Raw genomic sequence first — 57,671 nt, 5'->3', positions numbered from 1 at the left:
GATCGCCGCAGCCATTGCGACGGACCCTAATGCGCTCTTCATTGCAAATTCCTTACAGATTAACGGGGGAGACCTGGCGCGAAGCCACATCATGCAAAGGATTGAGCGTTTTATAGCACGCGCGGTTCCCTCAACCGAGGTCGCAGGGCGCGTGCCTGACGGTGGGGAAGGGACGCCCGACCGGTGCTCAACAAACCGGCTAGCGAGCCGGCAACGCCCGCGACGGGTCGATCGAGCGACCCTGATAGCGCAGTTCGAAGTGCAGCATGACGCGGTCGGTATCGGTGTTGCCCATTTCGGCGATCTTCTCGCCGCGGGCGACCGACTGACCTTCCTTCACCAGCAGCACGCGGTTGTGCGCGTAGGCGGTCAGATACTCGGCATTGTGCTTGATGATCAGCAGGTTGCCGTAACCGCGCAAGCCGTTGCCTGCATAGACTACCGTGCCTGGCGCTGCCGCGACCACCGGCGTGCCCGCCGCCGCCGAAATATCGATGCCCTTCGAATTGGCGCCGTCAAAGCGCCGGATCACCGTGCCGTCGGCCGGCCATACCAGCGAGATTGTCGAAGCCGGCGCCGACGACGGCGCATTGTCGGCCGGAGCCGGGCGCGGCGCGGCCGAAGCGCTCGCGCTGCCCGCACCGCTGCTGCGTATTGCACCGCCCGTGGACGATGCCGCGGCGCCATTACCCGGCGGCGTGACGCGCAGCACCTGCCCGACCTCGATGCTGTCCGGGTTGGTCAGGTTGTTCCAGCGCACGATGCTTTGCACCGATTGCCGGTTGCTGCGTGCGATCTTCGAGAGTGTATCGCCCCGTTCGACGCGGTAAAAACCTGGCCCCACCGGAGCGGAGCCGCAGGCGGCGAGCACCGCCAGCAACGACGCGCAGGCGAGCCGTTTCATCATTCTTGTTGTGTTAAGCATTGGACCTCGCAAAGCGCTGCCACGCGCCGATCCCGATCACGCGGCAGGTAGATGCAAAGCGTCCGATTCTAACGGTTTTGCGCTGCAGCATCCGAAAAACGGATGCGGAGCACGGCACGCACGGCGGGAACGCGGCGAAACGCCGCGTAACCCATCACGTCGCGACGAGCGGAAAACCCGCAATTAACGCAGCTTGCTGACACTGATACGCAGTGTGGCCGTCTCGGTTTGCCCCGGTTCGAGCCAGCGCAATCCCATGCCGTTATGGATCGCGTCCGGCAGACCCAGCCACGGCTCGACGCAGTAGAAGTCCGAGTCCGCTGCCAGGGTCCATGTCGTTACTGCATACCAGGGCAGCGAGTCCGGTCGCTGCAGATCGATCGTGATGAGCCGGTTGAGGCCGGGCGCGACGAGGCGCACGGGTTGGTCCGGCGCGCCGACGAGGCAATGGAAGCAGTCGTGAATGCGCGCCTCGTCGAGTGTATAGCGTGCAGCGCCCGGCTCGGCCGCGCTGATCGAGCCGTCTTCCAGCTGATAGCGCCGTTCGCTACGCGGCAGTTCTACCGAGGTCTCGGCGCGCTGCGTATGCGGCAGCGTGAAATAGAAGTGATGGCCGGCGTAGTAGGGCAGCCGCGTGTCGCCGGTATTGGCGGTGCTCAGCGTGACTTCTAGCGTATGCGTATCGACGAGTCGGTACACCGCTTCGAAGCGGAAGCCGAACGGATAGCCGCCGCGCGTTGCGTCGCTGTCGGCGAGGGTCATACGCAAACCGGCTCCGTGCACGTCGGCGTGGGCTTCGAAGGGCAGGTCGCGTGCAAAACCATGCATCGGCAACTCGCGCACCGTGCCCTGTGCATCACGCCAGAAGCCGATCTTGCCGTCCACGCGATGCCGGCCGAGAAACGGAAACAGCAGTGGATTGCCGCCGCGAATCCTGGCGGGTTGGCTCCAGTCGGCGTTCTCGGGCCAATGGATCACCTCTTCGCCGTCGATGATCCACGACAAAAGACGGCCGCCGGCTTGCGGCGCGAAACGGAGCACGGAGGTGTCCTGAGCGATCTCGAGAATGTCCTGTTGCGGGGAGAGGGGCATGGTCGATGGGGTGGTTCATAAAGTCGCGAGAGAACGATTTTGCGCTGCTTTACGCTACGGGGAAACCCTTCTCGGGAAATTGCGGGTGTCGCAGAAGCTCCGTCCTTGCCGATAATCCCCTGACTGCCCGGTCATTTCGACGACCGGGCGAGATCAGATCAGGAGGTGTTATGGATCTCGCAATGGCAATGGGTGTGGCGTTGTTCGGCATGTTCGCAGCAAGCACCGTCTACTTCTTTTACAAGCTCGAGCGCTGATCCAACCCTCAGTGTCCTTCTGCTGGGCCGCCAACGCGGGTCTGGCATGAGCCTCGCGCGTCCAGCGCATCGAATCCTCGTGATGGCAGGGCGGCCGCCGACGGCGCCCCGTTTCTTTTTCTGCGGCGTAACAACGGTTTCCAGTTGTGACGCAGCGCATCAATATTTCCCCGAATGTGGCTCAAACGCTTGGCGCTGACTTTGCAGCCAGGCATAATCGGTGCGCTTTTGACGCGCCGTTCATTTCCCGTTGCGGCGCGCTGTTCCCCGACAATTTCCTTACAAGGACAGCCGCGTGAACCTGTCGTTTCTGATTTTCCTGAGTGTGCTGCAAGGCGTCACCGAACTGTTTCCGGTTAGCAGCCTTGGCCACACATTGCTCGTGCCCGCATTGTTCGGTATGCATATCGACAAGCATGCGCCCCAGTTGCTGCCGTTTCTCGTCGCGTTGCACCTCGGTACGGCGTTCGCGCTGCTGTGGTACTTCCGCAAGCGCTGGTGCGCGCTGGTGCGTGGCTTCTTCGCTTCGTTCGGCGGCCGTGCTAACGATGACGCGCACTTGATGTGGGCGCTCGTCATCGGCACGATTCCGGCAGGCCTCGTCGGGCTGATTCTTGAGAAACGCCTCGAGCGGATTTTTCACGACCTGCGCATCGTCGCAATCGCGTTGATCGTAAACGGCGTGCTGCTGTGGTTCGGCGATCGTCTGCAACGCTCGCGCGCGCACCAGCCGCCGGAGAAGCTGACCTTCCGCCAGGCGTTCTTCGTCGGCCTCGCGCAGATCGGCGCATTGATTCCGGGCTTCTCGCGTAGCGGTCTGACGATGATCGCCGGCAATGCGGCCGGCCTGACGACTGAGAAGGCAGCCGAGTTCTCGTTCCTGCTCGGCACGCCGATCATCTTCGCGGCCGGCGTGCTCGAATTGCCGAAACTGTTTCATGCGCCAGGCCAACTCGCCGATGCAGTGCTCGGCGGCGTGCTGACCGCAATCGCTGCGTATCTTAGCGTGCGTTTTCTGATGCGCTATTTCGAAGGCCGCGGACGTCTGGCTTCGTTCGGCGTGTATTGCGTCATCGCGGGGATCGTGTTCCTCGGCTGGTTCATGTTGCATCCGCAGCCGGTCTGATTGCGTTCGATATGCCCACTACTGCTCGCTGAGTGCTGCGTGCTGACGGGCGACTGGCGGGTAGGAAACGATCGGTTATAATCCGGGCCCGGCTCAACTCGCCGGGCCCGTTTGTTTTGTGATGCGACGGGGTGTCCGCCGATCAGGGTTGCCGCGCGCCGGATCAGATTTCCAGTCCCCGGCCTGGTCAGTTAGAATTTCGGTATCCCACGAACCCTGTGACAGTGATACTGCACAGGTTCCAATGCCCGATTCGGGTTCTCATTGCGGGCGATGCACGTTGTACACGCTGTATAGCATCGCCTCACGTCATTACGGCAGTAGCTCAGCTGGATAGAGCATCGGCCTTCTAGGCCGAGGGTGGGGGGTTCTTATGGGATGCTTCACCAGTTGCATGTTGTGGATGCGTGGTTTCACGAACCGCCCTTAGCTCAGACGGATAGAGCAACGGCCTTCTAAGCCGTAGGTCACACGTTCGAATCGTGTAGGGCGGGCCAATTTCCCCATAAAATCAATCACATATGGGATTTGGTCCTCTTGTTTTTTTTCTTCTCCAAAGTTTGTCAATTTGAAATGTGCGGTGCCGCACAGATTTGTCCTTAGGCAATGCTAATTTGGCTCCAAGTGCATGTTTGGAGTACCCGATGCTTCATCACGTTACGCTGATAGAGCCGATACACGGGAAGCTGCCTTGGCGGCTGGTCGGGCCGGAGGGCAAATATCTCGGAGTATTCGAAGTTTTCGCCCGCTCTCTAATCCGGAAGCACAGCAGCAATACGCGTAAAGTCTACTGTCGCTCTGTCGCCTACTTCATCGACTATCTCCTTGAATTCATCCGAATCATGCAGGCCAAAGGGCACTGCGCGACGCAATCCGATATCTTGGATGCCATCGATGCTTACGACGAATACCTTGTTACGGGGGGCGCGTCCGGAAGCGAAATTGCTGCGTTGGTGAGCCAGAGCAGACCGTCCAGTCACGTGAGTCCAAAAACGTCGGCGGTTGCACATGCAGCCATCCGCAAATTCCTACAATTATCAGAACGACTTCGTGGCGAGCTTCTCGAATTATCGAGGGCTCAAGTCATACAGCTAGACGTCTCCGCAAGCCCAGACCCTTTTGTCCCTAGCCAAGGACGGCTGCCAATTCCTTCGGCGCAGCGAGCGGCGATAGCTTCCAACTCGATGCTCGCGAGCGTAGTTGCGGGAGGGCCGAAGCTCATTGACGCAACATTGCTGCCGACATCAGGCGGCGAATATGTCTACGATGACTCTCGAGCCTTCCCCTTCGATAGGATAGTGGATTTCCTCCAGTGCTTGCCAACCCATCGAGATAAAGCTCTTTATGCATTGGTAGCGGGAACTGGCTGCAGGATTCACGAGGCGATACAGATTCTTTTTGAAGATATCGATGTCGAAAATCGTGAAATAAAATTGAAAAGTCCCTCTCAAAGAAGAAACCACGCAAGCTACCTGTACCTTTCACAGGCTCAGAGAGATTTACTATGCTGGAAGGGAAGGGCGACATCAGAGACATTTTTCATTGAACCATTCGCATCGATTTTCTTTGAGGAGCTTGAACGATATCTCGCGACTGAATATATCGCCCACGGGCGACATAGTTTCGTTTTTCAGAGCGATTCCGGTGCCGATGTCGGCGAGGCTTACTTTTTATCAGACGCAAGCTATCGAAGAACAATTTTTAAGCGAACTGTCGCAGCCGCGGGTATCCCGATTGCCTTAGCTGGCCCGCACTCTTTGAGGCATGCTTACGGGATTTATTTGTTGAACTACTTCCCTTGCAGAAATGGAGAACATGGTCTGAGTCTCGCTGTCGTGCAACAGATTATGGGGCATAAATGCGAGAAATATACGCGAGTATATGCGCGCTATGATAAAGATTTGTTAAGGCAGGAGCTTGAATATGCGAATGCGTTGGTTTACTGCGGTGGCATGCCTCATTCTTTATTAGAAATGAAGTTGCAAGCATTGCACTCGCAGGTCAGCAAACTTGAGGCTCAAATAGCCAACGACAAAAAACGGATGCAATGATAAATCCCTATCGTCAAGAACCTGTTTTTCTCCAGCACGGGAAGCGATTGCACAGAAATGTCCGCCGAGCTCTTTATGAGGCAGCAGATACACTGCTCGATAAATATCAATTAAACGACATCGACCTTGCGGAAGTTACAACGAAAGCGTACCCGATGGGTGGCTTTCCAAAATTTATCTTATATAAAACCTTAGCGAGGGAGGATGTAAGGTTCGGAGTCGAATATGTGCAAAATGCTTTTGATATCGCAATGGGCGGAACATTTGACGTAACGCCGGAGCAATTTTATAAATTCACACTTGCGCCCTCGGAAGGTGAGTTTGCCTATAAGCGAACATACGCCGCGCGGATGAAGAAAGGGGCTTGCCTGTTTCTCCTTTCGTTGCATAGACAGAAATGCATTGTGCTCCCTTTTTCTTTTGATTGGCCAAGTATAGGCGAGGAAGGGCGGCGGCTAGAGATTGGGTCTGAGTTATGTTCGAGCCTGCTGTCATTTATACGGACCTTAAATTCACAATCTGACGAACTCCCGCACCCAGCATTTGCCTCGATTTCGAACGGTAGGAAGGGGCGCGAGTATTTTCTCTCCTATGGTACTAAGCTTTTACTTGCGACCGGTTGGCACAGACCGCAGGACGCAAATGTAGAAGAGCTTATGGAACTTAAGGAAAAGGGCGAACATGCGGGGAATTTTGGTGTCTTCACTGCGCCACCTTACCGTATGTTGATTGATGTTCTCGGGAAAAGGTTTGGGAGCGATTTCGGAATTTCGGTATCCGACTGGTCGGATAAATTGAGCGACCGTAGGCAGAAAATGGTTCCCGTCGAAGGAAATGTTGCGAAGAAAAGCAAAGGAGCGCAATATTCAAAAATAAAAAAATCCAGCGCATTCTCAAATGTTCCGAAACGAAGCCGTCCTCGCCCCCTGCGCTCAGCCGTAGACCCTAAAATACTTGAGCGATTTTGCGGCCGAGATGACATTGACGTCATCGAAGAGGCACTCCGGATGCAACCCATCGCTAACGCAAGCTTGGAAATCTTGGAGAAAACGACAACCCTCCCAGGCCTCAACTGTAACATTAAAGAATTTTCTAAGACGTGGGTTATCCTAGAAAGAGTCTTTTTAGAAAAAATTCGCACGGAATCTACAGGAGAGCTTCGAAGGGCAATTGGATGGCTGAATATTTATTTATTTTGGTATCTTCCTTATTGGTTTGAAAGACATCCTGAAGCTAAATTTGAATTTCCTGATGAGCCGAAAAAGCTTGCGGCAAGTGTGTTTATTAGCCGACTTTTGAGCGTCGCTGAGTCAATGCCATTAACTTTCTTTGAGTTGATGGACACTATGCGGGATAACCGTGAGTGGGTAAATAACTCCTACTATGGAACATTAATTCAGCTTGAAAGATTTTTTGAATTCTTAGAGAACAACGCAGACAGATTGCCGGGGTGCGCAGGGTTCAAGCAGCCTCTGCCTAGAGAAGATTTCCCACCCACTTCCCGTTATGCAAATTCAAACAAGCCGCCTATCCCTTCGATTTTGTTTGGGACATTGTTGTCCTATACAGAGGCGATTCAGGCACATCTTTATGTGATTTTGGAGCGGTTGTTGTCGGGCGAGTTGAATGGTGCTGTTTTGCGGCGATGCATCCGTCGTCGCACCATTCTGGACACATTCGAGTTGGCAGAATTGTTTGGTATTTCAATACCTGTGCTTTTCGTTAATGGGAAGGCGATACCCCTGCGCTTTATTCCAGACTGTTTGGCGCTAAGCAATTTTAGAGTTAAAGTGGGGGGTAAAGCGGATTACTGCTTACTGCCGCAACCGCATGCGCTGAATCAGATAATTGTTGCACTTTATACTGGGTTGAGGCATAACCATATTCAATGGTTGGATGTCGATACGTTTGACAGATTGGTAAATGTCAGCCATGGTGACTTCACTTTGCTTTATGTCAATACCGATAAGACGATGGCCGGCGCATGGACTCCACACGTAAATATTGAGGTCATTGAAGTTCTCAGGGCTCAGCGTTCATGGCGTAAGTTGATTGATGAACCGGGATTTAACGATGGAATTTTCTATAATAACAATCAAAATACTAAATGGGAGAAAATCGTACCTCTATTTTCCTCTTATCGTGATGGTAGGCCGCATAACGACAGTCGCTACGAAACCGTGTGGAAGTCGCTAATGGCTGGGCTACACGGTATGTTGCCGGAATTGGGAGTAAACGGACTTGTGAAGTTATGTGAACTGGTGCCTCCGAATGTAGGGTTCAACAATCCGAATATAAAGGAACGGAGGCTGAGTTATGGCCAATTTTGCGATGACAATAGGGCAACTGTATGCGAACTTGGTCTCGCGACAAATATAACGCCGCATAGCTCGAGAATTTCTGTTGTTTCGCAAAATGTACAATTTTTGCCCGCGGAGCTGATTGGCAAAGCCATAACGGGTCAAAAAAGAACATCGGTCTTCTATTATACGAAAATCGAACCATCATTTCTGGAAGATGCTCGCGTACACCAAGCAATGGCCCTTCGAAAGAAAGGTTTCAGCAGCGGACCGCTAGGCGTAGAAGGTCACCAGCGACCGGGTAGCCCAAACTTCATTGACGCCGGGGCAGTAAATTCCCGGCTAGCGGAAAGCCTTCGAGAGAACCTGGAGGAAACGTTGATTTCATATGGCTGTATGAGCCTAACCATCAACGAAAATGGAAAAAATGGTCTCGACGTCCTCCGCGAGACTAACGCTGCAAATGCGGTAGAAAACAAGACAGAAATCTGTCCGTTTGGAAATGTTTGTCCGCCGGACGTGATAAAACGTTGGAGAGGCATTGGTCGATGCGGCTTATGCGAATACGCAGTTCGGTCGATTGACCATGCACCGGCAGTATCAGCTAAAGTCCATTCGATGCAGGAAGAACTAGATTCACTGACTGGAAAGTTGGTGGGTGCTATGAAGACGGACCCACCAACGTATAGCGCTGGTGAATTAGACGAGCTGGAAGCAGAGCGCCTTCGAGTAGGCGAGGAACTTGCTGGTTGGAAGGTAAATGAGGAGCTCCTATATACGATATATGAGAAAGTAAAATCGGGTGAAGAAACCCGGCGATGGATTGTGCAAAAACCGGAAATTATTACTCGACAACTAAAAAGAGTGCAGTCGCCATCCAACCTCACTTCCTATACATTGCTGCGATTGGATGAATGCGTTGCATATCCGACTCTTGATAATCCAGTTATTCGAGCACGATTTGATATTCTTCGGCGTACGCTGCTTGCACTCGGCGGCCGGGCCAGTGAGGCGTTTTCAATGCAAACTTGCGTCGCGCCGGCCGCAGAGTGCGCTGGGCTGATTCGCACGCTGGTGGAGGCGAACTCGCTTACCATTGAGTCGTTGGATGCAATTATAAATGGAGCGTTGCCGGAAAGTGCCATGCCGGTACGCCTTGGTCTTGTCGGTAAGGGCGATAGCCATGAATAATAATATAAACACCTTTAAAAAGTTTCAAGATGACAATCAGGATGCCAGGGCGAAAATAATTCAAAATTATCTCCATCTCGCAAAAAAAAGAAAACTTGGATTTCCTCATGTGACGGCCCTGGCAGAGGCACTAGCAGAGCATCTCTCAATCGCGGAGGGAAAGCCCTGCAGCAAATCAACATTGCTGAGAAATCAAAAATACAAGGTAAAGTTGGTGGGGTTTATGGCGGTAGCTAATATCACGAACCATAAAAATGGAAAAGGTGACGGATTCTCCGGGAGGCCTGAAGTCGAGAATTTCAAAGAGCGGTTAGAAATTACCAATCTTCGGCGTGAAAACGAGCGACTGAAAATTCTGTATCAGGAGACTGAACGGAGGAAAGAAGAGGAACGCAATCGAGAAAGTGAAGTCTTGTTGACGGGCGGTGATGCGGAACGCCGGTCCATCGAGGAGTTGCAGAATCGGCACGCGCTGACGTGTCAGGCGCTCCATGCATTGTTGACGTATATCGAAGACTTCGTTTTAGTCGATGCTGATGGCGAGAGATTTATAGACCGGGCGAAATTGCGAAACAACGTAATAGTTGAGCACCGTTTGGCGTCGCCATTTTTTGATTGGCTTCGGGCTCACCGGGGCATTCTGGGTGGCAAAAGCTAGGTGTGCGCCCAGACGAAGGCGTGGAATGTCAACGCGTGACCAGGTAGCATTCCCCTAGAGAGGCTCGTCTTTGACGAGCTGGTCCGACCCGCCCGATGACCGGTAGAAGGCGGATACTGGGAAGAGGGCCTAGGTCGCGCGGTCGGGTCTTCTTTTGTTGCCTGCCTTAACGAGACCGCCTGCCAAAGCTCGGGTTATCTTGATAACGCCCTTCGGACCTGCGCTCGAAGGGTGACTCAAACATCTCGGTATCGCTGAGATACAGCATCACCAGAATTTCTCCCGGGCGACCTGGCATCGCGTTTTCGTGCACTTCGAAGCTCTCCGCGTCATCGTTTGAGAACCACGCTGCTGCTTCCTGCTTTCCGGAACACTGCTTTGACTCGACACCATTCACGATGTCGTAGGCAAAGCTGTCTTCGTGAAGCGTTTGTACAAGCCGCCACCGTCTCGGAACATGAGGGGCAAACGCGCGCCAGCGAATTCCGCGTCCGTCATAGCAGGCGACGATTATAGGCAAGGAGTCGACTTCAGCCATGCGGATGATGGCAGCTGCGACGCTGACTTCGAATGCCTGGGCAACCTCCCCGATGTGCTTGAAGGTTGGAATCTTCGTTCCCGACCGGATGGCAGGGTCGAACAGATAGCGCGGCATCAGCAAGTGGGCTGCGTAGCTATCAGCTTCCTTCTCTAGCGTCGCGTCCGACGCCAGGTTTGCGCTTTGGTCATCGACGCGGCAGCGGAACGACTTCCCGCGGTGCATAATCCAATGCCCGAGTTCATGTGACGCGGAAAATCTCTCTCGCCCGCGGTTCCCTGACGGCCGGATGGTTGCGATTGCCTGGTTGTTGACTCCTACGAGTGTTGCCTCACAGCCGTCAAGCTGTTCATATCGAACGTCCATTCCGGCGTCGCACGCGATGGCTTCAACGTCAAGCTCCGACGGGGACGAGATGCCAAACTCGGCGATAAGTGCCTCGGCGCGCTGGCCGGGGGTCATTTGTTACCTCCTTGTCCATCTTGGAGCTGCTTGAGCTGGGCGTAAAGCCGTCGAGTGTCGGCTTCCGACATCTCGCTGAGCTGGCGAGCGGCGAGGGTGACTTGACCATCGTTCGCTGCGTCGCGTATATAGGCCTTCATTTCATCTAGCGACGCCGACGACTGTGCGGCTACAGGCTCATCTTGTTTCTGAAGACGTGCTTTTGCTGCGGCCAATCGTTTGCGCCCGGCATCCTGATTCGCGGCCGCAATACGGTTGGCTGCTCTCTGTTTCACCGCGTCTATATCCTGGCCTTCGAGGATTTCCTCGTCGGGCATCGACATCAGCTCGTACGTGTACGACTCGAGAAAGCTCGACGAGAACTGGGGCTTGCGCGATGCGCTCATCCGTTCCTCCTTTCGTCTTCCATCGTTTCAAGCTTCCGGATTAGCCGCTTACGGGCGGCCTCGTATTGATTCTTGTCCATTTGAAGTGCTCCGGCAGCTTCTTTGCCGCGTCTACCCGCAGCCCATTCCCATGCGACCAGTGCTGCCTCCACATCATCTGCGAGCAGCATCTCCACCCGGGCCGCTTGCTCGGCATCGGATGTCGCGACCTCGGGGCTGAGAGTCTGAACCGGCTCGACGTTACGGACGAGCAGTTCGGTCGCATCCATGACGTCACTGCTCTCGACAACAGCGTTTGCGTCGATTGGACCGTTCGCTTCACGCTTCCGAGCGTTACTGGCCATGCTGTCCAGCACGGATGCAATAGCCGGAACGGCCGTGTATCCGCGGTGCCAGACTCGCTCCCCGCCGAGGAGCTTTGCGCAAGCTTCCTGCAGCAGGTCCTCATGCGATGCGGCACCCATCCCGGCGTACGCTCGTTTGGCAATCCGTTCGACGCGGACCCAATCGGCCGGCGACATATTCTCCAGTTCCTGCTTGACCTCCGCCGGACTCAGGCGGTCGTCACTGTCGAGGGCTTCTCTCATAGCTCCCGAACTCCCGTTATTAGTAAAGACTCTCCGGGCGCGCTCTACGGACGCCGCGAAAAAATTTTTGTTGTGACGTCCGTGCCGCCTCTCTGAAGAGTCTTACTGAGTATGGGCGAAGCATTTGGCGCTTCGCCGCTCCCGATGAGCGAGGACAATCCGATGATAGTAGAACGCAAGACGCGCGACATCAATCGTTACCTGTCGCATCTCCCCGAAGGCAAAAAATACTACCTCGGCGTGCGCGTGCGCCCCGAGCATGTTCGCCGTCTGGCGACTCTGGGCTTTTCGAGCCCGCTGGTCGTCGGCGAACGCCTGCTGCCGCCGGCGCGCGGCGCGGCGAGCCGTCGAAACGCCAATGGCTTCGACATTGTTCATCGCGACCAGCCGAAAGAGACTGCGTACCGCCAGATTAGTTGGACTTATACGCAGCGGCACGGCGACCGTGAGGTCGAGGTGACCGAGGTCAAGGATGTTCCGTACTACCGCTATCCGCGCACGAAGGTTCTGCCGTACTCCATCGAGGTCGTTGTCTCGGCTGACCCCGGCGGCGCGCACTGCATGGTGGCCGGTCCGTTCGAACGTACGGATGCGCAGACCGCCGCTGCGACGAACACGGCGAACATGCTCGTCGAGCAGTTCGGCTCGTTTGAGGTGCTCGATACGTCGATGAGCCCGTCGGTGGATGTGCGGATGCGCCGCCTCAATTGGAAGCTCTTGCCGTCTGGCAAGAACCCGTGGAAGTCGGCGTGGCCGTCGCTCGAGACCGTCATCGAAAAGAGCCGCGGCAAGAGCCGCGAAGTGGTCGCGGCGCGCTTCAATGAAGTTGGCAAATACGCCCCGGAATTTATCGCCGTCGGTTTGGGGGGATTCGACGACTACGTCGTATTCGGGTTCCCGCGCACGGGTATCTGCATCCTGGAAAGCCGGTTCACCAACAACGCCACTTACGTGCTCGCTCATGCGAACTGGGAAATCGTCTCGCAGATGACGAAAGCGCAAATTCTGTCTGCCTCGGCGCACGACGCGCGATTGATTCACGACCGCAAGTGGTTCGACGCCTTGGCGGAAATTCTGGCTCGCCCCGCTGCAAGCGCTGCGTAATTGAATGCGTGCGCCGCTCGCGCCGGGACTGTCTGGAAACGGTCGAATTGACCGAAGCAGGTGGCGCGCATCGCAATATTTCTTTCAAATGATAGAAATATTGCGATGCAGCACAAGATGTTGTGTTTGAAATAGTAAATTATCGATATGTTGTGGTATTTGGTAATATGATTTGAACATGTTAGGCGGTAAAAGTTGCCGTCAATTGGTTGGCGGCGTTTTCGCGCACTTCTTTGAGGGATGTCACCCATGGCAACGCCAGAAATCACCTTTTTCCCCGTGGGCAATGGGGACATGACGCTCATCAAATTATCCAGTGGCCGGACGATTCTTATCGACATCAACATCCGGCAACCAGGCGACGGCGTGCGCGACGTACTTAAGGATTTGCGCGAGAAACTGGCCGTTGACGAGGAAGGACGCCCGTACGTGGACGTGATGGTGCTGAGCCATCCGGACCAGGACCACTGCCGCGGCCTGCGCGAGCACTTTTACCTTGGCCCGCTGATGAACTACCCGACGAGAGGCGAGCCGTCAAAAATCGTTATTCGAGAGATGTGGTCTTCTCCGCTGGTGTTCCGCCGCGCCTCGAAGTACCACACCCTGAGCGATGACGCGCGCGCTTGGAATGCAGAAGCAAAGCGTCGTGTTGCACTGTTCCGCGAAGAGGGTGAGTTGGAGGATGGCGACCGCATCTTGATTATGGGCGAGGACACGGACGGCAAGACCGACGATATTCTCGACATCGTCGTGAAGACCGACGAGCGCATCACTACCGTGGCCGGCAAGGAGCAGGATAACTTCAGCGCGTTGCTCCTGGCGCCGATGCCTGCTGACGACGAGCACGATGCCGATGAACTCTCGAAGAACGAGTCGAGCATCATCATCAACTATTCCATCGGCACGGGAGCGGTCGCGGACGCCGTGAAATTCCTGTCGGGCGGCGATGCAGAGGTGTACATCTGGGAGAAGCAGTGGAAACGCCACAAGGATGACACGACGGCGCTCGAGTACGACTTGCTGTCGACGCCTCACCATTGCTCGTGGCACACGCTCTCGTGGCACAGCTGGAGCAAGAAAAAGGAAGAGGCTGAAGTGTCTTCCGACGCGCGCAAAGCGCTGTCGCAGACGCGCGCGGGCGCTTACATCGTCGCCAGTAGCAATCTGATTCTCAACGACGACAATGACCCTCCTTGCATCCGCGCAAAGCGTGAGTACGAAGCTATCGCGAAAGAGGCTTCGGGCAAGTTTGTGAACACCTCCGCCCATCCCAACGAGAAGAATCCCGAGCCGATGGTGTTCGAAGTCACGTCGGGTGGCGTCAAGGCGAAATGGAAGGTTGCGGCGACCCCTGCAGCGGCTGGTGCCGCCGCAGCGTTCGGCTCGAAGCCCTTGTCGCACGGCTAAGACGGAGGTCGCCATGAACGCTCTGCTGCAGGGTGCAATCCAGCTGCTCGAGGCGCATCCTGCGGTCGAGTCGGTAAAGGTCGAAGAAACGTCTGGCGGTGGCGCAAACGTCTACGCGACGTTTTTCGTTGACTTGCCGTCGCGCTGGGCTGCCGCGGGCGCAAGTCCAAACGGTGTCCGAGCGCGAGAGGAAGTGCTCGTCGAATTTCCATCCTATTTCCCGGATATTGCGCCGCGAATCACGTTGCGCGAGGATTTTCCGGACGCGTTGCCGCATATCTATCTGCACAAGCGCGGAAGTCGGGTGCCCCCATGCATTACGTTCGGCGACACGCTGGATGTAATGCATTCAGACGGGTTCTTTCGTCTTGTCGACCAGATGTCGGATTGGCTTAACAAAGCTGCGGTCGATGAGCTGGCCATCAATGAGAAGGGCTGGGAACCGAGCCGAAGGAACGTCGGCTCCAACTTTGTCGAGATGGACCCCGTGGAACATTTCGACAAGCCACCGTTTGGCGGGTGGCGCCTGTTCATGTGCATGACGTGCTGGAGCAAAGACGGCCGCTGGTCGCTAGCGCGTGACCCGCAGCAGAAGTTCCCGGTCGGTGACCACGCCTTCATGCGTGAGTGGCTGAACACGCTTGGGGTGAGCGAGACGGCATATCGCGGGCGTGCACCTCTGGTTTTCTGCTGGCCGCAAGCCGCTCTTGGCGAGCAACCCATTGTTCATGAGCGATACAAGGCCGATACGGTCACGACATTTGCAGAGCTTGCCGAGCAGGCAGCCGAGTGGGGGTGTCGAGTTGCGCTAGACGATTTCGTGAGCAACTTCAACCGCACTCTCGCAACGTCGAAAGACAAGGTCGTAGCGCTCTTGTATTTTGCCTTCCCGGTACGCAGGCCCACAAACATTATCGGTACCCAGAGCCAGTTTGAGATGTTGGGCTACAAGATGCAACTCTCGCTGCCGGCCAAACTGTCTGTGGAAGATACGACGCCGGTCAGTGCCGTTGCTTTCTCGTCTCCCATCTCTTCGAAACTGTTGAGGCGGACGTCGGCGCTGCAAGAACAATCGAAGGAGTTGCAGCTGACATTTGCGGGATGCGGGAGCCTCGGGTCGAAGGTTGCCATGCATGTCGCGCGCGCGGGCGGCAAGGCAGCGCTGCTTATAGACGGGAAACTTGCTGCCGCGCATAACGTGGCTCGCCATGCGCTCTTGCCTGACGACGTGGCTAACTTCCACGGCAAGGCAGAGCGGCTGGCGCAAATCATGGGGAGCTTTGCGTCAAAGCGCCCGAAGTTTGTCGCATCTGACGTTCGCGGCCTGGACTTTAAAGCAGCTAAGTACCGAGATTTTTTTCGTGGCGAGCAATCGGTGGTGGTGAACACGACCGGCTCGCCAGCGGTGCGCGACTTCTTCGCAAAAGCGAAGTTTGACGCCCGAGTTGTTGAGGGTGCACTTGTCCACCATGGCAAGGCGGCATTCATGACCGTGGAAGGCCACGGCAGAAATCCATCGACTGTCGACCTGCTGTATCACTCATACGAACGGCTTCGCACGCTCGGGTTTTTGCGCGATGCTGGTGTAACCGCTGCGAATATTCTTGAAATTGGTATCGGGTGTCACTCGGTAACTATCCCTATGTCGGACGCACGAGTCTCACTCGTTGCAGCTGGAATCGGCCAGAGATTGCATCAATATGATGAGGTCGGTTTGCCCGAGACCGGTATATCGTCCGTCGCATCGGTTGGCGACGATGGAATGTCTATCGCGTGGACGCACGATGAGGTTGGTGCAACGCATGTGGCGGAGGTGTTCGACGGGAAGACGTGGACCGTGCGCGTGCTCGATAGGGCCCATAAGAAAATTGTCGCCGATGTTGCAGAGCATCCTACGGCCGAAACTGGCGGCATTATCGTGGGAAATGTCTCCGCGCTCACGAGAGAGATATTCATCACAGACGTCCTCCCTGCGTCGCCTGACAGCACGCGCTTGCCTGCGCGTTTCGTTCTCGGGGTCGAAGGAACTCTCGACACGATTCGCGGCTATGAAGCGCTCGGTGGACACACGCTCTGGTGCCTGGGGACATGGCATAGCCATTTGGCGGTGAGTGGTCCATCACGGATAGACAGGGATACCGCGAAATCGCTCGATGGACAAATACGTCACGCGGCAGTTCTGCTCATTCGCCACCCGCAAGGTTACGCTGCGCTGGTCCGCGATGGCACGCTAGCTTAAAGGTCGCACGGCTTCGATACTCGACACTACGGGGAAACACATGGACGCTCTACAGCAGGTCGCACAAGTAGCATCATCTGGAAAGTCGTTGAAAGCGCGCAATATGGTCTGGCTCGTCGGTGTTGGCATCTTCGATGTCATCATATTGCTGGTCATCGCGTTTCATCACCCCATCGACGACTTCACCGCGGATAAGGGGATGGCGCTACGAACGGGCCTGTCGGTTTTCCTGCCCGTTCCCACTATTTTTCTTTCGTACTTGCTCTCGCACTCGCAGAAGGCGATTCTCGTATTCTGGCGCCTTCGTAACCCGATGCCTGGTTCGCGAGCTTTTACCGTGCATGCACAGACCGATACGCGGATTGACGTCGATGCGCTGAAGAAAAATGTGGGGGCTTTCCCGAGTGATGAGCGCGACCAAAATTCGATGTGGTATAGGCTTTACAAGCAGGTGGAGAACGAAGTGTCGGTGCTCGAGAGCCACCAGAAATATCTGATGTTCCGGGACATCGCTGCGATGTCGCTGTTGCTTGTGCCGCTGGTAGCGCTTGGGCTCTTTCTGTTCGGCAACACAGTCAGGGCTATCGTATGGTCTGCGGTGGTCTTCGCAGTCCAGTATCTGATTGCGGCGCTGGCAGCACGTAACTCCGGAATTCGCTTCGTCCAGAACGTTCTTTGCATCCATTCAGCAAAGAAGGTCAGCGGTGCGCGGCGAGCTGCCTCTAGGAGCAAGCCAGAAAAGAAGGGGGGAGTGGCTGATGGCCGAGGTGAGTGACACACATTGCCATGCTTCAGTCTGCAGCGGCATCGACGCGGGCGCTCTCGAGCGAGCCGCGATTCTCTTGGCGTGCGCGCTTGGTGCGTACGGAAGTTAGATTCTGACCTGCGAGGGTACTGGATAATGCTTTCGATAGAACGACCAGAACTTTATCGAGAGCTCCTCGGCTATCCCGACGGAATCCATTGTGTACGTGCGCCGGAAGATGGCACGATGCGGCTCATCTTGAAGATGTCGGTGTCCTATCTCCTGCCGGCGAAGATGAATCGAGGGTTCAAGATTTACGTCGTCCCTGTTGAACTAAACGGGCGGTCAACGATAGGGCTGATGAGCGCATTTTTTGACGACGAGGATTGTCCGCTGACGTTATGGCGTCTCCTGGCGGATGACGGCCCATCCCTCGACCTTCTGCATCTGTTGAGCAGGCGTGAGATTCTGGTCCACATATTTGATGAGCAGAATCGTGAGCTGTTAGGTTATAGAGCCGAGGTCGATGTTCCTCTCACGGCGCAGATGCGCTTGGAGCACGTGAGGTTTCCCTCGCTAAGTGACTCAAGCATCAGTCACGCACATGAGCAGGCGAACATATGGTTTGGCCTCAGAACAGCGGTCGACGACGCTGACGCGATTGCCGTGCGATTCGAGGAGCCCTTGTTTCCAGAGAACTTGACGATAGCCGACACACGGCCACAGATGTACCAGTTTCACGGCGGCCAGGGTTATGCATTGACTTCGCTGGAGCGGGAGGAGCCAGGAGCGTTCCAGGAGCTTGACATCATTTTGATGCTCCAGAGGGTCTTCAAGCCTGAGCAGATTTACCACGCGCCGAGGCGTCACTACGACAAGGAAGAAATTGCGGACGTCATCGTCATAACCGACGACCTGTGTCTGATTGTGCAGGCGAAGGACTCACCGAATACAGAGAAAACGCTACAACGCACCCTGAAAAGAAAGAAGCTGATGTCGGTGCGTCAGGTAAACGATGCCCTGAAGCAGGTTGTAGGGGCAGTGGGCTACGCGGATGCCACGCGGCCGTTTCGCATGATTGTTGGCGAACGCGAGGTCTGTGTAGACATCAGCAAGCACCATCTTCTGTCGTTGGTTATTGTTCGAGAGCTATTCACCGACACCTACGCCGAGTACAGCAAGTCTTTGTTCAGCGCGTTCGATGAGACGAACCTGCCGTGCATCGCGCTCGACTATGCCGAGTTGCATAAATATACGACTTTCTGCCCGAATCAAGGGAGTTTCTTCGGAGCCTATTTTCAGGTGTTCGACGCCGCGCGCGAACTCGGCGAGTTTCCTCGGCTGCGCTTCGGCGCTGCTGACGTTCGGGCGTTATGGGAGCATGGGGAAGGGGATTGAAGCGCATTCGGGCATGGCGAAGCCGTAGCTGTTGCGTAAAATCATGCTCCGACCGCTAACTATTGCAATACGACATGTCGCAGAACTTTGCCAACGAAACATTCAGAAACTCAGAACCGTCGTGGGCGAATGCTTGCGTGGGTGAAAACGGCTCGCCCGACATCGTGGATTATGCCGCGGGCTTTGCAAATGCCGCGCAGGTGCTGCTCGAGCAGGTTATACGTCACCGAGGTTTGAAGCATCCGACGGACACCTTTGTGTATCCTATTTGCTTCAACATGCGTCACGCGATAGAACTATACATCAAGGCAGCTATCGAATCTTTGCGCCCGCTTGCTCATCACGGCTATCGTCTGCCCGATATCGACATTCAGACATCACACGATATCGGGATGCTGTGGCGCTATTTCAAAGAGCACTCGGTTGCACTAGATTGGCGCTATAAAAAGGTCATCGAGCCTCTGGATACTGCCATATCAGATTTCGCGGAGGTGGACTCCACTGGACAGGTCTTCCGCTACCCGTTTGGGCGTGAGAATCAAAAGCACCTGACGGAGCTTGCAATAATCAACCTCCTGGTCCTCTGGAAGAAGTTCCGGGCGTTGGTTGCAAACCTGAAAACGTTGAACTACCAGGGTGAATTTCTTGGTGAGGAGTATCGGCACCAGACATACACCGCACACCTTTCGCGCTTTGACCTTGCCTGCATCGGCTATCGACTGCCGCCGAGAGCCGAGTGGGGCTCAGAAGCGTTTGAAGTCGCGAAGGCCGCGCTTCGAGGACACTTCAACCTCAGTTCCAACGAGTTCTCGCGGGCGCTGAAGCTCATCGAAGGGAACATCGAATTGGCCGCCATTATTGATGCCCGTCGCGAATTCGAATATCTAACTCCCGCGCAACTCAATCTGTTCTTCGATTCGTGGTGCAAGATTGTTGGCATCGACGATGTGAAGAGGCGATATGCTCCGGGGCCAGAGGGGCGTGCTGCGCTTTTCGATGCCGAGGTCAGCAGCGCTAGCTCATGGAGTTTCGAGGAAATGACTGCAGACGCGGCCTTGCGAACTGAAATCTGGCCAACGCTTAGGGACAATATATCGCCGGAAGCGTTCGGGGAAATTAGAGCTTTGCACTATTTCTCAAGGAATAGCTTGGGACATAGCGAGGATTTCGAAAGAGAGCGAGAGATAGCTGTTCGCGATGCCTTGGCGGCCCGTGATGCAGGCGAAGCAAGGCTACGTCAATCTGCTTTCTACCTCATGAGCAAGCCGGCGGCGTTGGAGCATGTATTGAACTCCTTGCTGTTCTTCGGGCATGTCGACTTGGTGGATGAACTGCTGAAACTCAATGAGCTGTCAGCCACCGCCGGTGCGCTACTTGAGCCTAGCCTTCGAAGGTTTCGTCGCCGTCGTCGCGAAGTCTCCGAAGCTATAAATGTCGAGTTGAGATATCCGAAACACGAACGCTACGCTGTGACTCAGCTTGAGCAGCAGTCGGCCGCCAACCTATAGGAATCTGAAGGGATTTGTGGAGGCATACCGCGTAGGTGACGAAACAACTGCGGTGGGGCAGAATGTGGTGCGGTGGACGAACTCTAGCCTGTAAATCCGTCAAATTGAGACCATGACCGAAATCAAGAAATTTTCTGATGCCGATGCGTAACTCATCGAACGCGCAACAATTGCTGCAAAATCTATTCTGGAACTGTTAGACCCCTCGCCGAGTGGCCGAACACCGGATTTTCTGCGCTCCAAGGATAAGACGGTACAGAAAGCGTGGGAGCATGCATCTAAGTTGGTTTCTACGCTCGATGGCAGTGATGTAGCGCGGCAGTCGTCCGCTTCAAGCAGCACCGGCGCGCCGAGGCGCTTGCGCGATTGAAACACGATATGTCACTCGATGAGTGGCACCTTGATTTCATCAGGGTTTCCGATTTTGCGATATGCACATGCGGTCGCGGAAATGCGCAAGAGTTTCATGATGGGGATTGTCATAAGTCGCTGCTGAGAGACATTTGGCGAGCGCTCACCAAACAGCAGTTCCACGGTGAATTTGAACTGACTTGAATTCACTGGAAATCGCATTTTTCGGGTGCGCTGAAGGCGATTGTCGTGCCTCGCTCTCGTGAGGCACGACAACGGGGCACCAGAAACAACAAACGAAACTATCGCTCTGTTTGCGCTTATGGCAGATGCACGCGAATGCGGCGCACAATGCAGTTGAGTAGACCGAAAAAATTACATCGGGCTCGCTGACGATTGGGGAAGTGCCTCTCAGGCGACGAGTATCGACATAACGTAGGCAATGGACATGTGGAAGCACGATGCGGAAGACAGCTTAACGGCTGGGTTTGACAGTACCATCGCAACGGCGTTTGGCAACGGAGAAAAAGGCGAACTCGAAAACCTCGCAAATCTGTTTAGCCCCCGCGCAATAGCGGGATATCGAGACGCGCTACTTAGCGGACTTAACCCATCTTGTGATGCAGCAATTGACGTCGCCTGGATTGACAAGCGGCCCATCGCTTATCTGAAAGAGGACGAGACCGGTGCTGAGTTGGGCGACATGATGCTTGTCATTCACAAGCGGTCTGCTGATGGTCATCTACGAGAATCCCGCGCCTGTCTACTGGAAGTAAAACAGTCTACCGAGGACCCCATTAAGCCGGTGCCGGTAACGAGCAACGAGAGTACATTGAACCAGTTTGCCATTCTTTCGGAATGGCCGCCGCTTTATGGGCTGAAAACAACAGGTCGCAACAGCGCATACCTACTTAAAGATATCAAAACTAAGCCCACGAAGACGAGCACGGGAGCTATTCCGGAAGCTTGGTACGTTGCAGTAAAGCCCAAGCCGCAGGCGGGTGTACCCGCGTCGGACCCATGGATGGCGGCACCTGCTGTTGGCGGCGCAAGCTTTGAGCATACACTCGGAAACCTGTTTCAGGCCTTCGTTCAAGCGAAACCGCTACACCACCCAACAATACTGGACGTGGACGTAGGGCGGGAGTACGTTACAAAGCATAGTGGCAATGCGCCGCATACCTGGGACGAGCTTGTAACTAACATTATCTGGGTAGCCAAAAAATACAACCTCCCAAAATCCCTGTTTAAAAAAAGGGGGACGCGCTACCGTTCGGGCACCTTCCGCTCAAGCTCATACATGGCGCTAGTCGGGATGAATGGCTTTGCATGGAAGCCACTCATCGCGGGCGTGACGGTTGGCTTCGTCGTAGCTTGGCTAATTGCTCAAGCTTTCTTTAAGCGCAAGCTCAGAAGAACTATCCTTATGCACCTATTTACGGATGGGTTCGAATACGTCCGACAGGAATTGCAGCGAAAGCGCGAGATATTTCCCGTCCTCATCTTCCAGGTCTATGACGGCGAAGACCGTGACGGCCCCTCGAAGCGTCAAGGATGATAAAGACTAGCGTCGCTGTTTGCGCGCTGACGTGGTACCGCCTTGCGGGTCATCATGATTTGGCTGATGGTCGGCACCGGAACAATGGTGTCGAGCCATGCTTCTCGCCCCAACACACGCAGGACTAGGATGAGCGTGTGAAGGGCGCTCGTGTGTTTGGCTGCTTCATACGTGAAGACAATGGCTCAATCAGCCTCTCTGAGCAGTACACCAAAATGTACAAAGATTGGCAGCAGGCGCGAAACCGCAATGGAGTCGTGGAGAGCGCGAGCGCGATTTTTGGAATAGAGGAGGCGGGCGCGAAGGCGATACCCTACACCTATCTGGAAGGCGAAGGGGACCGCGTTGAGATTTTCCACATGTGGCTGATAGACCGCGCCGCGATTGACAAATAAGGTGCCGCTTTTACCGCGGCGGCATCCAGCGCTAGCTCATTAGTTCTTTTCCTGAGTTCGCGGCGCCCCGCGACGACGCACCCGTCCGCGAGCTGTTCCGGGAGTCCCGAGCCTTCGGTTCAACTTGGTTAGTAGCCGATTTTTCGGCTCAGCATCCTTCGACCGTGCGTTGGAAGTGCGCTCGGGGAGTAACACTTCCCACCAACCAATCGAGGGCAAGCTCTTTTCGAGTCCGGACTCGAATTCCCGCAGCCTAGCCATGCCCGGAAATTCTTCGACTGCGCGGGCGATAAGCCGGCGTGCCTCGTTGTCTTTCTCGGCCAATCTGAACTTCTCGGCGACGGCGAGAAGCCCCGCTGCGCCGAGGAGGCTACCGGCGTTCAGTCGCTTTTCCCTGTATCTCAATCTGGAATACGTATTGAACAACGCTTCGCATGTTTCCGCAGGCCACGGCGGCAGCCGACCTTCGTACACGTACAGGAAAAAGGCCTCGGCGGACTCTGCGTCCAGCTCGCTAAGATATGTTCCAAGCCTTTTTATTGCACCTTCCCTTTCCTCAACCGGAAGCCAATGGGAGAACCAGTAGTGCAACGTGACCAACGGGAGACGTTGTTCGGGCTTCGCAAGTGCCGGTAGTAGGCTGTCGATTTTCTCGGTGACTTTTCGTATGTCGGTGACTGGCGTTTCGGGATGTAGCTGCTGCTGCTCGACTTCCTGGAGAAATCCGTTAAGGTACAAATAAGCAGAGTCGGCTGTGAGGTTGGCCGGATTACCTATCCACATGTTCGGCGCTAACTGCATTCTCAGCAGGTTCGGAAAGTCATTTGTGTAATTGAACTCTTCGCGTTCGCTTGTCGGCGAGCGGCGGATGAACTCGAGAATCACGGAGCGGGCGACCCTTGCCAAACCCTCGAACGTCAGATGCGGACTACCGTCGATGTGCATTACTTCCGCGAGTGTGCGCGGAGATGCGAGCAATCCAGGAATTGCTTTCAGGGTATGAATGTAGCCGGAGCGGATGTCGTATGCGTTCTTCAGCGCGATTGTCAGGTCACCTCGCCCCGGCGGGAGGATTGATTTCGCTGCATCATTACGAAAAAATTGGTCACCCACATGCGCCAGAGAGAACTCCCGAAACCTTCGTCCTAGCGCCACGTGTTCGCCGCTGAGGATTGCAGTTCTTACAGCATTCGCTAAGTCCGATGTTGCGTCTTTCAGCACCTTGTCGATTGGCCTGCTCTTCCGCTGGTCGAGGTCTTCCCACACGGGAGGGGTGCCGTGGAACTTTTGCACGAGCGACTCAATCGCAGCTACGAAGAGCGTATACGCAAGGTCTAAATCGTCGGAGAGCCGGTGCAAGGCGGTGACGTACCGTCGAATCGCGCTCATTGCGGCAGAGAACGATTTCCGTTCCAACCGCAGTAGGTCAGTAAAGAAGCTCGCTAATCGAGCTTCTGCTTCCGGGTCGTAGGGTGCGCTCATGTCGAACGTCTTCGACACATAGTTTCGGGGAAGCTTTGAGATGCCAAGGGGAGGCTGCTGCGAGGTTAGCAGTCGCACCGCCAGGTCGTGGTTTGGTGTGAACAGCCGTTCAAGGGCGAAGGAGGAGACCGCCGCGAAGTCATTGATGAATGTGTCCGGGCCGACCGACGTAATCACGCCCGCCGCGCGGATATCGGGTTGACGTTCGATGACGTCGCAAACGAGGGTCTGGACGTCCCTCCATCGCGCTGCGGCGGACAAGGTGCCCGCTTGGGTAGTGATGCAACCGTCGGGTCGAATTTGAAAGTTCGAATACAACACTCCGCGATGAATCGTTTCCCGCGTGTTCTCGGTGTTGAAAAATTTTCCCGTGCTGATTTGGAGCATCGTGCTGTTCCTTATCTTTATCGCACCGCCGATTTGCTTTTCTCAAGTCGCGGCCATCAAACTGCTTCAGTCATGTTCTACATCGGACGCATTCTTCCGTCGGACTCGGGGTGGCGTGAGTCGCGAAAACGGCGTCTGACGTTCGGGTAGCGTCGGCAACGGAAGTGGGACTTGCATGGCTCTCAGCCGTTGGCATGCGCGAAGCGCGGCGACCAACGCTTCGATGGCCGCTGAACCTATACTGCGGTACTTTACCAGCGACCAGCGTTTCGATGCGTCGACGTTTACCTTCACGAAACGTGGTCATATATGGGGGTGCCGCAGGCCGAAGGGTCCGCCATTTGAATGCATGCTGCTTGCCGAATTGTGGGCAGTCTACAGCGGACGGATTGCCTGAAGGCCTTGAAGGCGGTTTTTCGCAATTGCCGGTGCGAATTATTCAATCGGCATAAACCATCGCGGACTCCATGCGGCCGTTCTCACTCTGTTCGAGCGACAACCAAGGTGAGCGGCGCAGTTGCATGTACTGTCTAAAGGCACACGGCCGGAGCCGTTAGGGACTTTGGTGTGGAGCCCGGTCAATGGTGAACGGGCGGTGCGGCGCTAGGGGGCACTCCTTCCGCTGTGCTGGGACTCTCTCCTCCTGTATGACGCATCTAACTTCTTGCTCGACCCGACCTACCTCGCGGTGTGGCTCTCCAACGCTGGGCGCGTACTCGTCTTCGCTTCGCGTGTAGTCAAAGGTGGGAGGAGTCGCCATACTATCTTGCCCCTGCATACGTCGACGGGCGGAAAAGCCGGATACCTTCGCCGGCTTGGCAGGGGCTCCCCAATGAAGGTTTGCGCATGAAGGGCGCTGATGACGTTCAGTTTTCCTCCAAATCGCTCCACGCTCTCGCTGTGGGACATTGCCTGCCGCCTGACCGGGCAGAATGCGACCGACGAGAAGCCGACCAATGAGACGCGGGACAAGCTGGCGGAGCTTGCCGAGGCAGTCTATGGGAACAACCTTTGGGTCCGGTTTCACCCTGACGCGGGCTTTGACTTCGTTCGTGGGTTCATGCCTGCCGCTCGCCATGCGCGCATAGAAACCGACTGGCGCAAGCTGGACCACGTGACAGTGGACCGTGAGGATTGGGCGCGTTACAAAGAAAAGTTGGCGACGACAGATGCCGTGACGCCTGCCGACATCGAGCAGGCCGAAAGCACACTGGCACAGCCACAAGCACCCCATGTGTCCAAGATGGTCGAATTCATCGCTAACGGTGAGCCTATCGACTGGGATTACTGGGCGGGCAAGATGCCACGCTGGACCGCTTACCAGGCAGTGCGCCTGATGGCCGCGCTTGACCCGGTGAAGCATCCCAAGTTGTCGTTTAAGCGAAATGAGACCTCGGGCGCTGCAAAGGAACAAGCCACGCGCCTAGAAACGCTGGCTGCTTCGCATGGCATGACTGAGGCATCCCCGCTTGACTGGCTTAATTGGGCGGATAAGCTGGCCGAGCCGGTGCATGGGGGATTCCGCGCCGCCGTAGAGAAACTGCCAGTTGGCCGTTTCGTGCCCGAAATCTCGAAAGCGCCGGCACCGATAATTACGCCATTGCCAGGCGGTAGCAGTGGCTTCCATCATCGTCCGGCGACGACCGCGAAACCGCCTGATTGGAGCTTATGGCGACACATGCCAGAGGTGTGCGTATGGCAGGCTTGCGCGCTGTCTCTTAATATCGACCCGGATTCGATGCAGCAGACGCGACACGGTTGGATGGCTGGTCCAGGTAAAGGGCCATTTTTTGAGCCAGAGAGTTTCCCGAGCGATGCCGTAATGAACGAGTTTCACAAGCGCGTCCGCATACTATCGGCGAGTCTGCCCAATCACGCTTTGATTTCGGGCGGCACTTCAAATTTCGATAGCAAGGCGCGGTGCATGGTCCGCCTGTCGGAGTTTGCGCGGTTCGCAATCGAGGTGGCGCAATGGGACGTGCCGGACGAGTTGCGAGCAGTTGTTGGGAAAAGCGATTCTCATCCGGTAGATGCCAGTGACCGCATGCCCACGGAATCGGCGGTATGGGCCACGCAATTCAATAGTGGTCGTGAAGTGGATTGGGAACGTGCAGGCCAACATCGCACGATAGAGGCGCGTAAGGCGATTCTATGGATGCACGGCCTGGAGCCCGAGGTGCACTCAACGAAGCCAGAGGCTCCAATCAGGCTACGCAGTAATCCCCAGGCAACTGAATTTTTCGACACTGTGAGGCACGTTCTTGCCGTTGCTGAGTCCGCGGGGATGCAACCGTGCACCGCGGCGGAGTGGGTTGCGTGGGCGAACAGCAAGGGCTTCTCCGTGCATTCGGAATTTCGACGGGTCGCGGAAGCATCGTGCAGTTCAGGGTCTGTTGCGCCCATCGCAGGCAACGTGACGGACACGCCGGCGCCGGAAGCCGGGAATGGTGACGTGACCGCCACTTCACCTGCGCCCGGTGTGACCTTGCATACCCTAAAGAGTCGAAGCAACCTTCTGACGCCTAGGATTCAAAAAGTTGTCACGGACACGGGGAGCTACGACAGTAACGTTGTGTTTCCCCTCCTGCGAGAAATGGCCATACGCGAGGAAGTACCGCTGAATGGCGTGGACAACAACGACGGCGCGCTGTTGTGGACCGATGCGAACGGCAAGCCAAAGAGACTGACAAAGAAGGCGTTGTCGGAACGCTTGCGCAATTTGCGCAAGCAGGGGAAGGCAGGCTAAGGCAGGGTTGCGCCGGAGAAGGCAGGGGAAGGCAGGCGTCTATCGGAAAACGCAGCGACATGTAAAAAAATCCGTATCACCTTCAACGAGCGCCGAACGGCGGAACGGTGATACGAGATGCGCGAGCAGCAACCCACGGGTGTTTCAGCAGAAACGGTAGAGGGGGCCCGGCCGGTACGACGGCGTACGGTCGGTGTCATGCAATACGCCGCGCTCATCGACGCGTGCAGCCACTTCGTTGCGCAGCTCGACGCGCATCCAGCCGGTGCCGCTATCTTCCTCTGCATCATCGCCCTGGCTGCTGGCTGCTGGCTGCTGGCTGCTGGCTGCGTGGTGGTCGTTGCATTAGCTGTGACGCGCGCGTCGCACCGGCTTCGCGCGGGTGCGCGTCGTCAGGAACTCCATCACGCTCTGACGAGGTTGTTCGAACGATGATTCCGTCGCGGCGATAAGATGAGCAAGTAGGTAATAACCCGAGCGAACCGACAACTCCCCTGTCATGTGAATCAATAGCACGGTCGTCGCGAACGACCGAAGAATCGTACAACGAACGCAAGCTGGTTGCCTGCATGGCTCCAGGGCAGCAAGGGCCATCGACTCTAGCTGTGGCCAACGCGGTCTCGCCATGCATGAGGCGTCAAGCGACAGCAGCGGTGAGGTATCATTGCTCTCATCGCTCACCGAAGGACGCCAAATCTGATGTCCGTAGATTCCAGCTGGTTGGGCCAAATTGAACGCGAGTGGGCACAACTTCGCCAGTGCGACCCCTCACTCGACGTGGAAAAGTTCTTCCGGCACGTTGTATCGGCAAACAAGGTTGGCTTTCTTTCACTTGAATCTATCGCGGCCATTGCGAATGGCCTGCTCACAAGCCCGTTGTCGGGCGCACCTTATCTCGGCCGGCGGTTGCTTGAACAGGTTGGCCCTGACCGGCATCCTTCCCTCCGGGTCGCGCTTGCACTGTCTCTCGTCACAGAGACAGGCGGGCCTGCGGACTACGAGGGAGGGCATGTCATTCTGGGCGACGTGCTGAAGGACGATACGGCGAGCGAGCCGCTGCGCGGAATGGCGGCAGCGGCTCTCGCGGACAGTGCGCGGCTTGGTCGCGGCATGGACCCCGACCTCGAGATGGCCAAGGGCCTATATGCCACGGCCCTGGAGCTTGGGCATCGGTCGGCCGCGTACAACCTTGGCTTGTACTGGGAGGGGCACTGGGACATGAGTGCTCACGGCGACGTCGTCCCCGACAGCACAAAGGCGATGCAGGCCTACAAACGCGGGGGTTCGAATGCAAAATGTGCCGCCCGTCTCGACGCATTGCGAGCCCGTTAGCGGTCAACCACGCCAATCGCGCATGCTGACGCAACGAAAAGCGAGCTCCGTGAGAGCTCGTTTGAACTCATGCATCCAAGCGACGGCGCCGCTGTTTCTTATGCAGCCCTTTCGGTCTCGTCGGCGATGGCAAGCTTCGCCGTCGGCCAAACTTTCAGAGCGGTCTCGAAAAGGCGCTCTCCCCGGGCCCGGATGTCAGCATCGCTCCACGACGTACCTTGGAAAGTCTGAAAGTAGTGGTTCAGAACATAGAGACTCTCGCAGATTTTCACGCGCTTGATTTGAAACTCGTAATTGCTGGCCGAACCGTTGAGCGGTCCCGTCAACAGCGTCAGGTTACCGAAGGTGTGCAGGTAGGTTTCACGTAGCATCCTTGCTTCGGGAGTGACTGCGGTCAGAGGGTAGTGCCCATCGAGCGTGTCCCATGTCTGCGGCAATACATGCTCGAGCGTCAACGTCTCCACCGGCGTTGCCTCGTGCTTGGGAGTTCGCATCGCCAACTCTAACCTGCGCAAGATAGCGCAAACTTTGCCCTGACGGAGGTCCTTGTAGACGGGCCTCTCGAGCCACCGGTCTTTGAAGACATCATCTGCGGGGGCCTCTTGGCTCTTGCCACTCAATCCAGCCAGATACGGCCCGACTGCGAGCGCAGGCTCCTCCAAAGGAGTCAGATGCTCGAGCAGCTTCAGGAATACACGGTTGTAGCCTTTGGTAGTCGCGCCCACGATGGCGCGACGGACAATGTATGACTCGAGGGCCTGAAGCGCTTCCACCAGCCGGGCGTCCTGCGAGTCATACTTCTCTCGCAGGAAGAGGTAGACCGGGGTGACCGTGCTCACGTCTAACGCGTGAACGACGCGCGCGAATTCAGCCATAGCGCAATAGCCCTGCGGCTCAATGAATTCGCGAAAATGCTGCGCGGATTTTTGAATTCGCGCGAGTTCGGGTTCCAGCGACGGCGGATTCCGGTGCCACCACTCTTTGTAGCCTTGAAAGACGTGGGCGACCTTAAGCTCGGCGGCACGCCTAAGCACGACGTAGTGAAAAAAGAACAGGTCGATTCGCGGATGTCGCAATCGTCCTTGCGTGTACAAGACACGCCACCAATTGTTGGACGTCGGCTCTCCCTTGTAGTCCAACTCGGCGTCGAACGATTTCCAATACTTCGTGTAAAGCGGCTGCACCAGCGGTTTCTGCGTCGTTTCCTCGCGATGTGCCTGGAGGAAGATGAAGTTGCGCACAAGGTCGGACGCAAGCAGCGGCGCGCCCCGTGCGTTTAACGTCTCAAAAATCACCTGGCGGTCGTCAGCGAGTTCGAGCTTGAGCGTCATCAATTGCAAGAGTGTGTCGAGTGTCTTGACAATCGCGTGCGCCCTTTCCTCGCTGAGTGGCAGTTCGGCGCTGAACTCTTGGACCACCTCATGGTTTTGAATGCAGTTAATCAATTCATTGGAGAGCGTTGCATCCGGGCTCTCGGCCGGTGCATCGCTCAAATCGAGACCGCGTAGGTAAGCCAAGATTGCGTGATGCAGATACAGGTAGCTCTGGACCATAAGCGGACGTTCCCGCTTAACCATGCCTTTGTCGGTCCGGACCTTCAGCGGGTACGCCCCGCAAACTTCGTCCGCGGTACGCGCATTTGTGAGTTCGCGAATATCTGCGCGACCGGCTTCAGTCGGCCAGACTTTGAACATGTCGTTGGGCTCATTGAAATCACCTTCGTTCTGAGTCTTGGGGCCGAGCGTCTTCGCGAGCCCGTCTCCTGGCAGGCGGGTCGCTACGTTCCGCAACGCCAGCATCAGCAGGTAGAGCGTGGTCGTCCGCTGCTGCCCGTCAATAACCTCGTAGGCATTGACCCGATTAAAGGACATTTCGTCGTCGAGCCGCTCCAGAACTACCGAGCCGAAAAAATGAGTTTGTGGCGGAACTACCCGATGCCCGCTTGCCAGCGCCTGCTTGTGCGCAATCAAGGCGTCGACCCGGTCGATGACGTCCGCCCACAAGGGTGCAACTTGCACATCCAACGTCCAGACATAGCCGCGCTGGAAAACGGGAATGACGTACTGCATGGGTTGGCTGAAAAGCCCCAGCGCGGTGGATTTATCCGGAATCACATTTTTTCTCCTTTTTTGGCCCGGTAGCAAGTATGCCGCACTGCGGAGAAAGAGTTGACTGCGTTCACCTGCGCATTCACAGATTCACATGCGTTTACCTGCGCCGCAAGATGGCTAAGGTTGGCATCAAGGTGGGCGACGTCGCGGCGGCAATTGCTGAAGAAAGAACGCGCCAAAAGTCGGCGCGATATCGCAGTGCTTTCGGCGACAGCTGGGATGGCAAGGGCGATATGCCTCAGTGGCTGATGCAAGCCACGAGCGCTGGGCAGTCACTGGCGCACTTTGCTGTTGAGAAATCGTCAACGTCGAGTAGCCGTGGACGTCCGGCAATTGACTGGAGTCGGGACCCGTTCGCTGGCACGCGACTGGCGACAATTCGACCGTCGTAAGCGCCATGTACTAGCTGTCTAATGCTCGTTGTTCGACGACGTAATCCAGTGCTCGACCTCTTTCGGGGTTCGGTTCGCTCATGAAGCCTACGTTGCAATAGTTCAACCACTGCCGCTGCATGGTTCCCAGCAAAGGTTACGGCTGTCGCTATGCTGTTTGCATCGAGATTCGCTTCTTCCCCATCGTCAGCTGCACGTCATCCTGTGCAAAGACAAGACCTGAATTTGTCGTAGGCATTCGAGGCGTGCAGTCGGAAAACGAGGCGGGGTACCGGCAACGCGGTCATCGCGCACTCGATTGGCAAGACCAAGGAAAGCGATACGGTCCTCACCGAGCGCGAGCGTTGTTTGCGTCTCATGAAGTTCCTCGACGACCATTGAAGCTTCGCTTCGCCCCAGGCAACGCATTTGCGGGGCTTTTTAATCGTTTGCGGGATGGCACGGCGCCTCCTAGACTTTCCGCAGGCCATCACATATGAGGAGCCTGACCATGGAACCGTATGAACAATTGCGCAAGGTCACGTGGGGTCCGCGATTGCCGGATGGCATGTTCGCCGCAACGGGAAAGCATCCTTCGACTCCGAATCCGATTCCTGCCCCCGGCCAAGATATTTTTCCGGTGCCAGAGCCAGGAGATGTTGACCCCAATATGGGTGACGTCGGACCCATTGACCCAAATCAGGGGCCCGGCATCGAGCAGCAACCTGGGATTGACATTCGTGATTCTGGTCGCGCCCCGAAGCGGCCGGGTACTTAGAGACGCGGACAGATTCGGATGTTTTCCGGCCTCTCCAAGCTTGCCGATAAACCCTTTATATTGGGATATCTCGTTCCAGCGTTGTTCGGGTTGACGGCGCTCGCCCTGGTGAATCAGGACATTCCAGCACTCGAGCAATGGATTCAGGCAGCCCAGAAAGGGGACAAGAGCCTTGGGGACGTTGTATCCGCGCTGCTCGCGCTATGGGCTGCAGCACTTCTTCTGATGCAGCTGAACATTCCGGTATTCAAGGTGCTTGAAGGCTATTGCTGGCCTTTTACCCTCAGATTTTTCGTGAATCGCCAAATCGTGCGCTACCGGACTCTGAAAAAGCCCTATGACGACGCCCGCAACGAATATTTCGAGGCGACTGATAAAATTGAGCCTCTGCTTCGACAGGCATCTGACGCCCAGTTAATCGAGCGAAAAAGGGCGGAAGCAACCGCCGCTCGGTTGCGTGCAAACAAGCTCTGCGCTCGTCTTCGGCGGGAATATGTCGAAGACGAAGAAGACTTCATTCTCGGGACCAGGTTGGGTAATGTAATCCGAGCCTTTGAGGATTATCCGGCCAATGTCTACGGAGCCAGCTCAATTGTCATCTGGCCGCGCATTGTTGATGTCATTTCGAAGGACTATCTGGAGGTTATAGCGGAAGCGCGTGCTGACGTAGACATGTGGCTGAGCTTCACAGTGGTCCTCCTGGGCGTCGCGCTATTCGAAGTGGCGCGGGTGGCCTTGCCGTATTCGAACAGTTTTCCAAAACCGGCAATCACCGCAGTCGTGGTCACGGTAGGAGTGTGCCTGCTACTGACGAGGGTGTGCTACCTGCTCGCGATTCGCTCTGCCGGCAGTTGGTGGGGAGAAACGTACAGGGGCGCATACGACAACTATCTGGGCGCCCTGGAGAAGAAACTGGGCTTCGAGGTGCCGCCTGACCTGGAAAGCCGAAAAGCATTCTGGCTCGTGATGAGCGACCGGTTTCGTTATTTCGACCAGGTCGATGCCCCGACATTTCCGAAGCCCGCCGCAGGCACCGAGGAGGCTCTGCACACGGAAGCGCCTGAACCGACGGAAGCTCCAGAGCCACCAGAAGCCGAGACACCTGAAGAGCACAGCGGTAGGAGCGAGAGAGCCGACGCCGCAGGCAAGCGAGCGACAGACGCTCATCGCATCGATGAGGCAACCAGCACCGATAAAACCGGCACGAATACCGGCTAGAGATGAAGCTGCTGGATTCAGGTCTCTCTCACAGCTTCGAGCTTGAAGTGCCATTCGCGGCCACTCGACGGCCGAGTATCTGTTTCCCATGCTTGCTTGTAGTGTGAGCGCAAACCTCGAGCGGAAAATAAAACCTATGGCCGGGTCGCCTTCGGTGCGGAGCCAGCTCCGTTAGAAGGCCGGTCTCGCCAGACATCGTATCGAAGCGGGCCGTAATTCTGGCCGAACTCAGATTTTCTGCCGGTGCTTGCGGTAACGGAATCGCTTGTAGCCGACCCAACCATAGTAAAGATAGCAAGCTGCCGCGGCTCCAATCGTTAAGGAACAACACCACACACGAAATGACGCCGACAAATCGAAAAAGAAGGGCGCTGTAAGCAATGCCGCGAAGATTCCGAGCGGCATGAATGCGTGCAGCGTTGCACTATAAAACTCGGTTATCCATACCCCACGCGCTCCAAACTCTGGCGCGTTTCTAAGCTGCCGGTCAATAGCCCGCAAATGTCTGTTGACCGGATTTTTGTCTTTGCAGTCATTTTTCGTCCGTTTGATATTTCTGCCATGTCTGAACGCTAGTCCAATCGGCACGAAGAAAAGACCCGCTACCAGCAAGATTACTACAATATGTACAGCTAGCATTACGCTCGACATTGCCATGTAAATTTTGAGTTTTCTTAGTTGGAACTAGCAGACGTTTCATCGGCTGCCCCTGTGCGCCGACGATGACACTGAAGGCAATTAACGCCAGACCGTATCGGACGCCCCCTACCATTGCATCGCGCTAAGGGAGTCTTCGTATCCTTCGGCTTGAGACTCGGTTCCAACTGTTGGAGGAGGATGAAGAGAAGCATGCCTGCCCTTTCTCTTTTTTAATTATCGAGTCGAATCGCATCTTCACGATTTGACAACGCCCTTGTCCACCAGGTCGGTATGAAAATCGCCGCGCAAATTTTAACGCCTCCGACATCGACCAGCCGGCCGCCGAAAGTCCAAGGTTCAATGCGGCAAGGAAGCGAGCCTTGGTCACCTGTTTTTTTTGCTTTTAGTTAGGAGCCGCCTTAGTTCTTACCGCGCTGGGCTCGCCAGTCTCCTTAAACATGTCGTCCATCAAATCTTGGACGACGCCGTCGGCATTTGGAAACTGGTGCAAAACAGAATTTTTCCAGTGACCGGACGCGATAAGGCCGCCGCTTGGCGCCTTATAAAAACGGATGTCCATCGAACGCAAGTACATAACGATGTCCCAGAACCAGCTGTCGGTGTAAGTGACATTCATATCGGCTTTGTCGCACGCAGGGGCAACCGACACCGACACACCGTGGTTTTCCAAGTTGCGTTGGATTGCAGCGTCCATATCAGCCGACTTGCCGCCGTGCGTGGTAAAGCACGCTGTCGTCGTCAGCGAGCCTTTCGCCTGCGGACCAGCGGTGACACTTTGAGTAGTGGAGCATCCAGGAAGGACGACCAGCGCCGAGACGGCGGCGACCAGGGAAACCAGAGTGCGCATTTTATTTTCCAGTTTGAATGCAGAGGTGGCACTCTGAATATCGGCAGCTGTGTCGACAACTTAAGCGAGCGGGAGAAGACTCGGCTCGCGTCACATGACTGTTCAAGGTCAGTGGCGTGGCAGCGCTACCCTATTCGCTTACCACACGGTACAGCTGGAGGTTCTAAAGGCGTACCGCCCACGTGCGCCTTCAGGAGTAACCCCATGTTACGAATCTCGCACCGCCGTTTCACATGTGTCCGACATCGCTCCTTACACTCCGAGCCGTAGTCACTGACATTGCACTCAATGTGCGAGGAGTAGCGAAGATGAACAAGAAAATTCTCGGCGCAGCGCTCGGTCTGGCAGTACTAGTAGCATCAACGGCAGCATCGGCACAGGTCGACGTCGCCATTGGATTGGGCATCCCCGGTGCCGTGTATGCGCCTGCAGAACCGGTGTACGCACCGCCACCTCCCGTTGTGTATGCTCCCGCACCTGTCGCCGTCAGGTACGGCGGTGACGAAGACTGGCGAGCCCGTGAATGGCGCGAACGTCGCGAGTGGCGTGAACGTGAATGGCGCCGCCAGGAATGGCGTGAACACGAGTGGCGCGAGCATCGTGATTGGCGCGGGTATTGAAACGACGCCTGTTAGCGCCACATCCGAAAAACCCGACCTCGGAGTACTTTCGAATGAAAACGAGCCCGATACGAATCTCCTTGATTGCAACGACGCTGGTCTTCGCAACGGCGGGCACGGCAAACGCCGCAGGCTGCCTCAAGGGCGCGGTGGTGGGTGGGGTCGCCGGGCACTACGCGGGGCACCATGCTGTGGTTGGTGCGGTCGGCGGCTGCATGGTCGGCAGGCACCTTGCAAAGCAGCACGCTCAACAGCAAGCCGCGGAACGTCAGGCAGCACAGGCGCAATAAAACGTCGTCGGCTTGGTGTACCCGATGGAACCAGAGAATTGCTGGTCCACCGGGCATCTGACAACTACATTTAGGTCGTTAACGCGGCGCTGGACTCGACTGTGGCCACCGGAGCGGGCACGGCCACGCTCTTGCGCGGCGCTCTTTTCGCCGGCGCCTTCTTAACCGGAACCTTCGCGCTCACGGCCTTCTTCGCAGTCGGGGCCTTCTTCGCGACAGCCTTCGTGACCGCCGGTTTTGCATCGGCCGCTGCACCGGCGCCATCAATCAAAAACTTCGTGCGGTCTTTCGCACCGGCTAGCCACGCCGGAGCCGGACCGCGTCCGCTCCAGGTCGCGCCTGACTTCGGGTCGCGATACTTAGCCGGCTGCTGACCTTTCGGCTGACCCTTGGTAGAAGCCGCACCAACTGCCTTCGAGGTCTTCTTCACCGCAGTTTTCGCCTTGCTCACGGCACCCGCGGGCGTCGCGACAGTCGCTTTAGCGCCGCCTGCAATCAGGAATTTGCTTCGGTCTTTGGCTTCGGCAATCCATGCCGGAGCGCGCCCACGACCGCTCCATGTCGCGCCCGACGTTGGGTCCTGATACATCGCCGGCTGCGGCCCACGGACATAGTTGTCAGCAGCCTTCGATTTGCTAACAAAAGCCGGTTTCGTTGTCGCCGTACTTCCGTCAACCAGGAACTTGTCTCGGTTCTTCGCGGTGGCAATCCAACTTGGAGCCCGGCCGTGTCCGGTCCAGGTTGCACCACTCTTCGGGTCGCGATACTTGAACACAGCCGCGCTACCTTTGCTCACGGTCTTAGCAGTTGCTTTCGTGGAGCGTTGCTTGCCGCCAGCGTGCGCGTCAATGTCTGCGGTGGTCAGGCCATGCTTCGCCATCAACTCGCGAATCCTTTCGATGACGCCCGACGATTGCTTTACAACAAGCGCTTCGGCTTGCGCCTGCAGCTTTGCTATTTGTGCCTGTACCTTTTCAAGAGTAGTCATTTTCCCCCCAAGTTGATATTGACCGCACTATGACACATAAGGCCAATCGGGTGCCATATCTGCATCGAAGGCTTGCCAAACTTCATGAGTCAACTGTGGGTACTCAAGCCCGCACGGCCAACGAACACATTAAAGTTTAAGAGCGAGTAACCGTTAGAACTATGCAGCAGTGACTACCTAAAGAACGCAGACAGCGGCGGATACGGTCGTGCGATGCTCCATAGAGAACGGATATCTACGATTCATGAGCACACAACCAAGCAAAAAAACACTAGCACCTATCTCGCAGCAGAGTTCGAAAACTGACGAGGTCACTTCGCGCTCTTCGCTTCCTGCGATACCGCTTGCAGCGGTCATTATCAGCGGCTTTGCTCTCACTGGCGCAATCTTTCTATGGCTACTGCGCAATGCGGGGCACGCGTATCGACTTGGCTATTTGCTCGGTTTTGGTTTCCAGCCAGACGCGTTACCGTGGAGCGCCGACGACCTCATTTACCTAGGCTACTACGCGCAAGAGGACTATCTTGTACCTCTGCTTGGGTTGTTCGTCGTCTTCGCCGTGTTGCTCGCAGTAGTCTTCTTTGCAGGCAATTTTGTGAAGCATCGCGCGGCTTTGAAGCAGGCGACAAAGCCTGTCACGGTCAACGGGGGTGAATCGATAAACTTGGTCACGACCGAAGTGATGTTTTTCTGGGTGGCAGCAATTGTGATTTTTGTTTTGCTTATGTGCAGTGTCGTGCCGCTTGGTCTCCTCGGGCCTGTTCGCTATCGAGGTGAAAACGATGCCGTAAAAGCAATGGCCGCGATTCGGCAATGGGACCTCGATGAAATGAAGGCACACCAGATGAAGTTCGTGGAAATCGTTCGTGACAAGGCGGGACTTGTGTCTGGAGTACCCATTTCTTGCACCGACAAGTTATGCGCGATTTATTCACCGGTTGGACCCATTCATTCACATACGGTCCCACTCACTGATATCATTTCGTGGTCGACCATAGAACTGGAGAACGTGCCTCTGAATGAGAGAGGCGTGCAAGCTCACTGAGGGATGAACGCCTCTGCAAACGGATTGGACATTCCCCCGCTCAGATTGACGCGGCGGGGTTGTCGGCATTAGACGACGGCCGATGCCCGGTCTGCCTAACGGACGTCACATGGCCGTGCATGCTGCTGCGAGGTCCTCGAGTGCGGTACCGACTGCTTTGAACAACGTGATTTCATCATTGGCTTTCCGCCCGGGATGCTCTTTCCGGCATAGCTGCTCAAGGCGGGCGCACACCGCTCCCTTCTGAAATACCCCTGCCTTGATAGGTTCAAGAAGGTCACCTGCCTTCGCGAGCGCCTCATCCGTGTCGATGAAAACCGACGTGCCGACATAGCAGTCGTTATCGCTTTCACGCATGGTCGGAGTAAAGCCTCCGATAAGGTCTAGGTGGGTTCCTGGGCGAAGCCACTTGCCGTGAATCAATGGGCTCATAGAAAGCGTCGCACACGACACGACATCGGCTTGCGCGACGGCGCACTCGAGGTCCGTCGTGACCGTAGCGACCATGCCAGCATGATTCAGATTTTCCACAAGCGAGGCGGCGCTATTGCTGTCTATATCCCACACCATCACTTTCTGTATTGGGCGCACCGCCGTGTACGCTTCGGGAATCAACGAGCCGACGCGGCCACTTCCGAGCAGCAGGAGCGTCGACGCGTCCGCTCGGCTCAGGTAGCGCGCGGCGAGTGCCGACGCTGCTGCCGTGCGTCGCGACGTGATGGTGTCACCGTCCAGCATGGCAAGCGGCGCACCGGTTTCGGCGTCGAACAGAATGTACGTGGAATGCAGACCAGGCAAACCTCGAGAGCGATTGTTCGGATAGATGGACACGGTTTTCACGCCCAACCTTCTTCCTTTCTGCCACGCGGGCATCAAGAGGAGTGTTCCATCCGACTCGCCGGAAGCGGATTCGATTTTGTGTGATTGTCGCAGCGGCACCTCGCAACCCTCAACAAACATCTGCTCAAGTGCGGCAATCAGTTTCGAGGCAGGCAGGCGGGCGGCGGTTTCGCGTTGGTCAACAATCTGCATGTATTTTCCTGTGTGACGAGTATCAGACGCTTCAATTCCACGGAGAAGGCGAGAACGGACACATATCGATGTGCGCGACGCTGGCCAACCAGCTGACTCGAGATTGGCTTTGCGGCACCCTCAACCGACAGAGTCGCGACGCCGACACTGCTATTTGGGTTCATCGGGAGCGAGAGCTCAAACCTCAAGCACGCTCCCGATTGGCCTAGTTAAAACTTATGACGGATAGCGACTCGCGCGACCACCTGATTTCGCGTGGAGGAGACGTTATCGGCACCAGGCACAATGGCAAAGTCGAGGACGGTACCCGTACGGTCGCCACCTACGTGCTGGTAAGCGCCTTGTAGATAGATGTCAGTGCGCTTTGAGAGGTTGTAGTCGGCCATCAACCCAACCATCTCATAGCTTGGGTTAAGCTTCCCCGCGGTACTGTTGAAGTCGGTGCGAGTGTATGTGTACATCGCACCCACATAGAACGCCGGCGTGAACTGGTACTTGCCGTTAATCTCGAAGTTCTGGAATCGTAGGCTCGACAGCGTACCTGTGGGCAGAGTGATGTCTCCGACGTATCCGGAAGTGGTCGGGTTTGCGACGTACGTGTTCGTGTACGAGACGCCGACGTTGGCCGACCCGAACGTATAGCTAGCTCCCGCGCCGAAGATTCGCAGCTTGCTTCCTACGAAATTCTCGTCGCCTCCGTTATTGATAGCACCGCCTGCTGTCGCCGACGGATTATTGGCCTGCAGGTACGCCGCTGCGAGAAGCAAGCCACCGTTGGTGTACTGTGCGCCAACGCTGTACTGGCGATTGTTGGCGAAGTTAGTGTCGTTACTGAAGCTATACGTGCCGCCAAACTGCAGCCCGGCAATTTCGGGACTCGTGTACTTCACCGTGTTATTGACGCGGAACGAGTTGTCCGTGTTGTCGTTGTCATACGGGTGGGAAAACAGATAGCCCGCCCAGTTGCCGTTTGCCGTAGTCTGCGCCAGAAAGTCTACGACGGAGTCGTACTGTCGACCCAACGTAACCGAGCCCCACTGGCTTGACGAGATACCTACGTACGCTTGACGGCCAAACATCAGGCCGCCCTGCCCGAGTTTTCCATTGTTGACATTAAAGCCATTCTCCAACTGGAACACGGCCTTCAGGCCGCCACCAAGGTCCTCTGCCCCTTTAAGGCCAAATCGGCTACCTTGGGCGAAACCACTCTGGAGTTCGTACACCTTGCCGCCTGCGACGTTATTGGTGTAATCAAAGCCTTCGTCAATCAACCCGTAAAGCGTCACGCTGTTTTGGGCGAAAGCGGGGGCCGCGAAAGTGGAAATCACAAGTGCCGCAAGAATTCTCTTTTTCATAAGTTCTCCAAACTGTTTTATTTGAAATAACTACTTGCAACGTTTTTATTTGTCTGCGTGGGTAAAGCGGGTAAGACTGGTCCACCAGGAATGCTTGCAGTCACGCTACGAACACTAGCCAGCAGAGAGTGTGTTCAAGGGTCGGCCGCAAAACGTACTTTGAGATTACGGCCGTTTTAGCGGCGAAGTTTGTCTGATTTCGCTGATAGCTTGTACCTACTATCGGCAATTTCAGAGTCCGTCCTCCACCGCACGCATTTGACACGTCTATTCTGCGAGTCTCACGCGTTAGAGCGAGGAGCCGTCCGTCTCGTTTGCAACGGTCAGCGAATCGATGATTGCGTCCGCGTCGGATATCGAGGCGGTGGCACCGCAACTACTGCCGCCTGAATCTCGTCGGCCCCACCCAACGTGCGAGGTTGTGCGGCCCATCACTCTGCAACGTGTGTGGCTCACTTGAGACTGCCAGACAGAAACTGCTTCAATCGGTCGCTACGCGGGGCGCTGAGTACTTCGTCTGGCGAGCCTTCTTCTTCAGTGCGCCCTTGGTGCAAGAACATCACACGGTTGGACACATTGCGCGCAAAACCCATCTCGTGCGTGACCACAATCATCGTCCGACCTTCTTCGGCAAGCTTCTGCATCACTTTCAGAACTTCGCCAACCAGTTCGGGGTCGAGCGCTGAGGTAGGTTCATCGAAAAGCATGACGTCGGGATTCATCGCGAGGGCGCGCGCTATTGCCACCCGCTGCTGTTGACCACCCGACAAATGCGACGGATATTGCTTCTCAACGCGCGCAGGAAGACCAACTTTCTCGAGGAAAGTGCGCGCGCGCTCCTCCGCTTCGCGACGCGACAGTCCAAGGACATGAATCGGTGCCTCGATAATGTTCTCGAGCACGTTCATGTGCGCCCACAGGTTGAAGTGCTGGAACACCATCGAGAGCTTGGTTCGCATGCGTTGCAGCTGTTTGTGGTCCGCGACATCGAGGTTCCCAATCTTGTCGGCCTTAGTCTTCACCTCTTCGCCGTCGACAATGATTCGGCCTGCGTTCGGCCTTTCGAGGAAGTTTATGCAGCGCAAGAAGGTGCTTTTACCGGAGCCACTCGCGCCGATGATGCTGATGACGTCGCCTTTGTTGGCGTTGAGGGATACGCCTTTCAGCACTTCGTTGTCACCGAAGCGTTTGTGGATGTCGTGAACCGCCAGCTTGCGAGCTTCGCCTTGAGTCGTATGGGGCAACATGGTGTTCCTTTGACGATACTTATAAATCTCCAGATGGTGTGGGCTCCATCCGGTGCAATATCATGAAGTTCACTCAACACGAGCGTACTTGACCCCGTGCCACTCAGCGCCCTGGGGCGCGCGACTGGCGGGAACGGTAATGACAGATACAGCGCAGAATTAGTGTCCGGCGTCGAAGCGTCCGCGGTGCCGAGAGAAGGCAACGCCTACATGCGCGGACTCTGTGACCACTTGCGGACGGAGATTATCTCAAACGGTCAGCTTCAAACCCTCTGAAGTGGTCAAACGGCTCCTGCTAACCAATTGATGCACCCTTGATTCGACCTTTTGTTTCCTTCGAGGCGTCTGACCTGCGCCGCAAATGAGGAGTCAGCCGTCTCTCGAAGTATTGCAGCACTCGCGTCACAATAAAATTTATGAACAGGTAGATGCCACCGGCACAGACAAACACCGGTACAGCGTTGTAGGTCTCCGAAATTATCTTGTAAGCGATGCCTGTGACCTCCATCAGCGTGATAATGCTCGCTAACGAGGTCGACTTAACCATTAAGATAATCTCGTTACTGTAGGCGGGAAGAGCCTGTCGCAATGCGACGGGGAAAATTATCCGTCGAAAGGTTTGTAGTCCCGACATGCCACATGCCCAAGCAGCTTCAACTTGACCGTACGGAACAGACAAGATACCGCCGCGAATGATTTCAGCTCCGTAAGCTGCGGTGTTGAGGGCCAGTGCGAGCACTGCACACCAGAAGGGCTCTCGCAAGTACACCCACAAGAAGCTGTGTCGAACGGCCGAAAGTTGGCCTAAGCCGTAATAAATCAGGAATATCTGCACCAAAAGCGGTGTTCCACGAAACGCGAAGACATAGCCCCTTACTAGCGTCCTGACTGGCCACGGCCCATAGAGCCGTAAGCAAGCCAGGATGACCGCCAAGACCGCGCCTACTGATATCGAAATAGCGGCAAGCTGCAGTGTCTTTGGAACGCCGGAGAGTAAGCTGAGAACAGTGTCAGCGACAAATTGAAAGTCCATCATGCCCTCCGCACTCCGCGGAACGCGCGCGCCTCGACGCGTCTGAATCCCCAGCCCGTCACAGACGATATCGCGAGGAAGAGCAACGTCGCCGTCACATAGAAATAGAAGGGTTGATGCGTTGAGCCGCTTCCGATGGCCGATTGACGCATCAACTCTACCAACCCAATGACGGAGATGAGTGCCGACTCCTTAAGCACCAGTTGCCACACATTCTCCATTCCGGGTAACGCGTACCGTACGAGTTGCGGAACGATAATTCGGCGCAAGAGCAACATCGTTTTCATGCCGTATGCCCGGCCTGCTTCTAGCTGACCAGTTTGAATTGATAGAAATGCACCTCGGAGCACTTCCGACTGGTACGCCCCCGATACACACCCAATGGCGAGAGCACCCGTCGCGAAGGTAGGAGCTGAAACAAACCCGCTGCTTCCAAACATCGCTGCAACGTGACTCAAAAGAGCGCTTCCGCCAAAATACAAGAGGTAGATGACCAAGAGGTCGGGAACACCACGTAAAACGGTGGCGTAGGCGTCAGCCAGGAGGCGAGCTGTCGCACTCTGCGATAGACGCGCCCAGCATACGAGGGAGCCAAAAACCATTCCGATGAGAAATCCGCTGGCGGCGACGGCAACGCTCATCAGCGCCGCTCTGAGCATTAGCCCACCCCAGCCTTCCGGGCCGAAGCCCATCACGCTAAAAAAGTCCGTTTCAGACACGACCGTCTCTCCATCCAATCTCAGCAGTTGACGCAGCCATCTCGCTCTGAATCAACGCCTTGTTATGCATGCAACACGCCGGCGCCGAAAGACGCGGAGTGGGCGATGTGTTCATTCTCATGTCAATCATGCAAGTTCTTACCCTAGTGCAAATTTCCAACTGCCGCGACGGCCTCGGGCGAAAATCGAGTGGGACTAAACGCCTCTAAAGAGAAGGCAGATTTTCCGTCGACAATTAAATCGGCGAGCACAGAACCGACAATCGGAGCGAGTTGAAATCCATGTCCGGAGAAGCCGAACGCGTGCCAGATACCCGATGCTCCTTCGCTGGGCCCAATTATTGGAATAGTGTCCGGGGCGAGCGCCTCAAGGCCTCCCCAAGTCCGCACGACAGGTGCGTTGCGCAGATACGGAAAGAAATCGAGCACTGTGCTCGCGCTTTCCACCATGCGGTCCGCGACGGTCTCGGATGTTTCGTTAGCCATATCGACGATAGCTGGAACCCCGCCACCAATCACAACAGTCCCTGACTCGGTTTGCTTGAACGAGAGCGTCCGGTCAATCCCGACTACAACGGTATCGATAAATTTCGGCAGGCGCGCCGTCACCATCAACGTGTATCCAACGGTTTCGCACGGAATCTCGTCACCCGCTAGGCGTGCGAGTTGGGTACCCCACGCACCACCACAGTTCACAACGACCTGAGCGCTTCGGGTGCCCGACGATGTCTCGACCACCCAGTGATTACCCGATTGCTGCAACCCCGTCACGCGGACGCCCTCCTCGAATACGGCCCCGAGCTGTTCAGCGCGCAAGCGAAAAGCCTGCGTCGAACGTGCCGGATTCGCATGACCGTCGCGACGCGACATGATTCCGCCAACTGCCTGGTCCGATACGTTCGGCAAAAGCTTTCTAATCTGCTCGCGGTCTAACAACTCTTCGAACTCGTAGCCACGGCTGCGCATTTCGCGAACGCGTTTTTCGCACCATGCCATTTCTCCAGAATCGCCAGCGACGCCTATCTGACCGACGTCTCCAATGAAGTGACAGGTGGGCGCAAGCTCCGGCCCGAGAAGAGACTCAAGGTGAAACCATTGCTCCATCGCCGCCATGGACAGCGGGATTTCAGCGAAATCGCGAAGGAGCTGGCGTACACCGCCGGCGTTGACTCCCGACGCGTGACGACCGACCGTATTTTTCTCGATGACCAGTACCGAAAGGCCCCTCTTTGCGAGATGCAGGGCAGTGCTACAGCCGTGGATACCACCGCCAACGACAATCGCGTCGTACGAAGCACCGGACTTATGATTCTGTATGCTGGATTTCATGGTTACAGCTCACGTCGAGAAGGTTCACCGGTATGTTGGGCTGCCGGGTCCTTAACAGCGTTACGCAGGGCGGCCCATGCTCCGAGCGTTACCGGCTTGACAGGTATGCGCGGGCGGTACAGGCCTACTTGCTCCACCGACTTCCCGAGTTCCTCGGCGATAATCCGACCGACTGTCGTCCCACACATACGTCCTTGGCACGGACCCATGCCGCAGCGAGTCAGCGACTTAATCTGATTCGGGTCCGTCAGCCCATCGCGAATGGTCTCCCGGAGAAATGAGGCAGAAATCTCCTCGCATCGGCAGACAATGGTGTTGCCCTTAGGAAGCGGTTTGACCAACGAGGGAGGAAAAGCACGGTCGAGAAAGGGACGAATCCGCATCAGTCGTTTCAGAAGCTTGCGATGCTCTTCCGCGCGAGCGTCGCGCTCCTTGACGCTAATCCGACCGAGGCGGCACGCTGCATCAAGCGCGGCCAGCCGTCCAAGGGGCTCCGCCGCTTTTGCGCCGAGTATGCGCTGCCCGTCTCCAGCGATGGAGATGCGCTCCTGGCTTGTCGCACCCCATTCATCAACGATTGGTCGCCAAGTGAGCTGGGCTTCGTCCCAAACGTGGCGGCAGCCTGCCGACCGACTCAGTTGAACGTTCGGCACCACTCCATCGTGCAACAGAAGGACCGACGCGGGGATGCTCATGGACTTACCCGAGGCAGTAAACGATACAAGGTCTAGCTTGGCCGCCCCTTCGGCCACCACGTCAGAGACACCGTGATAGATAGCGACGCCAGCAGCACGCAAACGACGCATCCAAGACAGCCCTTTACGAATCTCGTTGAATTGTGTCAGCGCCCAAGGAAGCTGGTACAGGGCCTGAACAGGCAACATCCTTGGAGTCGTTATGAGGACGGCCTTGAGGGGAGCACCAGCCTCGAGCAACTGAGCAGCCACCAGCAACGGCAACGGGCCACATCCGGCAATAACCGTGGCTTCTGATGGTACAATCCCCGAAGACTTCAGCAGCGTTTGTGCGGCGCCGGCGCCCATGACGCCAGGCAACGTCCACCCAGACACAGGAACTGGGCGTTCCATCGCACCGGTTGCCAGGATGACATGACGGCTGCGAAGCAACGAGGCTTCACCTTGTTGAGTAATTCCCACTACGCCGTCTGGCGTGACCTGCCACACAGCTGAAGCAGGCGCATATGTCGCCCCACTGTGACGGAATGCCTTAACCAAATCCAATCCCAAGCGAAAGTCGGGACCAAGCAGTGGAGCTACGCGGTCACCGTGACTCGACCGACGTTCGACGGCTCGATAAATCTGGCCGCCCGGAGCCTCCTGCTCGTCCAGAATGACGGTGTCAATATTGAGTTCTGCCGCGAGTGTCGCAGCAGCCAAACCGGCAGGTCCTCCACCGACAACTACCAGCTCGCATTCAGCACGGTCGGCAATTTTCATAGCAGCTCCATTTCGCCCGGACCATCCTGATGCGTCACGTTCATTCTCGGCTTTGCAGTAACTAAACATGCCTGGCAATTAGCCACGCCATCAATCTCGACTATGCAATCGAAACAGTTGCCAATCATGCAATGAGGTTGGCGCGGAGCGCCGGTGACAGGAGTAGTACGGAAACGTTCGACTCCATGGGCCAGAAGCGCGGCAGCGACCGTGTCTCCTTCCGCGGCGTTGACGAGCTCTCCATCGAACGTGAACTGAATTACTTTAGTTGGAGGCTCAAGCCTGGTGAACATTGCCATTTGAAATTCGAAATCCGCAAAACTTTCGGTAAGACAGCGACGACTACAAGAGCCGTCGCTTCCCGTGAACGCAAAGGAATCAGTTCTGCGGCGACAAGTCCAACCCGAACCACTTCTGCATCAACCGGCGATTCGTACCGTCGTCGTTCACCGATTTAATCGCCTGGTCAAACATCGCTTTCAAATCAGTGTCATCTTTTCGCAAAGCGACATTAGTCGTGCCAACCCCAATTACACCCCCGAGGAATCGAGGGCCTACTAGAGCTGCGTCTTTCATGTCTGGCTGGCTAGCTGCCTTGTTAAGGACGGTGATATTCGCCATGACCAAATCAACGCGACCAGCCTGAAGGTCGAGATTATGCTGCTCGATGGTCTTATACTCCCGAACTTCCATGAAGTCTTTCAGATATTTGTCGGCAAAATTGGCAGCCGTACTTGCGCTTTGAACACCCAATATTTTCCCGGAGAGCAGAGGACGGAGCTTAACGATTTCCTTTTTAGCGGCGTCTTCGTCCTTACTGAGATTGAAAACTTTGTTCAAGTCAGGCATCCCAGCCAATGGACTTGACTTTAACGTCATAAATCCATTCGGCGCCTGAGTGTATGGGATTGAAAATGCGACAACTTTTTCGCGTGCCGGAGTAACACCCATGGATGCTACGATTGCGTCGTATTTCCCAGCGTTCAGCCCAGGAATAATCCCGTCCCAGTCCTGAGCGACGATATCGCATTTAATCTTCATGCGATTACACAGCTCGTGCGTCAGGTCAATTTCGTAGCCTCCCAATTTTCCGTCGGGGCCCATGAAATTCCACGGAGCGTATGCGCCCTCAGTAGCGACTGTTATCTTCTCGTAGGTTTTTGGGGCCGCCAAGGCAGGCTGCACAAGCGCGATGCTAGTTAGCAGGACTGCAAGAATGGAAAATCGCATGGCAATCAAACTCCGAAAAGGTTGGGCAACTTAAGCCCTTGATATCGACGGTAGAAGACATATACCGCGCCTAATAGAGGCAGCGGTTAACTTGCAGCCAAAACTAAAAACAGCGTTTGAAAAATGGATACCCGAGCAGGGGCCGGCAGACTGCAGCAAGCCGTTGCAGTTTAATTCTTCTGTTTAACAGGTAGAAAATCGGTACGACGCGAATTGCGAGAGAATCGTTTTTCGTGCTGTCCCCATGACTGAATGTTCTAAAACCAAATTTCTTGCGTCCAATACTTTGTTTTGTCCCGCCTATAGGATTCGACTATACTCAGGAAACGCTACATACTGCCGGAGCATTCGTTGAACTATCGCCAGCTTGAGGCGTTCCGGGCATTGATGGAGACCGGAACGGTTACTGCAGCAAGCCAGTTGTTATCCATTTCGCAGCCGTCGTTAAGTACGCACATCGCCAACCTCGAACACGAGTTGCAACTATCGCTTTTTCATCGGCGGGGAGGACGACTCGTGCCCACCGCGGAAAGCCAACTGTTGCTGGCGGAGGTCGACCACGTGGTAAAAGGCATGGCGCGTTTGCGCCGCTTAGCGATGGATGTCCGGAGTTTGCAATCGGGCCGTGTTTCGATAGCAGCCTATCCAGCGGTAGCGGCCATGTTGCCAGGATTCGCTGTGGAATTTGCAGCTCGACATGACCGCGCGCTCCTCGACCTTCAGGTTCACGATTCGCTCCGGAACGCGGAGTTGGCAGCTACGAGGCAGGTAGACGTGGCATTCACTGCAATGCCAATAGGCGACTCAGCCGTCGTTTGCGAACTGCTGAGCCGCGTTAGCTCAGTGTGTATCTTGCCGAAAGGACACAGGCTCGCCTCGGCCGAAATCGTCACGCCTCAGGACCTGCGTGATGAGCCTTTTATCGCGCTTGGTCGCGAAGATGGTTCTCGGCAAGCCGTTGAGCGAGTTCTTGGACAACACGGCATTGACCTGGACGTGCGTTTTGAAACAACTCGTTCCGAGACTGCATGCGGCCTTGTCGCGGCCGGTGGTGGTATTGCAATTATCGACCCGTTTTGTGCAAGCGCATGGGCAGACCGTATTGAAGTTCGTCCTTTCGAAGCAAACGTTCCTAGCGACGTCTACATAGTACGAAGCCGCCAAGAAGAACCGTCACTGCTATTGCAAGCTTTTGTCGAAGACCTCCGAGTCAGGCTGACATCGACTTAAGGGAAACGACGATTCCTGCCGGCGCGGGAACAACGAGACCACTACGTCTGCGCGCCCAAGGGGCGAAGACGTAGCATGATTGCTTGTGCTGCCACTCTTTTGAGGTAGCACGAATAGCTTACTACTCCGATTGCCTGACCGCACTCAAAGGTCATCCGGTAGCACGGGGGACGCCTGTTCGACTCTGTCCTTGCAATCCTTGGGGCGGCATAAAACAACCGCCTCATTGGGCCCAAACATTACTTCTGTCGAGCCAGCGCTCTTGCCGATGAAAAACTTTCCACAACAACTGGCCTTTTCCGTTTATGTGACATATCTGCTAACCTCGACGGCTTACGCGACTACCGTGAGCGTGGACCGAGGGAACATCATGGTTGTCGACAACAACGGCTTTGTGCGACAGCTGACAACAACTGGCCTCGACGCTTCACCTGCCCTTTCTTCTGACAAGCAGCGGGTAGTGTTCGTGCGTCGCACGCCCCAGAAGAAGGTGACAACCGGCGCCGGCGACGCCACTGCCGACCAGCTGTGGACGGTGAATCTTGACGGCACGTCACCGCACATGCTCGTAGAAGGCCGTGAGGGCAATGACCCAAAAAGAACGCTGGCCGCGCTGGACACGCCAATGTTTTCACCCGACGGACGTACGGTGTATTTCACCAGCGCCGCGTGGGCTACTTCAGGCGCAATTCACGCGATTGCGACGGCGGGAGGAAAGGAGCGGTTCGTCACGGACGGAAACACCCTAACAGTCATACCATCAGGACAATTCGCTGGCAGTCTTATCGTAAACAAGCACAAGTACTGGCTCGCGGGAGGCTCGTACAACTGGTTCTGGCTGGTCACCCCGAACGGCGAAGAAAAAGGCGCAGTGGGTCCTGATGAGAGCAGCATCGCGGCGTTCATTGATATGTACGCGAAGTAACCGCAAGGTGCCGCGAAACTGGGCTCGACCATGAACTTCCGGCTGGCGATAAGACCGGGACGCTCGTGACCCCTAAGCGCATCATGAGTGCCCACGCCATCAAAAACGAACAACGAACCGATGTCTTTCGCGGTTAGTCCCCAAACGGGTTGCCGGTGTCTTTCACTTCGGTATTGAGGTTGTATTCCGCACGCACGGCTTTGAGCACGCCCTCGATGTCGCGCTCGAAGCCGACCGCGTTGCCGAAGTGGGTCATGTTCCAGTTGCAGCCTGTCTTGTCAGCCTCTTGCAACTGCGGCCGCGGCACACGAATCTTCACGCCATCTTCGACGATTTCCTGCAGTCGATGGATTCGCCGGTTGACCTCCTGCTGTAATTGCGAAGCATTGAGCGTCTTGCGTATCATTCAGGTCTCCTTCCGGTTGCTCAAACTAGTCTAGCGCAGGCGAGGCGTTCCGCGACCTGACGCTGAAATGCAATCCGTCCAGAGCGAGCACCCCACATGACGGGAACACAATTCCGGAGAAAGCCGAAACACCGGAATTTGCACGGAGATGTACTTGTCAGGGCGCTTTCTCCTCCTGAGCATAAACTAGCCGCAACGCGTCTACCGTGCCGATTGCCACTTGCCTCGAGAACTTGAGATGAATGTCTATCAGCGAGTCGCTGTCGGACCGCGCTGTGTACGAAGTGTCGACATACCGACCCTCGGCGTATCTCTGGAAGCTGATTTCGTCAAAGGCTTCGCGCGTCAATAGAATCGACTGGCCAGGTTGCAGGAACACTCCATAGACCTCGACATCGTTGAAGTTGCAGATGTAAGCATGCCCTTTGTCGTTCGCATGCCAAACCCGAAGGTCTTGCGGCTTCTGATAACCCAAGCCAATGTATGCATGCTGCCACTCCCATACCCAATCGGGCTTGGTCGGGTTCTCCAGCAAAAGGATTGGATGCAGACCTTGGGCCGTCATGGACTCCGCGAACGATTGGACAGCAGCCCAGTACAACTCGGCATCCGGAACTAACTGAGCGCCCGCATCGCAAGCGCGCAGAACGTCCCACATAATCAACTGCCCTACATTGTTTCGTACAGCGTCGTCCCAAAAGTCTGATTCGTTTATCGCGCGTTGGTCCATTTCGACCTTCGTCATCTCTCCCTTGCGAATCTGGCGCACGGTCAAGTTGAAGTCCTCCAACGGAGCATCGCTATCGCGGAAGTTCTGCTCGAATAGTTGCAGAGGAAACGGGCCGGACTGTGTACTAAAGGCGCTACGCGACGCGAACATCGCAATCTGCTCAAGCCGCTCGGGGTCGACGGCCTCGTCGTGAAGCACTTCGTTTCGCCGGTTCTCCACGGTAGCCTTAATCGCCTCCAGGCTGGTATGCAGATTAGAGCGAGCTAATGGGGCGTCTTGAGGCTTGCCAGTTCGATTCAGCAGTGTGTCGACTACCGGCGCTAATAGTTCGGTTGTGTCACTTAGGCGACGTAGCCAGGCGTCAAGTCGACTCCGAACGATTTCGATGCTCCGGTACTGGCGAGTCATCCAGACATCAATTTGGTTGCTCAGCGACGCCGTCAGTTGCCACGTTTTGTCAGAGAGCACCGCAAGAAGTATCAGCTGTTGTTCCTGAAGTGATTCGAGGTCGTCCGCGCCAAAGGAGGAATAAACGCGCGAGCTAATCATGCCTGGTTGCTGCGTATTCTTTATCCTTTCGACAAAGGTGTCGAGCCGAGAGACATACCCGGTGCGATAATGTCCTCCCGACGCAAACTGCCGGACTTTGGCTGTCAGATATTCTGTCGCCGTCATGTCGCGCAGCGACTCTGATGCCGTACCGCCGGTTCGCCATTGTTTTCCGTTGAGCAACCCGGTAGCAATTTCGATGGCTAGAGACCCGTTGAGGTCCTGCTGGTCGTGTTGGCACGCAAGAGATATCAGTAGCTCGACGGTTACAAGCCGAATATCCGTCCACAGGTTTAGGAGAGCTGCGCGCAATACGCCACGCTGCACTTCAGTCTGACGTATTCCCGTCGGAAATGAGTTCTCATCGGTTAGACCGAAGGAAGCTTCGATTTCTTGCCAATTGGCCTCTAGGTCGTCCACCGTAAAAAAATCTGTCTTTCCGACAAGCATAAAGGGCTGGTGCTCGTACGTGGAGTCTCCCCACCACTTGCCGAGCGCGTCAGCAAACCACTCAGCCGCGGTTTGGTCTCCTCGCATAACCGCTGCGATTAACAGTTTTGAAGTGCCCTGAACGTGTGCCGCTCTCAGCTTCGCTATCTTGTACGCGCTCGTCCACTCGAAAGTGTCAGAGCTTGCCGGCATCTCTGCGACGTCATCTTTTGCGTTCTCCCACCCACCAACGAACGTAGAGATAACATTCTCGTATACGTGGAATAGCGGAGGTATCAGGGTCACCATCTGATGTGCGCCATGCCGACCCGCACCCTGTTCCTCTACCTGCCGGGCCCACCAATCCCCCAGTTGGTACATCAGAAGCAGGGGAAGGTCCAGCATTCCTTCCCGAATCTCAGCGGGAGACTCACGAAGCTCGCGACCACCGAGGTGCCGAACGATATGACACAGGCGACGTACTGGGCTAGCGTCGGTAGCCATGGATTCGATTGCCGCCAAGAACAAGTGGCGATACGTATTGTTCCAGTTCTCGTATAGCGAACGTTGAAAGACGTGCTCGAGGTCTGGCATCAACGCCCAGCTGGTCACGGTCCCATCGCTTGATTCGAACAAGGATGCGCCCAAAAGTAGCCGGTGCAGACCGACAAGTGTTTCGTAAGCTCGCTCGAATTCTTTGACGTTTGGCTTACTTACCGCAGTGCGCGCGTCGAGTTCAAACTCCTCCAGTACGGACGCCACCTGAATTTCGAAGCGTTCTCTCTTGACACTTGTGAAGGAAAACGCCCGACGCAGAAGCGAGCGAAGCACTTCATCGAGGTCGGGTCCCGCTTCGACGAGCGCAAGGGGTAACGTCTCGTGGTAGCGACTGCCGGGCGTCATCGGCACCGATAGTGTCGGCCAAACGGCGCGACGCTGGAATTGCTGCGCCGCAGGACGTGGCCATTTGGACGCGGCGCGAGCCCATAGTGCTATGACAACCACCAGCGGCCACAAACGCACATTAGTCAGTCGAGATTCCGACCGAAGTTCAATCGTTCCTTGCTGCGTTCCTCTTCCTAAAAGGTAGCGCGTCAGGTGAACTCTCGGTCCTTCCGTGCTCTTTTCGTCCAGATGGTCCGGCGTGGAAATCCAGCCTCTGGAATGTGCTTGGGCGAAGACCTGGAACGACCACAGACGTGCGACATCGCGGGGGAGCGCAACGCTGACAACGTGACGCCGCACAACATCAAGTTGAACATCTGCCCGCAAAAACTCCACAGTCCTGTAGAGAAAATGAGCCGTTAGGAGGGCGTTTATAGTAAACCAGATTGCGTCAAGTGCTCCCCAAGGAAGAAGGGAACTTGAACCTTGATGAGGCACCGCAACATACTGGACGCCCATGGCGACCACCAACATTAGTGACGATAGACCGGCGGGCAGTGCACCCGAATTCAGCATGTACAGGTGCATCGCATTGTCGGCGGCTGGTCGCCGCTGCAAGAAGACTGCCACGAACGCAATGACCATGGGAAACGCCAGAGCTGCAATAGTCGCCTGCACCGACCACAGCGTCGTGAAGTAGGTCAGTCGGTCTGAATTCGGCCAGTTTTTCCAGCTTGCAGGATGCATCGAGGCCGGGAGGTAGTGAACCAGTACCCGCAAGACGCAGATTGCAACAGGACCTGATAGGCAGAGCCAAATTGGATGTTCTCCCGCGTGTGTTAGCGACCGCATCCACGGGGACAAACCTTGGCTTCTCTGGTAGCGATTGAACGAGCGCCAATCCGCGATATCATTGCGGACTATGCTTCGGACCGACCACGGAGTGTTGCTTAGTGATTTGATAAGCTTGAGAACAAAGGTCACAAGGTCGATAGGAGGACGTGTGGCCGCCACCCACTTCGCCTTAATGCGCTCACGTGTTAACCTGAATGTCTCTTGGACTCGTTCGATTTCATTCCTCATTTGGTCCCCGCTCTTATAGGCGCTATGTTAATAGCGTTGCGCGTTTGCGATTTACGACTGGTAGGCAAGCAGTTCGGCCCGCGCCCGGAGGTCGAGGTTGAGGTTGAGGTTGAGGTTGAGTGGATTCGTCACGCTGCTCACAATCAGAAGTCGAGTTATAGGCCGCCGGTCACGCAGCCAGCCGATGCTCGTAGTATGGGCGGTCCCTGTCATCAAGAATCGCATACTGCGCCGCTAGGTCCGAAGCATCCGGATTCAACCACGCGTCGATATTCTCGGGCTTAATTGGGATAATGCAACGGTCATGGCCGGCGGCCGCGACCTCTGGTGGTGGCTCGTCAGTGATGGCAGCAAATGACAGGAGGTCCTGCTCGCCGGGCGCGCTCCAACGCGACCACAAGCAGGCGACTAGCATGTCATGGGCAGGGTTTGGCTTGAATTCAAGCACCACATTCTCGTCTTTCTCCCCTTCGGCAAGCTCCCGACCCTCCATCTTGGCGCGCCTGACGTTCTCATAAAAGGCATTGACCACGAGGATGCCGTGTGAGTACCCAAACAGGGGCCGCCAGAAACCTTCGAGGTTGTCGCGCCGAGCGTTGTACGTCCCGGGGAACTTGACGTCATACGATGCCGGTTTGCCAGCAATGCGGCATTGATAACGCATCGGTTTTATGACGCGTTGGCCGTCTTCCATCACCATGACGGGCGCATAGGTCCCGGGGAAGATGCGTGAATCGCGGGCCTTGGGCTCAGTCCGCTGAATGTCCTCAAGTTTGCCACGCGTCCACTCGATTTTATCGGTGGCGATTCGCTGGCTTTCGGCCGCCGCCTTCGTGACCTTCGTCTGAAGTGTTCGTTCGGCGTCGGCCAGTCGCTTGCGCTGCTTGAAAAGGTCTTGCTCGAGCTTCGACGTCTGTCCGGCATTGAACTTTTCAATGAGAGCTTTGATTTCTCGCTCGGCTTCGGTCTGGGGCTGAGCAAACGCGTCCTCCATTGCTTTCGGCACTTTTGCCTTATTGACGCCTTCTGCACGCTCAAAAAACAGACGTGCAAACTCATGGATATCCATCAAGGCGCCGAAAGTGCGCACGAACTTCCTGTAGTCCGCCAGAATCTGAGCCGAGTAGCACATGGACGCCTCCGTTTCCTGCTCCCATGATACGCATTCTCCGCGGCAAGGCGACCGCGACGAATATGCGGTTTGGATGACAGGCCGCGTGAAACTTTAGTCGGTATTCAGTTGCCAAAGAACAAGTGGTCGCTCGGATATCCGGATATGACAAGCGTGCTGCTGGTAGATGACGACGCGGAAGCCCTTGCAGCATGGGAGGCGAACTGCATCGCAGACGGATTTGAGGTGAAAAGTGCGAGCGATGGCAAGTCAGCGTTGGCAATGTTCATCGAATCCCCTGTAGACATAGTGGTCGCCGACTGGCGTATGCCAGTGATGTCGGGGAGCGAACTGTGTCACCGATTGCGCACTCTCCCTGGATTAGCTGACGTTACCTTCATACTGGTTTCCGGAGAACCCAGCCCGCCAGCCTTCATCAGCTACGACGGTTTCCTTCGCAAGCCCGTAGATGGGCAAATTTTACTGACCACGATGCGACGGCTGCTGACAGAACACGCAACCCATCGAGAGCAACGGCGCGGCGGAACAACGTAGTCATATGACCGTCCGCTCTTGCGCATGAAACGAGCCCAACTCCAGGTCGTTATAGGGAGGCGCTCACATTGCGGTGCCGCGTCAGCAAAAATTCCTGCTCGCTGTCGTCAGACTACCCAGCAGAGATGACATGTCGACAAGCCGCTGCGCGACCAGATGTCGAACCTCTCCTTGACACTGCCAGGTCCCGTACACCGCAAGTAGAGATGCGCCCAGCGCCTCTTTGCGCTGTTTCTCAAAGAGGCTCGGCCAAATGACTACATTCACGTTGCCCGTCTCGTCTTCCAGCGTCACGAAGAGCACGCCCTTTGCTGTGCCCGGACGCTGACGCACGGTAACAAGCCCGCAGCCTCGTGCGAGCCGCCCGTCGCGATAGGTGCGCAGAGTCGATGCTGGCATCAGGCGGTTTGCAAGCAACTGCGGCCGCAGCAGTTCAAGCGGATGCCGGCCTAGCGTCAGACCAACTGACCGATAGTCCGCGACGATATCGTGAGCTTCCGTCGGCGCGCCGAGCTGGGGAGTTTCGTCCTCAACGGTTGCTGCGGCGAGCATGTCCTTGTCCGGAACAGCAGCGACCGACTGCCATAGCGCTTCACGACGATTGCCGGCAAGCAGGGCCAATGCGTTGGCGTCAGCGAGTATGTGAAGGTCCTTCCGGTCAAGTTGTGCGCGTCGAGCCATGTCTTTGACGCTCCCGAACGGCCGAACTGCGCGCGCGTTCTCAATGCGTTCCGCAGCGCCGTCCTTCATACCGCGAAGCAAAGACAGGCCGAGTCGCACTGCTGGTCGTCCAATGTCGACGAGCTTGACCAATGCCGAGTCCCAACCGCTCGCGGTCACATCAACTGGCAGGACCTTGACTCCATGTCGCTGTGCATCCTGCACGAGCTGTGATGGTGAATAGAAGCCCATGGGCTGCGAGTTCAGCATGGCAGCAAGAAACGCCTCTGGCTCGTGGCACTTCAGCCAGCTGCTCGCATAGACGAGCAAGGCGAAACTGGCCGCGTGACTCTCCGGAAAACCATATTCACCAAAACCTTTAATCTGCTCGAAGATACCCTCAGCGAAAGCCAGGTCGTAGCCGCGCTCCTGCATCCCGTTGACGATGCGGTCGTAATATTTTTCGAGGCCGCCCTTGCGCTTCCACGCGGCCATCGCGCGACGCAGTTGGTCAGCCTCGCCAGCGGTGAAGCCCGCGGCAAGAATCGCGACCTGCATCACCTGCTCCTGAAAAATCGGAATGCCGAGAGTCCTGCCCAATGCAGTCTTCAATGCTTCGCTCGGATAGGTCACGGGCTCGAAACCCTGCCGGCGCTGCAGATAGGGATGCACTGCACCGCCCTGAATCGGACCGGGCCGGACAATGGCGACTTCGATGACGAGGTCGTAGAACGTGCGAGGCTGCATCCGCGGCAGCATCGACATCTGGGCACGCGATTCAATCTGGAAAACGCCGACAGTATCGGCAGCGGAAATCATCTCGTACGTTTTCGGGTCCTCCGCAGGTATGTCCTGCATTTCAAAACGCTCCCCGCGCTGCTCTGACACGATATCCAGCGTGCGCCGGATGGCCGACAACATTCCAAGCGCAAGCACATCGATTTTTAGAAGGCCGAGCGCCTCGAGGTCGTCCTTGTCCCATTCGATAACGCTGCGGTCAGCCATTGCCGCATTCTCGACCGGCACGAGTCGCGTGAGCTTCCCGCGGCTGATGACAAAACCGCCCGAGTGCTGTGACAGGTGGCGCGGGAATCCGAGTAACTGCGACGCCAGTTTTGCCCAAGCCTGAATAAGGGGTTTCTCCGGGTCAAGACCGGACTCGGCGAAGCGCTTGAGCAGGTCCTGACTCGTGTCGAACCAGTGATGGCTCTTCGCGACCAGGTCAACTATCTGTGGGTCAACGCCGAGCGCCTTGCCCGTTTCGCGCAGCGCGCCGCGGGGGCGATACGTCGAAACGGCGGCAGCAATTGCAGCCCGGTCGCGACCGTATTTTTTGTAGATGTACTGGATGACCTCTTCGCGCCGTTGATGCTCGAAATCGACATCGATGTCTGGCGGCTCACCACGCTCTTTCGAGATGAAGCGCTCAAAAAGCATACTTCCTCGAGCGGGGTCGACCTCAGTGATGCCGAGGCAAAAGCAGACCGCGGAATTGGCAGCCGAGCCACGACCCTGGCAAAGGATGTGCTGGCCACGGGCAAAGCGCACGATGTCGTACACCGTGAGGAAGTACGCTTCATATTGCAGGTCCGCTATGAGGTCCAGTTCGTGCTCAATCTGCTCCTGGACCTTGTGCGGGATTCCCGACGGAAAGCGTCGTTGGGCACCGATGTACGTCTCCTGTCGCAGATATGCGGCAGACGTGAAGCCGGCTGGCACAAGTTCGTCTGGATACTCGTAACGCAACTCGTCCAACGAAAACGTACAACGACTCGCAATATCAACGGTAGCGTTAAGTGCTTCGTCTGGATACAGATTCGCGAGCCGCAGTCGCGACCGCAGGTGCTGCTCGGCATTCGGCGCAAGGTCATAACCGCATTCATGGACAGACTTGCCAACCCTGATGGCCGTCATCGTGTCCTGCAGAGGCTTTCGCGAGCGCACATGCATGACAACATTGCCAAGCGCGACAACAGGTACGTCCTGATTGCGGGCGACGAATTCCACCGCGCCCCGATGAATATCGTCCATGGCACGTTGGTGCATCACGAGGCCTACCCAGGCCCGCCCAGTGAACGTGTCATCGAGCCACTCGACCTGTGCCGCAAGAACATCTTCCTTTGCCGGAAAATCGGGCACAAGAATGGCGAGGCAATCAGGCATGCCGAGCAGATGCCGGTTTTCCTTGTCGGGTCGGGACAGGTCCTGCGGAGTAAGGCGATATTCCCCCTTCGGTGCGCGCGTACGGGCTAGCGTAATCAATTCAGACAGGTTGCCGTATCCCTCGCGATTTCTGGCCAGAAGAATCAGCCCGAACGCTGGCGAACCATCAGCGTTTGCCAGGCGGAAGTAAGAGCCAACGATAAATGGCAGCTTTGCTTTCTTCGCCGCAACGTGAGCGCGCACGACGCCCGCCAGCGAGCACTCATCGGTTACTGCCAGAGCTGAATAGCCCAGTTGCGCCGCACGCTCGGACAGCTCTTCTGCGTGAGAGGCTCCGTGCAAAAACGTAAAGTTCGAAAAGCAGAAAAGCTCGGCATATGCCGGCAGCATG

General features: G+C 56.1%; 47 protein-coding genes and 1 tRNA gene (2 of these 48 cut by a window edge). 24 read left to right on the top strand and 24 right to left on the bottom strand.

Going from position 1 to position 57,671, the window contains the following annotated elements:
- The 3 genes from KHO31_RS03165 to KHO31_RS03155 all read right to left on the bottom strand — a co-directional run.
- On the bottom strand, positions 1 to 42 hold the 5' end (the start) of the coding sequence (locus tag KHO31_RS03165) for a hypothetical protein (protein WP_201070002.1). It extends 285 nt beyond the left edge of the window; the window shows 42 of its 327 coding nt (coding positions 1-42); the start codon lies at positions 40 to 42; the stop codon falls past the left edge of the window.
- Between the two features lie 157 nt (positions 43 to 199).
- Entirely contained in the window at positions 200 to 925 is a 726-nt protein-coding gene (locus tag KHO31_RS03160) for a peptidoglycan DD-metalloendopeptidase family protein (RefSeq protein WP_201069998.1), read from the bottom strand.
- A 183-nt stretch (positions 926 to 1,108) separates the two neighbouring features.
- Entirely contained in the window at positions 1,109 to 2,017 is a 909-nt protein-coding gene (locus KHO31_RS03155) for an aldose epimerase family protein (protein ID WP_201069995.1), read from the bottom strand.
- A 552-nt stretch (positions 2,018 to 2,569) separates the two neighbouring features.
- Between KHO31_RS03155 and KHO31_RS03150 the strand changes: the two genes are divergently transcribed.
- From KHO31_RS03150 to KHO31_RS03130, 5 genes are all read left to right on the top strand, one after another.
- Positions 2,570 to 3,400 (top strand): undecaprenyl-diphosphate phosphatase, encoded by an 831-nt coding sequence (locus KHO31_RS03150; RefSeq protein WP_201069991.1) that lies wholly within the window; start codon positions 2,570 to 2,572, stop codon positions 3,398 to 3,400.
- Positions 3,401 to 3,820: 420 nt separating this feature from the next.
- Positions 3,821 to 3,897: transfer RNA gene (locus tag KHO31_RS03145), tRNA-Arg, on the top strand.
- A gap of 147 nt (positions 3,898 to 4,044) precedes the next feature.
- A complete protein-coding gene (locus KHO31_RS03140; protein ID WP_211622744.1) occupies positions 4,045 to 5,451 on the top strand; it encodes a tyrosine-type recombinase/integrase in 1,407 nt (468 codons plus the stop codon).
- Positions 5,448 to 8,942, top strand: a complete 3,495-nt coding sequence (locus KHO31_RS03135; protein ID WP_211622742.1) for a hypothetical protein — start codon at positions 5,448 to 5,450, stop codon at positions 8,940 to 8,942. Before KHO31_RS03140 ends, KHO31_RS03135 begins: the two co-directional genes overlap by 4 nt.
- On the top strand, positions 8,935 to 9,600 hold the full coding sequence (locus tag KHO31_RS03130) for a hypothetical protein (protein ID WP_146749733.1): 666 nt from the start codon (positions 8,935 to 8,937) through the stop codon (positions 9,598 to 9,600). Before KHO31_RS03135 ends, KHO31_RS03130 begins: the two co-directional genes overlap by 8 nt.
- Positions 9,601 to 9,766: 166 nt before the next feature.
- Here the strand turns inward: KHO31_RS03130 and KHO31_RS03125 are convergent, their stop codons facing one another.
- From KHO31_RS03125 to KHO31_RS03115, 3 genes are read right to left on the bottom strand one after another with little or no spacing between them, the layout of a single operon-like run.
- Positions 9,767 to 10,600, bottom strand: coding sequence for an ImmA/IrrE family metallo-endopeptidase (locus KHO31_RS03125; protein WP_211622741.1), 834 nt, complete (start codon positions 10,598 to 10,600; stop codon positions 9,767 to 9,769).
- Entirely contained in the window at positions 10,597 to 10,986 is a 390-nt protein-coding gene (locus KHO31_RS03120; protein ID WP_111929866.1) for a hypothetical protein, read from the bottom strand. Before KHO31_RS03120 ends, KHO31_RS03125 begins: the two co-directional genes overlap by 4 nt.
- On the bottom strand, positions 10,983 to 11,573 hold the full coding sequence (locus KHO31_RS03115) for a hypothetical protein (RefSeq protein WP_111929867.1): 591 nt from the start codon (positions 11,571 to 11,573) through the stop codon (positions 10,983 to 10,985). Before KHO31_RS03115 ends, KHO31_RS03120 begins: the two co-directional genes overlap by 4 nt.
- 162 nt (positions 11,574 to 11,735) lie before the next feature.
- Here KHO31_RS03115 and KHO31_RS03110 point away from each other — a divergent pair, with 162 nt between their 5' ends.
- From KHO31_RS03110 to KHO31_RS03075, 8 genes are all read left to right on the top strand, one after another.
- Positions 11,736 to 12,677, top strand: coding sequence for a hypothetical protein (locus tag KHO31_RS03110; protein WP_211622740.1), 942 nt, complete (start codon positions 11,736 to 11,738; stop codon positions 12,675 to 12,677).
- Between the two features lie 249 nt (positions 12,678 to 12,926).
- Complete coding sequence (locus KHO31_RS03105; protein WP_111929869.1) at positions 12,927 to 14,084, top strand: ComEC/Rec2 family competence protein; 1,158 nt, start codon at positions 12,927 to 12,929, stop codon at positions 14,082 to 14,084.
- A 13-nt stretch (positions 14,085 to 14,097) separates the two neighbouring features.
- On the top strand, positions 14,098 to 16,323 hold the full coding sequence (locus KHO31_RS03100; RefSeq protein WP_211622739.1) for a Mov34/MPN/PAD-1 family protein: 2,226 nt from the start codon (positions 14,098 to 14,100) through the stop codon (positions 16,321 to 16,323).
- A 40-nt stretch (positions 16,324 to 16,363) separates the two neighbouring features.
- Positions 16,364 to 17,098 carry a hypothetical protein gene (locus KHO31_RS03095; protein ID WP_211622738.1) on the top strand — a complete coding sequence of 245 codons (735 nt, stop codon included), beginning with the start codon at positions 16,364 to 16,366 and terminating at the stop codon, positions 17,096 to 17,098.
- Positions 17,099 to 17,224: 126 nt separating this feature from the next.
- The gene (locus tag KHO31_RS03090; RefSeq protein WP_211622737.1) at positions 17,225 to 18,466 is read left to right on the top strand and encodes a hypothetical protein; all 1,242 of its coding nucleotides are present in this window, start codon (positions 17,225 to 17,227) and stop codon (positions 18,464 to 18,466) included.
- A 74-nt stretch (positions 18,467 to 18,540) separates the two neighbouring features.
- Entirely contained in the window at positions 18,541 to 19,974 is a 1,434-nt protein-coding gene (locus KHO31_RS03085) for a hypothetical protein (RefSeq protein ID WP_211622735.1), read from the top strand.
- Positions 19,975 to 20,773: 799 nt separating this feature from the next.
- On the top strand, positions 20,774 to 21,883 hold the full coding sequence (locus KHO31_RS03080) for a hypothetical protein (protein WP_211622733.1): 1,110 nt from the start codon (positions 20,774 to 20,776) through the stop codon (positions 21,881 to 21,883).
- A 137-nt stretch (positions 21,884 to 22,020) separates the two neighbouring features.
- Positions 22,021 to 22,278 (top strand): hypothetical protein, encoded by a 258-nt coding sequence (locus tag KHO31_RS03075; RefSeq protein WP_211622731.1) that lies wholly within the window; start codon positions 22,021 to 22,023, stop codon positions 22,276 to 22,278.
- A gap of 39 nt (positions 22,279 to 22,317) precedes the next feature.
- On the opposite strand, the gene KHO31_RS03070 is transcribed toward KHO31_RS03075, so the two are convergent.
- Positions 22,318 to 24,147 (bottom strand): hypothetical protein, encoded by a 1,830-nt coding sequence (locus KHO31_RS03070; RefSeq protein ID WP_211622729.1) that lies wholly within the window; start codon positions 24,145 to 24,147, stop codon positions 22,318 to 22,320.
- An 859-nt stretch (positions 24,148 to 25,006) separates the two neighbouring features.
- Between KHO31_RS03070 and KHO31_RS03065 the strand changes: the two genes are divergently transcribed.
- The 3 genes from KHO31_RS03065 (at position 25,007) to KHO31_RS03055 (ending at position 28,225) form a co-directional block, all read left to right on the top strand.
- Positions 25,007 to 26,893, top strand: coding sequence for a P-loop NTPase family protein (locus KHO31_RS03065; RefSeq protein WP_211622727.1), 1,887 nt, complete (start codon positions 25,007 to 25,009; stop codon positions 26,891 to 26,893).
- 117 nt (positions 26,894 to 27,010) lie between these two features.
- The gene (locus tag KHO31_RS03060; protein WP_211622725.1) at positions 27,011 to 27,328 is read left to right on the top strand and encodes a hypothetical protein; all 318 of its coding nucleotides are present in this window, start codon (positions 27,011 to 27,013) and stop codon (positions 27,326 to 27,328) included.
- A 264-nt stretch (positions 27,329 to 27,592) separates the two neighbouring features.
- On the top strand, positions 27,593 to 28,225 hold the full coding sequence (locus KHO31_RS03055) for a sel1 repeat family protein (protein WP_211622723.1): 633 nt from the start codon (positions 27,593 to 27,595) through the stop codon (positions 28,223 to 28,225).
- Positions 28,226 to 28,323: 98 nt separating this feature from the next.
- On the opposite strand, the gene KHO31_RS03050 is transcribed toward KHO31_RS03055, so the two are convergent.
- A complete protein-coding gene (locus KHO31_RS03050; protein WP_211622721.1) occupies positions 28,324 to 30,339 on the bottom strand; it encodes a DUF262 domain-containing protein in 2,016 nt (671 codons plus the stop codon).
- Between the two features lie 110 nt (positions 30,340 to 30,449).
- Between KHO31_RS03050 and KHO31_RS03045 the strand changes: the two genes are divergently transcribed.
- Positions 30,450 to 30,728, top strand: coding sequence for an H-NS family nucleoid-associated regulatory protein (locus tag KHO31_RS03045; RefSeq protein WP_236071087.1), 279 nt, complete (start codon positions 30,450 to 30,452; stop codon positions 30,726 to 30,728).
- Between the two features lie 775 nt (positions 30,729 to 31,503).
- A complete protein-coding gene (locus tag KHO31_RS03040) occupies positions 31,504 to 32,703 on the top strand; it encodes a hypothetical protein (RefSeq protein ID WP_211622717.1) in 1,200 nt (399 codons plus the stop codon).
- Positions 32,704 to 32,931: 228 nt separating this feature from the next.
- On the opposite strand, the gene KHO31_RS03035 is transcribed toward KHO31_RS03040, so the two are convergent.
- Positions 32,932 to 33,360, bottom strand: coding sequence for a hypothetical protein (locus KHO31_RS03035; protein ID WP_211622715.1), 429 nt, complete (start codon positions 33,358 to 33,360; stop codon positions 32,932 to 32,934).
- A gap of 385 nt (positions 33,361 to 33,745) precedes the next feature.
- Positions 33,746 to 34,210, bottom strand: coding sequence for a hypothetical protein (locus tag KHO31_RS03030; RefSeq protein WP_211622714.1), 465 nt, complete (start codon positions 34,208 to 34,210; stop codon positions 33,746 to 33,748).
- Between the two features lie 308 nt (positions 34,211 to 34,518).
- On the opposite strand from KHO31_RS03030, the gene KHO31_RS03025 reads away from it, so the two are divergent.
- Both KHO31_RS03025 and KHO31_RS03020 read left to right on the top strand, forming a co-directional pair.
- Complete coding sequence (locus tag KHO31_RS03025) at positions 34,519 to 34,830, top strand: hypothetical protein (protein ID WP_211622712.1); 312 nt, start codon at positions 34,519 to 34,521, stop codon at positions 34,828 to 34,830.
- A 53-nt stretch (positions 34,831 to 34,883) separates the two neighbouring features.
- The gene (locus KHO31_RS03020) at positions 34,884 to 35,120 is read left to right on the top strand and encodes a hypothetical protein (protein ID WP_211622710.1); all 237 of its coding nucleotides are present in this window, start codon (positions 34,884 to 34,886) and stop codon (positions 35,118 to 35,120) included.
- A 70-nt stretch (positions 35,121 to 35,190) separates the two neighbouring features.
- Here KHO31_RS03020 and KHO31_RS03015 read toward each other — a convergent pair whose 3' ends face one another.
- Positions 35,191 to 36,108, bottom strand: coding sequence for an H-NS family nucleoid-associated regulatory protein (locus KHO31_RS03015; protein ID WP_211622708.1), 918 nt, complete (start codon positions 36,106 to 36,108; stop codon positions 35,191 to 35,193).
- 244 nt (positions 36,109 to 36,352) lie between these two features.
- On the opposite strand from KHO31_RS03015, the gene KHO31_RS03010 reads away from it, so the two are divergent.
- Positions 36,353 to 37,153, top strand: a complete 801-nt coding sequence (locus KHO31_RS03010) for a hypothetical protein (protein ID WP_211622706.1) — start codon at positions 36,353 to 36,355, stop codon at positions 37,151 to 37,153.
- Between the two features lie 105 nt (positions 37,154 to 37,258).
- Here KHO31_RS03010 and lhpI read toward each other — a convergent pair whose 3' ends face one another.
- The 9 genes from lhpI to KHO31_RS02965 form a co-directional block, all read right to left on the bottom strand.
- Positions 37,259 to 38,185 (bottom strand): bifunctional Delta(1)-pyrroline-2-carboxylate/Delta(1)-piperideine-2-carboxylate reductase, encoded by a 927-nt coding sequence (lhpI, locus tag KHO31_RS03005; RefSeq protein WP_211622704.1) that lies wholly within the window; start codon positions 38,183 to 38,185, stop codon positions 37,259 to 37,261.
- Positions 38,186 to 38,394: 209 nt separating this feature from the next.
- The gene (locus tag KHO31_RS03000; protein ID WP_211622702.1) at positions 38,395 to 39,540 is read right to left on the bottom strand and encodes a porin; all 1,146 of its coding nucleotides are present in this window, start codon (positions 39,538 to 39,540) and stop codon (positions 38,395 to 38,397) included.
- 452 nt (positions 39,541 to 39,992) lie between these two features.
- Complete coding sequence (locus tag KHO31_RS02995; RefSeq protein ID WP_328822711.1) at positions 39,993 to 40,784, bottom strand: ABC transporter ATP-binding protein; 792 nt, start codon at positions 40,782 to 40,784, stop codon at positions 39,993 to 39,995.
- Positions 40,785 to 41,082: 298 nt separating this feature from the next.
- A complete protein-coding gene (locus KHO31_RS02990; RefSeq protein ID WP_328822709.1) occupies positions 41,083 to 41,823 on the bottom strand; it encodes an ABC transporter permease in 741 nt (246 codons plus the stop codon).
- Positions 41,820 to 42,512 (bottom strand): ABC transporter permease, encoded by a 693-nt coding sequence (locus tag KHO31_RS02985; protein ID WP_211622841.1) that lies wholly within the window; start codon positions 42,510 to 42,512, stop codon positions 41,820 to 41,822. Before KHO31_RS02985 ends, KHO31_RS02990 begins: the two co-directional genes overlap by 4 nt.
- A gap of 170 nt (positions 42,513 to 42,682) precedes the next feature.
- A complete protein-coding gene (locus KHO31_RS02980; protein WP_211622698.1) occupies positions 42,683 to 43,867 on the bottom strand; it encodes an NAD(P)/FAD-dependent oxidoreductase in 1,185 nt (394 codons plus the stop codon).
- A 2-nt stretch (positions 43,868 to 43,869) separates the two neighbouring features.
- Complete coding sequence (locus tag KHO31_RS02975) at positions 43,870 to 45,324, bottom strand: FAD/NAD(P)-dependent oxidoreductase (RefSeq protein ID WP_211622696.1); 1,455 nt, start codon at positions 45,322 to 45,324, stop codon at positions 43,870 to 43,872.
- Complete coding sequence (locus KHO31_RS02970; protein ID WP_211622694.1) at positions 45,321 to 45,623, bottom strand: (2Fe-2S)-binding protein; 303 nt, start codon at positions 45,621 to 45,623, stop codon at positions 45,321 to 45,323. The genes KHO31_RS02975 and KHO31_RS02970 overlap by 4 nt, the downstream gene beginning before the upstream one ends.
- Before the next feature lie 79 nt (positions 45,624 to 45,702).
- Positions 45,703 to 46,554 (bottom strand): transporter substrate-binding domain-containing protein, encoded by an 852-nt coding sequence (locus KHO31_RS02965; protein WP_211622692.1) that lies wholly within the window; start codon positions 46,552 to 46,554, stop codon positions 45,703 to 45,705.
- A 351-nt stretch (positions 46,555 to 46,905) separates the two neighbouring features.
- Here KHO31_RS02965 and KHO31_RS02960 point away from each other — a divergent pair, with 351 nt between their 5' ends.
- Both KHO31_RS02960 and KHO31_RS02955 read left to right on the top strand, forming a co-directional pair.
- A complete protein-coding gene (locus KHO31_RS02960) occupies positions 46,906 to 47,784 on the top strand; it encodes a LysR substrate-binding domain-containing protein (protein WP_211622690.1) in 879 nt (292 codons plus the stop codon).
- Between the two features lie 268 nt (positions 47,785 to 48,052).
- The gene (locus KHO31_RS02955; RefSeq protein ID WP_211622688.1) at positions 48,053 to 48,709 is read left to right on the top strand and encodes a TolB family protein; all 657 of its coding nucleotides are present in this window, start codon (positions 48,053 to 48,055) and stop codon (positions 48,707 to 48,709) included.
- A gap of 133 nt (positions 48,710 to 48,842) precedes the next feature.
- On the opposite strand, the gene KHO31_RS02950 is transcribed toward KHO31_RS02955, so the two are convergent.
- The 3 genes from KHO31_RS02950 to KHO31_RS02940 form a co-directional block, all read right to left on the bottom strand.
- Positions 48,843 to 49,115 carry a hypothetical protein gene (locus KHO31_RS02950; protein ID WP_062091079.1) on the bottom strand — a complete coding sequence of 91 codons (273 nt, stop codon included), beginning with the start codon at positions 49,113 to 49,115 and terminating at the stop codon, positions 48,843 to 48,845.
- A gap of 157 nt (positions 49,116 to 49,272) precedes the next feature.
- Complete coding sequence (locus KHO31_RS02945; RefSeq protein ID WP_211622686.1) at positions 49,273 to 52,791, bottom strand: hypothetical protein; 3,519 nt, start codon at positions 52,789 to 52,791, stop codon at positions 49,273 to 49,275.
- A gap of 169 nt (positions 52,792 to 52,960) precedes the next feature.
- Positions 52,961 to 53,923: an SOS response-associated peptidase family protein gene (locus KHO31_RS02940; protein WP_211622684.1), complete on the bottom strand. Its 963-nt coding sequence runs from the start codon at positions 53,921 to 53,923 to the stop codon at positions 52,961 to 52,963.
- Between the two features lie 144 nt (positions 53,924 to 54,067).
- On the opposite strand from KHO31_RS02940, the gene KHO31_RS02935 reads away from it, so the two are divergent.
- Positions 54,068 to 54,457, top strand: coding sequence for a response regulator (locus KHO31_RS02935; protein ID WP_211622840.1), 390 nt, complete (start codon positions 54,068 to 54,070; stop codon positions 54,455 to 54,457).
- An 81-nt stretch (positions 54,458 to 54,538) separates the two neighbouring features.
- Here the strand turns inward: KHO31_RS02935 and KHO31_RS02930 are convergent, their stop codons facing one another.
- Positions 54,539 to 57,671, bottom strand: partial view of an error-prone DNA polymerase gene (locus KHO31_RS02930; RefSeq protein ID WP_211622682.1) — the 3' portion only. The gene runs 17 nt beyond the window's last position; 3,133 of the gene's 3,150 nt are visible here — the last part of the coding sequence; the start codon falls outside the window, past its right edge — the gene reads right to left on this strand; its stop codon occupies positions 54,539 to 54,541.

This window comes from Paraburkholderia domus (assembly GCF_905220705.1).
Lineage (GTDB): Bacteria > Pseudomonadota > Gammaproteobacteria > Burkholderiales > Burkholderiaceae > Paraburkholderia > Paraburkholderia domus.
This window is presented reverse-complemented; position numbering and strand designations above follow the sequence as displayed.

Bases quoted from the DNA above. Each gene is read 5' to 3' on its own strand.
- KHO31_RS03140 (WP_211622744.1), top strand. From the start codon at position 4,045: ATGCTTCATCACGTTACGCTGATAGAGCCGATACACGGGAAGCTGCCT.
- KHO31_RS02945 (WP_211622686.1), bottom strand. From the start codon at position 52,791: ATGAGGAATGAAATCGAACGAGTCCAAGAGACATTCAGGTTAACACGT.
- KHO31_RS03085 (WP_211622735.1), top strand. From the start codon at position 18,541: ATGTCGCAGAACTTTGCCAACGAAACATTCAGAAACTCAGAACCGTCG.
- KHO31_RS03030 (WP_211622714.1), bottom strand. From the start codon at position 34,210: ATGCGCACTCTGGTTTCCCTGGTCGCCGCCGTCTCGGCGCTGGTCGTC.
- KHO31_RS02970 (WP_211622694.1), bottom strand. From the start codon at position 45,623: ATGGCAATGTTCACCAGGCTTGAGCCTCCAACTAAAGTAATTCAGTTC.
- KHO31_RS03055 (WP_211622723.1), top strand. From the start codon at position 27,593: ATGTCCGTAGATTCCAGCTGGTTGGGCCAAATTGAACGCGAGTGGGCA.
- KHO31_RS02985 (WP_211622841.1), bottom strand. From the start codon at position 42,512: ATGGGCTTCGGCCCGGAAGGCTGGGGTGGGCTAATGCTCAGAGCGGCG.
- KHO31_RS02950 (WP_062091079.1), bottom strand. From the start codon at position 49,115: ATGATACGCAAGACGCTCAATGCTTCGCAATTACAGCAGGAGGTCAAC.
- KHO31_RS03130 (WP_146749733.1), top strand. From the start codon at position 8,935: ATGAATAATAATATAAACACCTTTAAAAAGTTTCAAGATGACAATCAG.
- KHO31_RS03015 (WP_211622708.1), bottom strand. From the start codon at position 36,108: ATGACTACTCTTGAAAAGGTACAGGCACAAATAGCAAAGCTGCAGGCG.
- KHO31_RS03110 (WP_211622740.1), top strand. From the start codon at position 11,736: ATGATAGTAGAACGCAAGACGCGCGACATCAATCGTTACCTGTCGCAT.
- KHO31_RS03135 (WP_211622742.1), top strand. From the start codon at position 5,448: ATGATAAATCCCTATCGTCAAGAACCTGTTTTTCTCCAGCACGGGAAG.
- KHO31_RS03010 (WP_211622706.1), top strand. From the start codon at position 36,353: ATGAGCACACAACCAAGCAAAAAAACACTAGCACCTATCTCGCAGCAG.
- KHO31_RS03155 (WP_201069995.1), bottom strand. From the start codon at position 2,017: ATGCCCCTCTCCCCGCAACAGGACATTCTCGAGATCGCTCAGGACACC.
- KHO31_RS03105 (WP_111929869.1), top strand. From the start codon at position 12,927: ATGGCAACGCCAGAAATCACCTTTTTCCCCGTGGGCAATGGGGACATG.
- KHO31_RS03065 (WP_211622727.1), top strand. From the start codon at position 25,007: ATGACGTTCAGTTTTCCTCCAAATCGCTCCACGCTCTCGCTGTGGGAC.
- KHO31_RS02955 (WP_211622688.1), top strand. From the start codon at position 48,053: ATGAAAAACTTTCCACAACAACTGGCCTTTTCCGTTTATGTGACATAT.
- KHO31_RS03125 (WP_211622741.1), bottom strand. From the start codon at position 10,600: ATGACCCCCGGCCAGCGCGCCGAGGCACTTATCGCCGAGTTTGGCATC.
- KHO31_RS03120 (WP_111929866.1), bottom strand. From the start codon at position 10,986: ATGAGCGCATCGCGCAAGCCCCAGTTCTCGTCGAGCTTTCTCGAGTCG.
- KHO31_RS02980 (WP_211622698.1), bottom strand. From the start codon at position 43,867: ATGAAATCCAGCATACAGAATCATAAGTCCGGTGCTTCGTACGACGCG.
- KHO31_RS03060 (WP_211622725.1), top strand. From the start codon at position 27,011: ATGCGCGAGCAGCAACCCACGGGTGTTTCAGCAGAAACGGTAGAGGGG.
- KHO31_RS02965 (WP_211622692.1), bottom strand. From the start codon at position 46,554: ATGCGATTTTCCATTCTTGCAGTCCTGCTAACTAGCATCGCGCTTGTG.
- KHO31_RS03095 (WP_211622738.1), top strand. From the start codon at position 16,364: ATGGACGCTCTACAGCAGGTCGCACAAGTAGCATCATCTGGAAAGTCG.
- KHO31_RS03045 (WP_236071087.1), top strand. From the start codon at position 30,450: ATGGCTAAGGTTGGCATCAAGGTGGGCGACGTCGCGGCGGCAATTGCT.
- KHO31_RS03100 (WP_211622739.1), top strand. From the start codon at position 14,098: ATGAACGCTCTGCTGCAGGGTGCAATCCAGCTGCTCGAGGCGCATCCT.
- KHO31_RS03070 (WP_211622729.1), bottom strand. From the start codon at position 24,147: ATGCTCCAAATCAGCACGGGAAAATTTTTCAACACCGAGAACACGCGG.
- KHO31_RS03160 (WP_201069998.1), bottom strand. From the start codon at position 925: ATGCTTAACACAACAAGAATGATGAAACGGCTCGCCTGCGCGTCGTTG.
- KHO31_RS03025 (WP_211622712.1), top strand. From the start codon at position 34,519: ATGAACAAGAAAATTCTCGGCGCAGCGCTCGGTCTGGCAGTACTAGTA.
- KHO31_RS03115 (WP_111929867.1), bottom strand. From the start codon at position 11,573: ATGAGAGAAGCCCTCGACAGTGACGACCGCCTGAGTCCGGCGGAGGTC.
- KHO31_RS03080 (WP_211622733.1), top strand. From the start codon at position 20,774: ATGTGGAAGCACGATGCGGAAGACAGCTTAACGGCTGGGTTTGACAGT.
- KHO31_RS02990 (WP_328822709.1), bottom strand. From the start codon at position 41,823: ATGATGGACTTTCAATTTGTCGCTGACACTGTTCTCAGCTTACTCTCC.
- KHO31_RS03090 (WP_211622737.1), top strand. From the start codon at position 17,225: ATGCTTTCGATAGAACGACCAGAACTTTATCGAGAGCTCCTCGGCTAT.
- KHO31_RS03020 (WP_211622710.1), top strand. From the start codon at position 34,884: ATGAAAACGAGCCCGATACGAATCTCCTTGATTGCAACGACGCTGGTC.
- KHO31_RS02935 (WP_211622840.1), top strand. From the start codon at position 54,068: ATGACAAGCGTGCTGCTGGTAGATGACGACGCGGAAGCCCTTGCAGCA.
- KHO31_RS02975 (WP_211622696.1), bottom strand. From the start codon at position 45,324: ATGAAAATTGCCGACCGTGCTGAATGCGAGCTGGTAGTTGTCGGTGGA.
- KHO31_RS02940 (WP_211622684.1), bottom strand. From the start codon at position 53,923: ATGTGCTACTCGGCTCAGATTCTGGCGGACTACAGGAAGTTCGTGCGC.
- KHO31_RS03000 (WP_211622702.1), bottom strand. From the start codon at position 39,540: ATGAAAAAGAGAATTCTTGCGGCACTTGTGATTTCCACTTTCGCGGCC.
- KHO31_RS03035 (WP_211622715.1), bottom strand. From the start codon at position 33,360: ATGGCAATGTCGAGCGTAATGCTAGCTGTACATATTGTAGTAATCTTG.
- KHO31_RS03040 (WP_211622717.1), top strand. From the start codon at position 31,504: ATGTTTTCCGGCCTCTCCAAGCTTGCCGATAAACCCTTTATATTGGGA.
- lhpI (WP_211622704.1), bottom strand. From the start codon at position 38,185: ATGCAGATTGTTGACCAACGCGAAACCGCCGCCCGCCTGCCTGCCTCG.